Source organism: Oligoflexus sp. (assembly GCF_035712445.1).
Classification (GTDB): domain Bacteria; phylum Bdellovibrionota_B; class Oligoflexia; order Oligoflexales; family Oligoflexaceae; genus Oligoflexus.
Window position 1 is genome coordinate 1 of record NZ_DASTAT010000026.1, and the last position, 57,671, is coordinate 57,671.

Sequence of the window (57,671 nt, forward strand, 5' to 3'; positions counted from 1 at the left end):
CCACCAGAAACCCAAAGCCATTCTGCTCACAGGCTTGAAACACAGCATTATTGCAGTAACCCGAATCCGCTCGCAAAAGAGGCCGGCGGCGAACCGCTTGTCGTGGGAGGTGGCGAGCCACCTCACTGATCACAAAGGGAGTATCATCGGCGGTGAACGCATTGCCTTCACGCACATTCAGGTAGTGGAGGAAACCTTTCTGATCAAACACTTCAATGGAATCCAGGCCCCACTCTTTTTTGTAGTTGTAGGCAAGACCCTCCATCTTCACGCCATGCTGCTCGTGACCCGTCGAATCAATATCCAATTCAAACGTTCTGACGATCGGCTGCGGATATGAAATTCCCCTGCCAGACGGCAGAGCTCCTGATTCAAACGCTGCAATTGAAATCCGGAAAATTTGCGCAGATAATCGCCATATGTTGTCGAGCCGACCAGGGAGCCATTGACCTCGCGAAACATGGGGTCCGTACGAAGATTGTCCATATCCTCCAGACATTCCGCTCCGCTCAAAAAGCCCAGCAAAAGAGCACGAAATTTATCAAATCCTGAGGCGCCGGAGGCTATCCGCTGGCGAGGCAGAGCCTCGCCAACACGCTCATGGAGCCGGCTGCCCACAAGCAGCTCGTTGAACAAAAGCAAACCACCGAGTGACGACAAATTCCGGTCCTGAAAAACCACGCGATCCATCATGTCAGCATCCTGCCTGAAGCAGCCCCTTCCGTGGGGCATGCTGCTGAACGATTTACGCTCCTTTGGCCTGACTGTAAATCCGGCAAATTGAAGAATTTTACCCGAGGGTGAAACGGGATCTACGCTTGTACCATAATACAGACCTGGATTTCGTCATGACGACAGGGAAGAGTTTCGGGGATCCAGGATGATATATCATCCTTTATATAACATAAAGGATGATCCTTCATCCCTAGGATAGGCGAAGAACTTGCTTCCAGAAGAAAAAGTCTCAAAATGCAAGGCATCCCTTTGTAAAAAAAGCAAAACCGTACCAACCAAGTTCCAAGAGTCGAGCGTTGCCACTGAAGGGAGCTAAGGGACATTGAGTACGCCCAGCCTCTAGGCAATCCAAACCACATAACTTATTCGAACCAGGCCTTGTGAATGCAGCAGACTGACCCGACAAAGCTCACAAAATACAAAAATAACTTGCCGCAGATGCAAATCCCGCCGAGCCAGGCGAGCCCATTCCAGGCCACTCAGCACCAATCTTCAGCTACAACTCGCATTTTGACCCCGGCCCGAGCGGGCGGAGCAGCAGGCATTCCCAGCAGATCTGTCCAGCATCCCTCACGCAGCGGTAAATCGTGGTATGGTCGACTTCAAGCCCACTTTCCGCGGCCATCTCCTCCAAATCGCGATACCTCAGCTTGTAGCTTAGATGCCAGCGGACGATAAACATAGAGGCAGGCGACTCGTAAAACTATGAAGGTTCTCCCTCCCACTCGTTTATATTCCATGCTTTTATGGATTGTTCCCTGCAGCCTATTTTTGTAGAAGAGACACATCGGCAAAGGTCCAATATTTACCGGGAGGTTCTCATGGCAAAGGCAGGAAGTGTTATGCGTTTGTCCGGTATGATGGCTCTGTTCCTGATGCCGGTCATGGCTCAGGGGGGAGAGCAGGACGCCTGTCTTCAGATGCAAAAGAAAATGGATAGCATGATGGAGATGATGAAGTCTCATCATGAGATGATGGCCAACCAGTGGGTAGTGGCTGGTGACACGATCTATACCCTGATTCAAGGGCGTCTGCAGAAGTTGAGCCCCAGCCTTCAAACCAGCCGGGACGTTGCTCTGGATGAGCTGGTTCCCACTCCGGATAGTGGAATGGCTGCAGCTGGCCTGATGCCTGATTTGAAAGTATCGGACGGTGCAGTTTTTGTGGTCTGGCATGGGTATCTTCTGAAATTTGATGCGGATCTTTCCTTACTGGCAAAAACGAAGCTTTAAGAGAGGCTGGCTTGAAGGCTGGGGATCGACGCAGGGCAGGCGCATGATAGGGATGCACTGGGTTAAAGGAGCCATTCGATGGGAAGCCAGGACATGATCTTAAGACCCAAACGCAGCCAAAATCCAGTTCCAGGTTCTTCATCAAGTCTGACTTCACGGCCGTCTCGTAGTCCGATCCAATAGAGCCCTCCATCATCGGCAAGTCGGACTTCGTAGGCCTGATGATCGATTCTGCGATCGAAAACCGATTGAATATCCCTGGCAAGATTGGGGCTGTCTATCACAAAGCCGAGTTCTGTGTTCAGATCAGCCGATCTCGGATCAAAATTGAACGACCCAATAAAAATCCGATTCACGTCAATCCCCATTGTCTTGGCGTGTAAACTTGTCTGCGAGCTTCCCCTCCCTATTCCCTCCGTTTGGATGCGTGGCGTCGCGTTTCTGAACTCGTATAGCTCGACATTCAATTGCAGGAGTGGTTTTCGGTATTTTGCATAACCGGCATGAACAACGGCCACATCAGTAGCCTCGAGGGCATTCGTTAAGACTCTTATCTTAACTCCCTGGGCCGCAAGCGCGGCGAAGGCGTCCACGCCATCATCCGTCGGCACAAAGTAAGGCGAGACGATATCCATCCGCTGTTCCACCGGGCCCATCGCATCCCTTAAGCGCTGCAGAAGCATGGATTTCGGTGGTGCTTTGCCTAAACCCTTGGCAGGATCATCACTCACCATATACGTGCCGGCCCATTCCAGATTGAGCTGCCCGTTCTTCAGCTCCTGCACAAAGGTTGAACTGCGCACGGTATCCAGGTAATCCTGCGCCTCGGCGCTTCTCCTTATATTCCCTGCAGTCGCTGCGATATCAGCTTGAGGCTGCTCATCGTCCAGGATCAGGTTCGCGGGATAGGCCGATTGACTCGCCCAGTAACGATCAAAATCCTTGGATACATCTTTCACTATGGGCCCCACCGCGAGAACATCGAGATCAACAAAGAGCATATCTGTAGTGACGCCAAAGTACTCATCACCCACATTACGCCCACCGATGATGGTGGCTTGATTGTCGGCGGTAAAAGACTTGTTGTGCATGCGCCGATTCAAGCGCCGAAAATCCGTAACATAGCCCATCCACCTTGGACCTCGGATCAGGAAAGGATTAAAGAGGCGAACTTCAATATTGGGGTGAGCATCGAGGACCTTAAGAAGGGGATCCATTCCGGAAGTATTATTGTCATCGAGGAGCAGACGCACGCGAACGCCGCGATCGGCAGCGGCCTGAATGCTCTCCAAGAGCAGGATTCCCGTCGTGTCCTGATGCCAGATGTAATACTGAATATCAAGGCTCCGCTCCGCAGCTTGAGCCAAAAGTATGCGGGCCGCGAAAGCCTGCCTTGCCTGGCGTAAGGAATAGATTCCTGATTTCCCCTCATGACGGGCTGATAGAGGAACAATCGTTTGGCCCATGGCTGTGGAATCCGTATCACGAAATGCAGTCGAAACTGAACGCTGATCCAGAGAAGGAAGCGTCCGGCATCCCACAAGGCAGAAGAAGATGGAAAGGCGGTTGCAGAATTTCAACACATTCAAAACCCCCTTGAGACACTGGATAACAAGGGGATAATAGTCAACACTCAAGCTTACTCAGTATGGGTTCGACGTGGGTAGGACTATGCTGATCAGCTGAGTTTGCTCCGCAATCTATCACTGCCGACGCCGATGCTGGACTTGAGGCTGCTCGCGAGTTGATGACACAAAACCCAAGTTTCGATAAAGGAGAGCATTATTCAGACTCAAAAGACCGTCTTCGTTTCTCCACACCAACGCATATTGATCGAGGTGCATACTTTGCGATTCGTCATTTAAGTCGCGAACATAATAATGAGTGTTGGCCAGGCTCAAACCAAGACGACCAAATCGGACCAAGCTGAGGGCAAGAATTTCGGTGGCAATGATACCCTGTTCCTGCTGGCTGTAAAGCAAATTTAACTTTAAGAAAGAATCATCGGCAGGACGCATCTCGTCTGCCAGGACGTTAGGAGTTTGGAGAATGAACAGGGTGGATAGAACGATCATCGACTTGTCACCTCGGGGAATGGTCGCAGGGAAGGGTTGCGGCTTAAGACCCAGATGCCATGAATTCATCGATGTGAGGAATCTTATAAAGGTGCCTATGTAAATTATTGTCTATTTCATCTTGATGACGGATTTTACTACGAATGCCTCGAGCAGGACCCTGGATCGCAATACGCGCCACCTCATGGAGGCAAAGCGGGATTGCATGGAGTTGTCGACAGGGAAAGTCGGAGAGGGAGATGGCCGTATATTCTCTTGCCATCTGAAATTGACTTCTGAATTTGGTTTAGAATCGTTCAACCGGTTCGATAGGTGACCATTTTCGAAAGGTTCCCATGGTCGCTTTGAAAGGCGGCTTGAAGAAAACAAGCTTGTGATCCCCGAAGACCACCACACCTTCACCACGATTCACACTTGCAATTTTAACTTCCTGCGAAATGTGGCTCTTCATGTTTTTGGGACAGCTTGCTTCATAGATAAAAACCCGGGAACCTTGCTTTTGCGCTGCTTCAGCTGCTTCCATAACGACTTCATTCGTGTGGATACTGAGCAGTCGACCCTGGCTGCCCCATTCGTTCGCGAAGACCTGAGTTTTCGGAGATCGACGATGCATAACGACGATATAGAGATGCTCGCTCACGGTTTCCCAATTCAATAGAGTATGTGAAATATATTCTCTTAAGACTATTGTCGCATATTGGATTAGGCAAGTTTTGCTTGGGTATATAGACCGCTCAAAAGGCTCCGGCGAGGCCATTGCAATGACCTGCCCAGGACACACCCTGCCCTGCCTCGATCGCCGTCCTTTTCATGCTGGGCGCCCAAAGAAGAGGACACACTGATCAGAGCGGCATCGTAGGCCTATGGCTGGACTGATTGTAGAGCTCGATCGCTTCCGGCATATGCTTTTGCAAGTCCTCCATGCGACTTTTGGGATCGGGGTGCGTCGAGAGAATCTGGGGCATCCGCTCTCCTGCTTCGCTCATGCGGTTCCAAAGATTCACGGCCTCCCGTGGATCATAGCCCGCCTTCGCCATGAGCTGGAGGCCGAGCCGATCGGCTTCTTTTTCCTGCAGACGACTAAACGGCAAACTGATCCCAACCTCGGAACCAATCCCGAGAGCCGCTGCGATCAAATCCCGATAGGCGGAGTTTTGATAGGTCAGGCCTACAAGAGACAGAGCCCCCTGCTGCAGCAGTTGTTCGCTCATGCGTTCGGCCGAGTGACGAAGCAGAGCGTGAGCCACTTCATGCCCGAGCACAGCAGCAAGACCCGCATTATTTTGAGCGTAGGGCAGAAGACCTGTGTAAATGGCAACTTTGCCGCCCGGAAGGCAGAAGGCATTGGCTTGATCATCGCGCAGGAGAGAAAAGCGCCAATCATAATCCTGCTTCCCACTCACCTGTGCAATCGCCGAGCCAACCTCAACAATCTCACCGGTCTCTCGCGGGTCGTTCGACACCGGACTCTCCGCCAGAATTTCTTCGTAGGCGTCCGTGCCCATCTGGTTCATTTCTTCATCAGAAATAAGGAGCAGCTGAGGTCGTTTGGAATCTGCAGATTGACCGCAGCCAAAACAAAGAGCCGCAGCGCAAAGAATAGAAAAAGTCCGCTTCATGATGATCATCCCTCAAAAGAACCTGATTGAGTTGGCAAAAGGTCAAGCTGGCATTACTCGCCCCATCCGAACTTGAAGCAACTTTCGTGCTAGTTTCCTGTTCACCTTGCACGTAGCCCCGGCCGCTGTACCTGACAAGCAGAGGGGATCGGCGCTCGTCCACAAAGAGTCACAGGCGAAACGAGAAGATGATACTTCCTCTGCACTCAACATAGGACCAAGGCATCTTGAGGCACTGCCCTGGGCCTTTGAAGAAATCGTCCGCCGGCATCCCATGCTCCAATCCAACTTCGTCGTTCAGGACGGCATGACCGTGATGAAGACTGCGGATCGCCTCCTTGATGTCGTGGAGATCGATCTCAGCGGCGAGGCCCTTTGCTGGGTGAAGTGGAGGCTGCGCTCCTGCGCTCATCTTCGATTCAGCAGGCTGTGGCTGTGACACGGAACAGCGCGCGCGGAACCAGGGAAATCGATGCTTCTATCGTTCCCCGGAACGAAACCGCTTTCGATCTGCAGAGCGGCAAGATCGAGGGGTACGCCCCTGCCGCCTTTAAGCATCCGTAAGTTTCACAAGGGCGATACGCTCAAGACTCGCGGCCGTCGCCCGTCCTTCCCGATCGGATGCTGAAGCAGATTTTCAAAATGCGCCAGAGTATTGGAGGCGAGCCTCGTTAACATACTCAAAAACACTTGATTCAGCGTTTTCCCCGTTACTCGAACGGACTTTTCCGGCAAAGTTCAAGGGTATTTCCACGGGGCCTGCAAAGCTTGCCGAGTTTTCCGTAGACATGATTTCCCCTGAATAGAAGTATTTCGCCCTCTGGATTTTCACAGCAATCGGTCGTGCACTGTATGCAGCGGCATGCGTAAGCCAATGGCCGCTTGAAAATTTCACCGTATCCTTGGCACTAGTCAGATCCCTAAGATCAAGATCGTAGGTATAGTCATCGCTGCTCGTTAGCGATCCACCTTCGTAGGTCTTGACCCGATTCGCCACAAGATACCGGCAGTCCTCCGAAACTCTGGTTGCTCCAGATTCCGCCCGAAGAATAATCTTCCACAGAAGCCCTTGCGAAGGCTACGGCCGCTGCTTTATAGAGCGTTTCCAACTCGGCATCTTCGGCCTTTGTGCGAACGCCTTTCACCGGCACGTCCACAGTGACCTTCCTGCTGATCTCACGCCCTCCGCATCCTTATATCGAGCGACGAGGTCCACCTTGCCTGGTTTGAGAGCTGTCAAAACCCGGTCTTTGATTGCGACCACATCTGACTTGCTGTATTCAATCGTGGCCTGCGATGTCGCATCAGTGAATACGCTCCGCTTGTCGGTAAGGCTGACTTCAAGTTTCACGGGCACCGATTTTCCCTGACGAAGTTCCATGGTCCGGTTCGCGTTGTCATCGTAGTCATAAGCAACAAGGTCGCTCAAGAATCGCAGTCTTCCAGGGGCTGGCGAATCGTTGGTGTAATCCACTGTGAAAGATTTTCCAGGGAGAGGATTGTAAGCTGCTGTCACGGAACTCTTCCCAACCCCATTCGAATAGACCAGCGAAATCCATACAAGCCGGCCAGGCAGAGCACGACCCATGTCAGTCTTTGCAGAGGAGAACACAGTATCTGGTGGATGTCACGCAGTTCAAGAATGCCTTGATCCTTTCCAAGCACAAGAGTCGGAACATGGAGACCAGGTCGGAATGCAGACCGCCTGCTTTCTGAGCAGCCTTACTTGTTGTCCCATTCCTAATACGCGCTCACGAAGAGTTTTCTGAACCTCGAGCAGTTAAGAAAATTTTCTCGACTCGCGCGTGCATCTCAAAATTCCCTATGCTCCGTGAAAGTGCCGGCAGCCAAGGAAATCCGCTATTCATAGAATTGATCGCCTTTAAGGCTCAGGTATTATCTGAATAGATCAGACTTTTCTTTTCATATAAGAATCACTGCTGAACACGACAAGGAGGATATCATATGAGCTTGAATGGAATTCCCAAGAGCCTGCTTTTCACCCTTATGGGCGTCTGCTTTTCCATGACTGTAGCGACTTCCAAAGGAATGGCAGCGGATCTCAACTATGTGGAAGACAATCAGAACGCCTCTGTTCAAGATGAAAGCACCGAGTATGTGGAACGAGCCGCGATCGCTGAATCCATCGCCAAGGCCCGAGCCGAGCTCGGCGTGGCCATCTCCAAAGCGAATGCCATGGCTGTCGGCGTGGGGGGGCCGGCGATCGCACGGGCACTTTCCCAAGCGAATGTCAGCCTGGGGCAAGCGTTCGCCCTGTCATCCGCCACTGCAATTTCTCCGTCCCGAGCCGCTGCTATTGCCAAATCCCTAAGTATCGCCCAAGCTGTCCTGGGTGAAGCTTATGCGAAATCCAGCTCGCTCGCTGTCAGCACCGGGGGCCCTGCTGTCGCGGTATCCATCTCCATCGCCATGACCTTCGTGGGGACTGCTATCGCAGAGTCCGAAGCTATTGCGGTGGGCGGCTGAACCTCCCTGGAGATGGACGCTCGTGTCCATCTCCCTATCCAGAAGAAGATGCTTAGTATTAAAGGCCATACTTATGCTGAAATTAAACTTGATTTTAACTCTGTTCCTGAACCTTTTTTTCATCAGCCCTGGGGAATCGTCCCTTTATGCTTCGCAAAACCTGGTAGAGCAGTCTTGCACTCAGGTTTTGGAGCAAAGGCTTGTTGTGGTGAACGAGAATGGAAAATGCACAGCGACCTGGACATGTGACGCAAAAAACCTGTCTGTGCAGTGCGAAAACACGGAGTGCAAATGTTTCGACGGTGACCAGTACTACAACGTTTCCTCGTATCCGGGCTGTGACTCGTCGAAGTTGAGCATCTGTTTCACCAAATAGCCGAGCGGACTCTAAAACAAAGCATCCCCATCGCTTTTCGTGGTATCAATCGATGCCACGAAACGATGTTTTTTCATGCAATACCCGACAGGAGCCAGGAGAAATCCCTGAAGCCTTGCAGAACGTTGAGGCGGCGAGCTCCAGCGACCAGCCGCAGCTGCCTATAAGATTAACCTTGGATAGTCATTCCCGACATATGGAAATCCCTGTGTTGAATTGTAGCGCCGATTCTCTTATGAAAAATCATAGGCTAAACCTTCGAATGAGGAAACCATCATGCCCGATCAGAATATCCAGAATCCAAGTGAGAGCGCCCATACCTATAGCTCGCAACAAAAAGTTTTTGCCAATCTGGATCGCATCCTGAGTAACCAGGAAAAGGTCGACAAGGTTCTATCGAACCAGGCCACTATTCTAGCCAATCAAGACCGTATCTTGAGAAACCAGGAAAAGTTGGATACGATCCTGAACAATCAATCCATTATCATTTCGAATCAAGAACAGCGGATCATCGCTACGCTTGAAAAAGTTCTGGAAGCTCAGCAAAGATCATCAGTGCATTGATTGACTTTGTTCATACTTTACGCAGGCATGACAGAACACAATAAGAGAAAGAGACTCGATAGGCCTCTTTCTCTTGCTATTTTTGTGCAAGAGCCTGATTCACAGCCGACACGATTGCCGCCTTGAAACAGGCAAACTCGCGCCCGGGGCTCGGAATTTTCTGCAGCTTAAAAGGTCATAAGAAAGCTTGCCTGCCCCCCGCCCCAGGGATGGAAACCATGCCTGGTAAAAGGGAAGTCTCTGGCGATCTGATCCAGATCCCAGGTTGAAGTCAATCTCATGCGTCCATGCCGGCCCAAAGCAAAATCAGGTCCCCAGTTTAGTTTGACTTCAGTGGAATGCTCGTGTTTTTCTTCATCCACATTCACTTGATTGATTGTCAGCCCCCAATGCTGCTGATGCAGGCCTTCCCAGAAAGGTCTGCTCCAATTCCACAGCAGAGCCGCTTCATAACGCCCCATTTGATCGTCCAGAACGGATTCATCCAGGACATGCTGCTTTTGCGTCGTCTCCCCAAGAGCCCACAGTGCATACGATACCGACTCCTGGCCCAGTCTGATGCGCTGACCGAATTCCAGGGTTGAACGAATATCCTGATATCCTTGCCGCGTCGGGCGTGAAAGAGCTTCCAGAGATTCCCGTTCCCGAACCTGTGTCAGATGCACGAAGAATTCCTTGGTTTCAGCCATGTTGTATTGCCAGTAAAGATCGGTCAGCTGCCATTGATAGGCATAACGCTGATCTTTGCTGACCAGGTGCCAGTCCACAGGCTGATCCTGCTTATGCTGCAAACGCAAAGTCGAACGGCTCCAGGTCTGCAAAGCCAGCAATTCCCACGACCAGGGATGGCGCGTACGATAATTCTCGCGTTGGAGTTTTTTTTCATTATAGAACGTGTCCACGGACCAAGCGATGAGCTGCCATTGAAAACCTTCAACCGGCTGATAATCCAGCTTCACTCCAAGATCGGCAAAAGACTTTTCGGTACTGCCGTCCGCGAGAATGCCGAAACGCCAACCATTCTGCTGAGCCCCATAAGAGAGTTCCAAGGCCGAATCGCTGCGTATACTGCGTGGCTCCTCACTGCGATCCGAGGTGAAAGCCAGCTGCCAAGGGTCATCCTCCGACGTTCTCAGCTTGAGGCTCTGCTGATAGAGAAATTCCTTCTTGTTGAGGCTTCCGGCTGCCGAACGAAAACCCACGCGCGTCCCTGACCAATTCACTTCCCAGCTGGAGGGATCCCGGTAGCTGAGAATGTCATTGTAGTACTCGACACCAAGGCCAGTGACTCGATCAAGCGTGTCCGCATTATGATGGTTCCAGCGCGCCTCACCGTCCTTCGTTAACAGGACAAGCACCAGCCCTACTCCATAAATCGCAGCATTTTGCATGGCTTGACCCATCAATGAACTTGCCTTTATAAGCGGATGCAATGGAACGGCATTTACGCCATGAAAAAGTAAGTCGACCACTCAAAATAGCCCATTTTGGTCGCCAGTAAAAGCGCTATAGAATGAGACAGACGCCTCCAGGAACGCCGGGCCACTGATCAGCCATCGCCGCTGACGCCGACGCCGGAGGTTTTGTCCCCAGCGCGACTCTCTAAATGGAAGCGCGTCCTGCGCGGCAGGGCAGGCCATTCTACGCGATGTGGTGACGCTCTGCTGCAGTTTCCGCCTGTGAAGACCGCAGGCGGACTCAGTAATCCTCAGTCAGCGCGGCAATCCAAAGCGCTCAGAAACTGGACTCCCTGGTGACTTTGAAAGCGTGACTGTGCGCTTCACTTCATCGAAACGTTCACTGTTTTTCTCTTCAAGCAGGATGACATTGACCCCGAATAGTACTCCGGCGAAATCTGGGAAAACACAGGCTGCAGGGCGTGATTGCCAGCGGAAAATTGCAGGCCTTCTGAGACGACGCCCTCTGCTCATGTCGGCGATAGTCTTCGAGCATCCGCTGGAATGCCCAATGGAAAATTCGATCGGATCTCACGGCCCTGCCTTGATCCACCATGCCATGAGATTTTGCCACCTGATCGTTTGGCCGCGTCCAGGCTCAGTGTATTGGATAGTCGAATGGTTTTATTTAACAACTGCTGTGTGAAAAGTTCCAGCTCCATGAGAACTCATTGCGTTTAAAGTTGAACGAGCTTATGTATAGTTTGTTAAGATTTTCTGTTTTTCTGCTGGAAAACGGAACAGCTGCTCGATTGCCCAAGGTTTGAAAACACGGGAACTTGAAAACCATGATTGCTCTGAAAAACGTACTACTCCCCGAGCATCATTTTGCGAGGCGAGTATCCACCAGCCTCCCTGAAATCATGGAAATGCGCCGACGCCAGCTTAAAGACCGCGAACGACAATGGCTTCACATACTTTTTAAGCTGCTGCCAGGTATAGCCGGGGCATTCGGGATCGGAATCGGCGTCATTTCCCTTCTGGGCTGGCATCTCCAGCGCCCTCTTCTTTCTCGATGGGACCCGAATTTCGCGCCTCAGTCTTACAACTCTGGTATTACTTTTATAATACTGGGACTTGGCCTCTTGTTCCTTCGAACACCATGGAAGCCGGTGTCGGCTGTTTGCAGCGTCCCCCCAGTGGTGCTTGGTCTGACGGTCATATACGAATGGCTAACCGATAGTTCAACAGGGATAGAGACAGTCGCATTCTCGTTTTTCTCTCCCCTTGGGTTGAGCTATACAGAAAAGACCTCCCCAAATACGGCAGTCGCGTTCGTGTTCCTGGGACTATCCCTCTTTCTGAGTGCAGTCCGAAACGTCAAGCGGCCGCCGAGTGAGGCGATTCAGGAGTTCATTGCCGCAGCGGGAGCCATCGCGGCCGCATTCGGATCCTTGGCCCTCATTGGCTATGGACTGAATATTCAGGCCACTTATGATCTCGGCGCCATCGCGCGGATGTCACTCAATTCGGCCCTCACCTGTGCCATCATAGGCTTTTGCCAGGTGGCATGGACTTGCGCAGAAGACCTGAGTCGTGGCCGGACCTTGTTGTTCTGCTTAAGAGCACCGCTCGTGTTTTTTATCCTGTCCGGCTCTATCGTCATCGCCAGTGCTGTCTATAACAGAACGTTGGACTTGCAAAGAATCAACGCTCAAGTGACGGCACAGGAGATTAAAAATGAAGTGATCGCCGGGATCACACCCCCCGTCAATGCTCTCTCGCGCCTTGCTACGCGAACTTTTCGCATGACCAGCACGCGTGATCGGATATCCAAGCAGGAATGGCAGGCCGAAGCCCATGAACTCATTTCTGACATGCCGGAACTTATCCATGTGGCATGGCTCAGTCATACGCTCCTGGCGGCGTGGACTGCAGGGGGCCAGGTCGCGCCTGAAATTGACGTGAGCGAGGCGTATGCTCATGATAGCCTGGTGCGCGTCCAATCGCAGATCCCTGGTTTATCCTGCCAGCCGCAACTTTCTTCAACCTGGAGAGGTTCGCAACCAGGTCGCACTATGATGATAGCCATCCCGGTTGGCTGCGAATCATCGTCTCCAGGAATCATCGTCGGCAGTATCAGCATGGAAAGGATCATTCAAGAAGCCATACACGATGCAGAAGCCGCAGGATATGGAGTCCGTATTGCCAACGACAACGTCACATTCTATAAAACGCAGCAGGCGAATATCTCTTTCGATCATACCCTCAGCACGATAACAGTACCGATCTATGATCAGCTTTGGAAAGTGGAACTCTTTTCAGGACCGGGCATCGAAAAGGCAGCTCCGGATGGCAACCACCTCTATTTCCTCGTGCTCGCTTCAGGTCTGCTGATGGCCTTGCTGGTCAATACCGTCATGCGGCTCGCGGCCAAGACGCGCCTTCGCGAGGATAGTCTGGCCATGACGGTCGCAGAACTCAACGAGGAAGTGAAGCGCCGGGAATCCATTGAACACGATCTACGGAAATCTGAAGAAGCGGCTGAGGCGGCCCAGAAGGTTGCGGAAGTTGCCAGCCATACCAAAACTGAATTTCTGGCAAATATGAGCCACGAAATCCGCACCCCCATGGGAGCCATCCTGGGTTTCTCAGAGCTGATGCTGGCTCCTGCCGCCACTCGTGACGATCGTATCAAATTCGCCGGAATCATCCATCGGAGTAGCCGCAATCTCTCCAGGCTGCTTGATGATATCCTTGATCTTTCGAAAGTTGAGTCGGGACATCTCACGATCGAGAAACGCGATATCGTTCTGGAAGATGTGATATTCGATGCAATAGAGCTTTTAAGAAAGAGAGCGGACGACAAGGGTCTGCAGCTTCATGTCACGATCGATGCGGATGTCCCCAAGCGGATCATCACAGATTCGGCCAGGCTCACTCAAATCATAATCAACCTTCTCGGGAATGCCTTAAAGTTCACTGAAAAAGGTGGGGTTAGCCTCACGGTTCGCGCGCCTGCAACGCAAATGGGGGACGCTCCGTCCTTCCAAACCCTGACTTTTGCCATTACCGACAGCGGTATCGGCATAAGTCCCCAACAGGCCCAGCATCTCTTTAAGCCTTTCAGCCAGGCAAACGCTTCAACGTCTCGTCGCTACGGCGGCACGGGTCTCGGTCTGGCCTTGTCCCGCCGCCTCGCTCAAATGCTCGGTGGAGATGTCGTCCTTGCAGAATCCGCTATCGGCAAAGGAAGTCGATTTGAAGCGACCATTCAAGTCGGACTGCCAGTTTCGGAAGCCGTGATCACGCCTCACATGAAGAGTCCGTTAACGCAAACATCCCCCCAGAGTCTCGCGGGCCGCAGAATTCTAGTGGTCGATGATGCCGAGGATAACCGTCTCCTGCTGAACCTGTTTCTGCGCAATATCGGTGCGACAGTCGAATGCGTTGAGAATGCTCAACTCGGTATTTCCCGTGCCCTTGCTACGCCCTTCGACGCGATTCTCATGGACATTGAAATGCCTGACGTCGATGGATATCAAGCCACGCGACAACTGCGTTCCGAGGGCTATCAGGGCCCGATTATTGCCATCACGGCTCATGCCACGCAGGAGGTGCGATTCAAATGCATTCAGGCAGGATGCAATGATTTCATGACGAAGCCGATCAATCGGGATTCTCTGTTAAAACAGGTCAGACAGCATATCAAAGCCAAGGTGTAACGCGAGCTGCTCCTAATAATGAATCCCATGAGCTAACCCTGGGCGCCGCACGGATGTCCGGCGCCTGGCTTCATTAGCGGCCTTCGCAGGCTGCCCATAGGGGTTCAAATTCAGGATAAACCAAAGTCGTCCCTTTCATAACGCGCATGATTTCGCAGGTCTTGACGCGATCCCGTATCCCTTCCGCGATTTCCGGGGCCAGGAGGATGGTCTTTACCTGTCCGAACTGCTGGGAAAGGCCTTTCTCCGTCCAAAGGAGTTCACCAGTTCCACTAAGATCCAACGTTTGAACGACACCAGCTGGAAGGATATTCGTCGGGGTCTTTTCGGAAATCAATGTTTGAACAAAAAGTCCCTCGGCGGGGAGCGTGAGCTCAGCATTCATGTGAAAGACAGGCAGTACATAGGGGGTTTCATTTAAAGGCAAATCCCAGTTTTCCACCGTGCTGCTACTCAGACTGAATTCCCCAAGCTTCAGCTTCCAGACTGAGTTCAAAGTTTGGATGCTGGCCATCTTCAAGCCCAGGGATTCAAGCGCCGGGAACTTGGTCGCAATATCAGCGATATCAAGCGCTTCATCGCGGTTTTGAGCGTCCAATGTCAAGGATTTCAACTGGCTCAATGCACCCGCAGGGACAAATCGAATCGAATTCTCATGGTGCATGATGAGACTCTTCAGATTCGCGTAGAGTTCGAAATGCGGCCGCGTGATGTATCCATCATAGGATTGCCTATAATACTCAAGCTCCTGAAGGGCCGAGAGATCAAGCAGCTTTTCCAAATCATCAATTTCCCGGTGCGATGTGACCAGTGAAGTGAGGGGGATCTTCTTATCCGGCACAGTAATGTTTTTCAGACAACTGTCAAAATAGCTAAAGGCGCTTTCCTTGCACTCAAGGTTCCTGATGTGTAGCTTCTTCAGGGGCAATTGCGTCAAGCTATATAGACTATATTCAGCAATCTGCAGGTTTTCCAGTGCCAACTCTTCAAGCTCAAGCCCCCTCAGAATTCTATCCAATTTCGTCACGTAGGTCGCTCTCGAATCCCCCAGAAGGGCAAACGATTTAAGACGCGGCGACTTGCGCTGCAGGAAGCGGAGGTCAATTTCATCGCTGTACCCCCATCTCATTGTTAGCCTCTCCAATTTTTCAAGCGACAGAATGGAATTGAATCCGGAGAGACGTCCAAGACTCGTGTCATAGTCGACGCTGGTGGCATTGGCGAAATAACCGAGAGGAACACCGCTAGTGCCGCGACCATCAAAACGGGCACGAGTCACGGTCGTCACGGACCCCAGAAAGCTCGGCAAAGGCTTCGGGAGTTTGACATTGTCCGGCATGATTTTCAGCGCAACAAAGCGATCGAAAATATCCTGACAGCTCATATCTTTCATCAGGCTTTCCGAGGCCAGACCCAGGACCCTGGGAAGATCATAGCCCAGCCGAACTTTCCAGTTGGATTTTTCACAGACTTGAACAGGATGCGCGATCGTATCGGCGAGACGTTCGGCTTTGGGATCGTCGCATTCCACCGCAACTTCAAATCGAGTCGTAAGATCGAAAGGAACCCGAAGCGTGTGGCGCCCTTTGCGAGCGATATCGTTTAAGAGTACCGATGATGGAGCCTGCGATCCTGTGCCATCAACCTTGAGGATCTTGCAGCCCTTGCTGTGAGAACCTAGCTCCCAGACGGCGTCGACGCTGATTTGGTCAGCTTGGATCTGCGCGTTTCGCAGAAGCACATACCGCGGGTCGGATACATAGGCAACCGAAGTTTCAAGGCTTGGGACATTGGACCCCGTGCAGTAGATTTGGATGTCCGTTTCCACGGTCAAAAGTGGATAACGCACGGTGGAGTAGATCACGCGCTTCTCATTGGCATTAACACTACGCTTGAAATCAAGGTCTTTGATGGATACCGAACACGTCTCATAGCCGGCGGCGTTGATCTTCAATTCACTCGCTGTGGCCGTAACTGAAAAGTCTGGGGCATACTCAAAGCGCACGATCTCGTTGTTGTAAGCGGTCAGATTATTGCCGTCCTTGCAGCTGATCCGGAAATGGGTCTCCTGCTTGACATCAACATCCATTTCGCCGGTATTCATGCTGGCATTCAGCTGTTTCAGAACAACCCATTCCCGTCCGCGCTCCACCAGGATCTCGCAGCTTTCCGCATTCTCCACAGACCAGGAGAGGCTGACCTTGTGCGTTCCAGGTTCAAGCCAGCGGGTCTTGATGGTGCCAGGACTGGCCAGGAATTTGATCACGTCAACGCGTGGCTTTACTTCAATACCAAGGTTCTGCTGCAGTTTCTCACCGAATTCATTGGAGCAATTCAGGACGAGCGACTTTGTGCTTTGATTCAGGTAGACCAGAAGCTCAATACCTTTCTCCAGTTCACTGCCACGTTCCGAGCGATCAACGAACTGAGTGGCACTGGCATTGTCGGCTTTGACTTCACATTTTTGGGCGCCATTCACCTGAAGAGTGACACGACTCGTATCGAAGCGCGAACTCCCATAAAAACCTTCTGCAGGTCCACGGAAGGCCACCAGCTCAAGCTCGGCCCTCGTGGAAATTGTCAGCTGGCGACTGACCCTCTGGAAGCGCGATCCCAGGCATTCCAGTTGAACAGTTCCCGGAGCAAGGGAGACGCGTTGCTCCGAGGACTCGGCATTGACAGCCATGCTTTCGCTGCCCTGCGCCAGACGGCATTCCTTGGCATGACTGACTTTCCACTGCAAGGGAACATCGACTTTCAATTCACTTTTCTTCTTTTTTAGGGATTCAGCAGGGCCAGTAAAACTCTCGATGCTCAAGCGACTTGAAGGACTGATCTGAGTCGCCACATCCAGGGTGGACGCCACTCTGGAGCCTGATGCGCTTTCACATTCCAGGGTGACTTTGAGAGGTGCGCGAGCAGTGGTAACAGTGTACGAACCTTCTGCTGGATAATTCCGAAGATCCAATCCGTTCGCGGTATCAATCAGCTGACAATGTTTGGCGCTCAAAGCTTTCCATGTGATCACCTCACCCTCTGCGCCAGGTTCTATGGTGAAATGGACGAGGGAAAGTTTGGGAGGAAGGACGATATTCAGCTGTGCACGAGCCGATCCACAGGTCAATTCAGCTTTGCTGTCCGCGGAGAGGGTGACCACGATACTGGCCTGCTTGCTGACATCGTAAGTCCGATCGCTAAGCGACAGGGCGCATTGTTTGGCATTGGTGGTCCATCGCAACTCCACATCCTGGGAGGCTTGTCCCTGGACGGGAGCCAGGAATTGGAACGTGAAATCTTTCAGGAAAACCTGGGTATCTGCCGGAGAATTCGGAACATTGTCAGGAGCGGGTGTCGGCCCGGAACTGGAACCGGATTTCTTATCACACGCAGGAATTACAAGGGAAAAGGCGCTGAGCAAGGCGAGGATACGTAGCATGGTTTTTCGGCTCCACGGTAACAGCAGGGAAATCAATCGCCGTTGGAGCTTTTGCAAGCCTCTGGCCGAATATTAACCCGCTGAATTTATTCGATTATCGAGAATTGCAGAGTTAACGATTATTGAGTTGCGTCAAATTTTTGACGCTTAGGCTGCAGGACACCCAAGGTGATGCTTTATTGCGGCGGGAAGGGTCGGCAGCTGAAAGCCGGCTCGAACCTTGGAAATCTACTGGGCATTCCAACCAAGCCCGATCGTCCCATAGGAAAATGAACCGCTGGATTTATAGTCGTCGGCGATGTCCTTCGCTTCCACAGTGGCGAAGCTGGACCCCAGGCCATAGCGGAGAAAGAGCTCCAAGCTCCCAACGAAATTCACAGACATCCCAAGCTCTGCGACGGGAATTGGGTCCAGCGAAATCGTATACGTTCGATTCACGTTCGCGGGAAGGTCTTCGTATTGAATGGAGAGTTTCTGGATGTTGATGATGCCCGCCCCGATCGACAGGGAGAGATTCTTCCATAAAACAGCCCGAGCCCCCACACCCCCAGCCAGCTGCGAATACGAATTCAGAGCTTGAGGCGGACCTTGGCCCAGAAAATTCGCCATGTCTTTGGTATCGGCAACACCACTGGAAAGTGCCAGATAGGTGTAGATATACTTAAACGGTCGCATTTCCAACTCAAGCGCCAGGGAACGCCCCTCAAAAGAATGCCGCCCATTGAAGTCATTCATGCTGTTGACATAACCGAGATGGATCGAAAAGAAATTAAAAAGAGGAGCATCCTGGTCTATACGAGGCGCTTCTTTGTTCTGGTCAGACTCGATAGCCTGGCTTTCAGCGCCGAGATCAAACCCCTCCTGCATATCACCTTCACTGATATTGGCAAACTCCATCTTTTCCATCACGGTTTCAATATCAGGCAAAAGGTCAATATAGAAATCCAATTCCGCTTCACGTATCGCGGTCGCTTCAAAGCGATCGGCAGTCTCCAAATAGGCTTTGGTTTTCTCAGCCCCCAGGACACGATTAAGATTACTCAAATCCTGCTGATTTAGAGCCTCCCAACTTTCAGCCTTGCTCCCGGCTTTGAGTTCCAGGACCCCGTTTTCGGGCTGATTTTGCTGGATCGCTGTCAGCCTGCTCAATTCCCTATAGTTTCGACCTCGATACTGATCCAGAGACTGCGAATAGGACTGCTGGCTTTCCCTTGAAACCTTGCGCACGGAAATATCGCCATCAAGCCCAATGGCCTGGGTCATCTTGCCTTTTACGGAGACAAGCAGGTCGGCTTTCCTGAGGTCCATAGCCATGGCCGATGATCGAGCGGTAAAACTGCGAAAATTCACATCAGGATTGACTTTGATTCGGGTTTTTCCTGCGATGACGTAAACGGTAGGATTGGCCACTTGAGCCACGAGCAGGCTCATGAAATTCGGCACAAATTGAACGACCGTATTTTCAGAGAGCCTGATTTCATGACGGGATTGAACCCGAATGTGAGCTGAAGATCGGGCCGAAGTGCTTACAAGGTCACCATAGAATAGCTGGGTCGAGTTGCGGACTGGATAAGCCTCCCAGTACCAACCCAGATAGAATGAGGCCTGATGCACTTGAGCCTCGACCCGGCGCTCGAATTCTGGAGGTTTCTGCCGCACGGGATTTCTCAAAACCACGACTTCCCCTTGGAAATCATAAACACTCGCCAATGGCGCCTTACTGGCAGCAAATGCCGTCGATTCAGTGAGCATAAGGAGCAAGACGATAACGATGAACATGATGGGTCCGGTCTTGATGTCAAACAGTTGATATGCGGATCATTATAATTTTTTTTATAGGCTTTGAATAGCTCCCGATCGTCATGTGAACAGGCTATTCCCCTGGTCCAGCTCAAAAAGAAGGCCTCTTGAACACTCAAGAGGCCTTCTTTTTTGCAAAGCTGAGGCTTAAGGCTTTGAGGACTTAACTTTGCACTGATTGTCAATCAAGTAAACGAGCCCCGAGATTCCAAGCTTGTTGCGGATGACAACAGCGAAATCAAAGGTCAGGATCTCGATCGTGCTGACGTTCAAATTCTTGAAATGATCCTGAAGCTGCTCGAAGCTGAGACTTATGGTGTAATCGTCGCCATTCCGCGTGGGAATGATCGGGAAGTTATCCACAGCGCTCATGACATTCGTGATGTTGATGGCACTGGGAAGATCGCCGTTCTGATTCAGGACGACGGGTCCGAAAGCAAATTCCAGATCCCCTGACCCAATGGTGTTTTTGCAGTTCTTGAGTACGATCTCCAGCGAAGGCGGAGTAATCAGATCCGCGCTTTCAACGAAGCGAGCCTTCAGCGAATCGCAGCCAGGCGCAGGTTCCTTCTCAAGACTGGCATACAGCTCATTCACTGTGATGTCATTGACCAGGATTTCCTTCTTGATATCCAGAACGCTATGAGGGAACTTTACATGGACTTCCTTGAGTTCGCAGCCCTCAGAGCACTTGCTCTTCGGCGCCACCTGAATAGGCTGGATGGATCGCACGAGTTTTTTGTCGATCACGAGGTTGCTGGCGGGATCACGGAGTTCAAACTCATAGACTCCCGGAGCAAACAGATTGCCAATCTTGAAGGTTTTGCCGTAAACGAATTCCGTCAGGCGGAGTTCACAGTTCTCTAAAGAGGCAAAGAGTTCAATGGACTGTTCATCAGCCGTGAAGTCCAAGCTGGATTTCAGCTTATCATTGCACCAAAGATCGGCTTTGGTAACATAGCCTGCCGATGCCTGGCTGTATGTGTTCAGGCTTAGGGAAGAATCTATTTCTTCAACGCCTACGGACAGTTTCGTAGACTGAAATGCTTCTTCTTCAGAACTTTTTTTCTGACAGGCAATCCCGACAACTGCCAACAGAACGAGAGCCGTAAACAAACGCATCAAGAGTCTCCTTTTCCACTGATGAAATCCAAACGTGAAACGGGTATCCGCTATAGGAGCAAGACACGTACCAGACCCGGTGCGCTGTCGTAGACTTCGACAGCGGGCTTCAGGCTGACGATTTTCTCTATCAATCCCGCGCCGTTGAGTAGAGGCCGTATGGCCCGTCTCCATTTCAGGATAAGGACTGCGCGGTGACGAGCAGCTGGACTTTGTCAAAAGTCCGGCCTTTGATCGCTTTTCTAGACAGACCCCAACCCGCTTCTGCCGAGGAAATTTCTTCGCGGGCACAGCATGCTACGGCTTTCCGCAGCATCCTGGTTCGTGAACTGCGTATTGTATGAGGCACTGCGCATCTGTGCAAAAATGTTAGATGAACATCAACATTCTCACGGAAGTCGGACCATGCAACTGTCGCCATTTTCGAGATTGATGCCATTGGACGGACGTAAGCTTCTTCTCTTTCTGTCTCTGTTTATGGCTCAGATTGCTGTCGCACAAACGCGGCTGGATGTCAGTCAAGGAATAGTGGATCTCTCGAAGTGGGATGAAAAGCGCCAACCGCTTCTCACACTCGAAGGGACAGCACGGTTTTACTGGAATACCTTCAGGGTATCCGCGCCCTCGTCCTCGATGCCGCCTGAAATGATCTCCATACAAGGGTCCTGGGATCGGCATACGGCGCATCCCCTTCACGGTTACGCGAGCTACGAGCTCGATTTCATCAGTGATCGGGAACGCCCCATCGCCGTGGATCTCGGGACGGTGGCTGTCGCACATCGGATCTATGTCGATGGCAGGCTGGTGGACGTGAGCGGCAATCCACAATCGGCAAAGGAAAGCTACCAGAAGGGACCTGCACGACAAACTGTAGTGACCTTCGTTCTGCCCCAGGGTCAGAGGCGTCTGACCATCGAAACGGCCAACTTTGAATACATGCTCAGCGGCATCATCAAACCAGTTGTGATCGGAACACCGGCAGCGGTGGTTTCCCATCGGTATGCAGGCCTCGCTCCCGCGCTGGTTTTGTTTGGTGCGTACCTGGCGATGGCCCTTTATCATTTTGGTCTTTTCACGCTGCGACGCCGCGATCGGAGTTCCCTTTATTTTGGACTGTTCTGCCTCGCGATGCTGCCCTCGACCGTGATCAACATGCAGGTGAACGCACTTGAACTCTACGCGGAAGTTCCTCTTGCACTTGGCATCTATCTGGCCAGTTCCTTCGGTATCGCGAGTGGGTTTTTAGGCCTCTTCATCTCCTATCTCTGGAGCAGCCCCTGGAGCCGCCGCATTTCCTTCCTGCTGCTGGGATTCTGCTTGATCCTGGCTTTCGTGCAGGCCTTTGATCTTCAGCTTTACCTCGTCCTCCTTGGCGTTAAATTCCTGATCGGTCTGGTTCAGGCAGGTTTTCTCACGGTCACCATCACCCGGGCCGTGCGGACACGTCAGCAGAGCTCGATGATGATGCTGGTTTCATGCTGTCTCCTGATCTGCACCGCGATCAATGACTTCGCCAATTTCAATAACTGGATTCAGTCCACGCCGCTCTTTTCGTTCGGATCGCTGGCGTTTCTCATGATCCAGTCCTATCTGCTTTCGGTCCGTTTCTCGAATGCTTTCCAGCAGGTTGAGCAGTCGGAACGCGAGATTCGTCAGCTTTCGGCTAAAATCAAAGCCGAACGCGACCACGTAGTCGCCTTGAATGAAAACCTGGAAGTCCTGGCGGAAGAGAAGACCCGGGATATTCGTTCTATCATGTCGCATATTCAGCTCGGCATCTTCGCGATCACGGCAGAGGGCTATCGGATTCACAAAGACCATTCCGAGCATCTGCGCGATATTTTTGAAGTCGATCAGGTGACGGAATGGAACGCCTGTCAGCTGCTCTTTGACAGGAGCGAGCTGTCCACGGATGCCGTGAGCCAGGCTGTGAGCTGCATCGAGGCGGCTCTGGGTGAAGCCGGTCTGGTCTTCGACATGAATGCCCACTGTCTGCCTCAGGACCTACGCTATACCAGTCCATCCGGGCATCAAAAGCTGCTCGAACTGAGCTGGCATCCTATGGCGAATGTCGAAGGCATCACAGAAAAGATCCTGGTCACGGTCAAGGATGTGACGGCCATCCGCGCGCTTGCCGAAGAGGCCCAGGATAAGAAGGAAGAGCTCGAATTCATCAGCGAGCTGCTCAATGTGCAGGCCGAGGCTTTCCGGCGCTTTCTGCAGGATTCCAAGGATTTCCTTGCAGAAAATCGCAAGCTCATCAATTCGCGCAGTATCCAGCTGAAGGACCTTGAGGTGCTCAAGGTCCTCTTCATCAATATGCATACCATGAAGGGGGCTTCGCGTTCCCTTTACCTTAAGAAAATGACCAGCGTGTTCCATGATGTAGAGCAGTATTATGCCCATCTTCAAAGAGATAAGCAGGCCGCGTGGGACGCCAGGAGAATGAATGCGGACCTGGACGAGGCGGAGAAAATCATCGGGGTGTATGTCAGCATCTATCAAAACAAGCTCAGTCGCAAGCTGCATGGTGAGCGTGAGATGGAGCTTTCTGAGTCGAAGCTCGCCGAACTTTATGAACGATTCGTGGATGCGGAACGGAGTGCGGGTTCCAGTTCGGGAACGGATTCTTTCATGAAGGCCATGCGATCGTGCTTTCTGAGCTCCCTCTTCATGCCGGCTAAAGAAGCTATCCAGGATATGTGTCGGTCCCTTGATACTTTGGCCAAGGACCTGCAAAAGGAAAAACCGGTGGTGTCCATCGAGGCCCGCGATCTCTTTTTGAATCATGAGGGTGAGGCCCTCCTGCACAAAATCTTTGTCCATCTGCTCCGAAACACGATGGATCACGGTATCGAGACGCCGCAGGAACGTCTTGAAAAGCGCAAATCCAAGGAAGGGCATATCACGATCATGCTCACCCCCGGAGCGGATGAGGTTCATCTTCGCTATCAGGATGATGGTCGCGGTTTGGACCTCGGAAAGATTCGCCGGGTCGCGACGGAGAGGAATCTGATCAAGGACCCTGATGCGCTGCGCAAAGAGGAGATCGCGGAACTCATTTTCTGTTCTGGAATATCGACCGCAAGTCAGCTGAATGATATCTCGGGTCGAGGTGTCGGCATGGATGCGGTGCGCAGCTACCTGCAGAAAATGGGCGGATCCATCACGATTCGTCTGACGGAGCAGGCGGACCCAGGCACTCTTTTTAACCCCTTCTGGTTTGATATCAGGATTCCCCGCCGTCTCTTTGCCGAACCGGGGGAGCGGAGTGTTTTCGCGGCCGCCTGGCGGAACAGAATCAAGTGTCGGCAGACTCGCGGCAGTCGCCGTCCATCCCGGCTACACCATCACGCAAAGCCTGCTGCGCAGAGGCGCTGACTCCTCTTGGGAATTCAATCATTCCGCCGCGAAATGCCGCTCATTGAAGTTTTCCGTCAGCATGCAACTGCGCCTTCGAGCGTTGACATGAGAGTCAGGACTTCCTATGATGACAGCACGCACGTGGGGGTTTTTTATGCGACTATTTTTACCTATTTTCGCTTTTCTACTCTTCATCGAACCCTCGTATGGGGACGACCGTGTGACTCTGAGCCTTTGGGAACAGGATCCGCCGTCAGTCGGTCAGGAAATGGATAAGTGGATAACCGTCTTTCACAAAGAGCATCCCAAGATTCGAGTTATTCGCCAGCATTATGAGAATGAAGCTCTGCGCACGAAATTTCTGCGTTCTGCTGCGACAGGTGATGGCGCGGATATAGTTTACGGTCCCAACGATATCGCCGGAGTATTTGCAAAAGCTGCTGTGATTCAGCCGGTGGATTCCTGGGTGAAGACCGGGAATGTCACGGCGACCTCGCTGGACATGACTAAAGTCGATGGGAAAGTTTGGGGCGTGCCTTTGAGCGAGGGCGCTCATCTTTTACTCTATTACCGTAAATCTCAGGTGAAAAAAGCGCCCGAGACCACCCATGAGCTCCTGGAACAGGCGAAGGCCTATGCGGATGTAAAGTCACAGCGCTATGGGCTTGCGTTCTATATGTCGGAGCCTTTTTGGTTTATTCCCTTCCTCGGAGGATTCGGGGGTTGGCCGCTTGCGGAAAAAGGCAAACAGCATGATGTGACGATCGATACCCCCGCGATGCGCAAGGCGCTTCAGTATATGCTCAGCCTAAGGGACCAGTGGAAGATCACGCCGAATGTCTGCGACTTCGATTGTGCAAAGAGCCTTTTTCTGTCCAAGCGGGCACTTTTTCACATCAGCGGCGATTGGCAGTTGAACGATCTGCACGACACGGTGGGTGATGACCTTGCGATTGCGCCGTTGCCGGTTCTGAGTGAAACAGGTCAAAGGCTCACTCCCATGATGGGCGGACGTTTTCTTTACGTGAATGCCAAGACCAAAGGGCCACGCCTCGCAGCGGTTCAGACGTTCGTGGATTTTCTTGGATCTGCGCCGGTGCAGAAGCGCATCGCTGAACAGCTTGCCAGCATACCTGCCAGCGTCTCGGCGCGCAAGGATCCGGCCTTGAAGAAATTGCCCCTGCTCCAGTCCAGTATGGAGGCGGCACGCTATGCGCGCCCGATGCCTCCTCAGGTGGAAATGCGTGCAGCTTGGGATGGCATGCGGATTATGATTCAAAGGGCCTTGGCTGGAACGGAAACAGTTGATGAGGCTGTGAAGACAGGGCAAAAGGCTGCCGAAGAAGCCCTGGCAGCCTTAAGAGATCCGCAGCCCGTTCTTGCAAAATGAAAGTTAGAATCGAACTGACAATAACTATGCATCAATCTATAGCCTCAATCTCTCCTGGACGCCAGGTTCTATCAAACCAGGGTTCAAGAGGGCTATAGAGGCGCAAAAGTGTATTCCAGCCTTTTCCAGGGATGGTCTGCACCCAGTTGTTCTCTTTCCCGGCGGGTGCCTTCGGCCCGAAGTATACGTCCACCGATCCATCCGCATTGATTTCCAGCTTTTCGTTTTGACTGCTTACCATGGGAAACCGTTGGTCGGTTTGAAGCATGGAACGGGTCTGATTGTCATAAACAATCAGCGACCAGAAGTTCTTAATGGGGATGTTGGCTGGCAGATGAAGCCTATAATTTTTAGCGCCGTCCAATGCTTGCCCCTTGCTGTCCCGGAACGCGGCAGCATACTGCGAACCCTGCCCTACGATCTTTTCCGCCATCGCTGGGGTGACGCCAGTGGCATAGAAGTAGTAGAATGCAAAGCTATCCAGGTTACGGACTCCTGGACTCACCTCGAATTTATAGCTTCCAAGAAAGGGCGAGACCCAGGCACTGTTCTCGTAAAAGTAAAGGTCCTTCTGCCGAGTTTTATAAGCCAAAGCACGCGCAGTCGCATCGCCGACAACAGCAGCTTCAGTCAGAATTTTCTTCATCCGCGCGTCAGGTGCAAAGGGTTTGCCTTTTTCTATACCGATTGAGGCATAGTAACCGAGTGAAACCGCATCAAGGGATGCGGCGGATTCGCTCTGAACAACCTGATTCAAATACTCCCAGAACTTAAAGTCGGCCGGCGCAATCGTACTGAAAGCCTTCCCTGAAACATTGACAAAGGTGTTGGCAGGAGGGCTGGCGGATTCCGCGAGCGGATACACCCTGGCGAAATCTGTCCTACGTCGGTCACATAGTAAAACCAAAAATCATTGATTAAGCCCAGCACATTGGGTGGGATCTCGGCAACCAGGGGCCCCTGATGGAGATCAATCCACATCCATGTATAAGGGGTATTGGCATTGGCTGTGAGAAATAGCGAACGCGAATCCATCAAACTCTCAAACGTGGGAATGGTCGTGTTCGCTGGGCCCCATTGAGTCAAACCCTCGCGCAGAGCCACCATACTCACGGGTGGTAATGCCATCAAGTAAGCCTGGACTGCGCGCTGGAAATCGAGGTTGTCGTAAAGTTTCGTCGTACTTTCTTCGTTGGGAAATCCATCAAAAAAATTAAGCGAACCGAGTCGGGTTTCCACGTGAGCCGGCATTTCTATCCCTTCGGGAATCGAAGTTGTCATCTCATAACGGAATCCCCAACCATTCCCAAAACTATAGACTGGAAATCCGCCAGGGCGGTGGCTCACGAAGGGCGCGGCCGCCTTGGAAGAAACTTTCGTAACTTGGGAAAGGTATACTCTCACTGAACCAGGTTTCAAATCGGTCCGTTTACGGGCAAGGTTTTCCCCAAGACCACACAGAAAGAAACCCAACCGACAGCGCTTCATCCGATCAAGAACGAGAACGCTCAGCAAAGAGCGTGAATGGATTCTCCAATTGAGACTCGCTCCCGACATGACGGATCGGAATGGACTGGAGATCCAGGGGTTTCGCAAGCTCGCGTCCGAGGTCTGCGGTCGAGAATCCATAAGGAGCCGACTCGTCGTTCGAGTAGGCATAATAAATCGCACTGATCCCAGCAAGGCGCAGAGCCGCAAGGCACATCGGGCAAGGCTGTCCGCTTGCATAAGCAACAAGACCTGTCAGGCTTGGAGTGGCCAGTGCCCTGGCCGCAGCACGAATAGCGTTGAGCTCGGCATGTTCCGTCGGATCGTTCGTCTCCATAATCCGGTTCACACCCGTGGCCACAAGCTTCGGACCGTCGGCGATCGCAGCGCCATAGGGACGAGCGCCCCGTGCGACGTTCTCACAGGCGAGTTGAATGGCAAGCGCCATGTGGCTAGGGTGAAATACTGAATGTTCGGCTTGAGGTTTCATCAATCGCTCCTATACGCAACAGTTCCATGAGACCTTCGTCGGTTTCCCAGCCTAGAATACCAGCCAAGAGACATCTTGTATGGAGAAAACGCGGCGTTTCCTGAATATTCCTGGCTCATGAAAAATTGCGGAGCACGATCCATGATCTTGACTTGAAGGTTCAGACGAAGCGTCTCACGTCCGGCATGCATGATAGCAGCGCTGGCTGGCAGACTCTCGATGACGATATCACCGAAGCCGTCCGAAGCAAAAGCGGTCGCACAAGAACCGTCGCGAGCTTAGGCCACCATTGTCTCGAGGGGGGTGATCAGGATCAGCTCAAAGGGTAGAAAGTCTGTCTCGGCTGCACCCGAAGACTGAAGTCTGAGTTCGATGCGTCCACCCAAGCGTTCGATATATTCCCTGATGGCTCCCATGCCGACTCCGCGGCCGGATATATCCGTGACACTCTTGCTGGTGGAAATACCATCCTCAAAGATAACCTGGGCCACCTTAATAGGATCGGTCAGCTCCTTTTCGCTCAGAAGGCCAAGATCCTGCGCCATGCTCCTGAGACGTCCAAGGTTAATGCCCCGCCCATCATCCTGATAACGAATGCGCAGCGTCCTTGCGTCCGCTTGATCCACCACAACGACAATACTGCCTTGAGCCGGCTTGCCTTTGGCTGTTCGCTCATCCGGTGGTTCAATGCCGTGATCCAGAGAGTTGCGTATGAGATGAAGAAAGACCTTACGGAGCAGCTCCTCGCCCGTCACTGTGAGATTGATGGGAGCCGATTCAATACGGACGACAGGGTTGGCCTTGTGGAGGTCGCGTGCCAGTGTATCGGTGTGTTTGAGTATATCCCGCAGAACCGCTTCGGAACTATGATACAGGTTGCGACGGAGTATTTGAGTGAGGCCCCTCAGCTTTTCCAGCGTGGCCTGGGCCGCAGGCCATTCGGGAAGCTCGCGAATGCCGCGCAGGATGCTTTCGAGCAGGCCGCGACTGATCGGGATGTCGTCGGCGACCAGCGTGCGGCCGAGCTTTTCGTGATTCATTTTTATATAGAATCGCAAGGCCTGCTCACAGGCTTCCACCAGACTGAGCAGCGCGACAGGATCCGCCCGTTTCCCCGGGTTTCTAACAAGGTCAGCCAGAGTTTGCTCGGCAGTATGAATTTGACTGGTGAGACGGCTCAATGCGAGCTGACGAGCAGCCCCTTTCATCGTATGCATGTTGATAAACATCATCTTAAGAGAGGCAATATCCAGGACAGAACCAGCAGCCGCCAGGCGACGATTTTCCTGGAAAAGATCCTGGCACAGCTGACAGAAACTTAGAAAGCTGGCGTTGGTCACGTTCATCAGCTCGGAAATCAGCAGCAGCTCCTCCTGCTGCTCACGGGATTGAGCCTGCAGAGTCCGATAGGAGCTGACATCGCGGAGTGTGACCAGAAATTTCTGCACGCTGAGGCCATCCTTCGATAGGACAGGACACCATTCCATTTCAACGATCTTCGTGCCGCCATCAGGGTTCAGCAGCTCGAACTCCTGAGGCAGCTGGCTCGCATTCAGCTCACAGGCAATGAAACTTTCTCCGAGGCAGGACTGCATAATGCTCTGGACCTGGGATCGCGCATCCGCCGAGAGGCTGGTCCGTCCAAACACAACATCCATCAAAGGTTTTCCAGCCAGCTCGCGGGCGCCCAGAATCTCGGTCAGATGCTCCGAGAAATTAGCGCTGAGCACGGGAATGTTGTCGATCATCTCCACCGTAAAAATACCTTGCCTGATGTGCTGCAGCATGGAACGGATATCACTGGTTTGCTCCGCAACCTTTTTATCCAAAGTCTTGACAGTTTCCGAGAGATGCGCGTTCAGCGTTTCAATTTTATTCTTGGCCGCCTTCTGCTCGTGCTGGATCTTGTCACCCAATGCCAGCGACAGGAGGATGACTTCAGCCATGGATCCGATCACAACCCCGTTCTCGGTGAAGGCCGTTACGGGGAGAAAGCCTAGAGTCTGAATGGCTTTAATCGCCATACCCACCCAGATGGCGGCAAATGCGATCAGATAAAAGCGCGCAGAACGATGTCCTCTGCGAACAAGGCCAATGCCGGCCGTCAGCAGCACCACATTCAAGATCAGAGCGAGGGCGGTGCTGAGCTGGGTGGTGATCTTGTAAGGCACCACAGCGATGAGCAGAATGCCCACGATGCACCAGCCCATCATGAGGAGTATGGCTTTGTCAGCGATGGGGGCATTCTCCGGCGTACCCAGAAAGCGGCGCGTGAACTTCAAGGCGAAAAAGGAGGCACCGTAGATAGTCAGTGGAATACTGAAGTTGGCCAGCCAGATATTTTGAGGCCAAAGGTACTGATACGTAACCCCACTCAGCGAGAGATTGAATATCATGAAGAGGCCGATGTAACCGATGTAATTCACATAATTGATATCACGGATGGTCACAGCCAGAAATGAATTATACAGGAGCATAGCCACCAGGATGCCGCAGAAAATGCCAAGGCCGATGACCGCGTGCTGATCCACGCTGTGGAAGTATTCCGGATCGAAAAGTTTAAGGGGTATCTTAAGCGAACCCGAAGTCTCGCAGCGAAGGTAATAGGTCTGGCGGCCCTGGTTATCGATCTTGAAGACAAAATTGCGGTTCGGCAGCTGTCTCGCGGCAAAGGGGTAATGATCACCGTGCTTTGCCGTACAAAGGTTCCATCGGGCCTGGGCATATAAAGATCAAGCTTGTCCAGGGCCGGATAAGCGATTTGAAGATAGAGCCTGCGAGAACTATAAGATGCAGTCTCCACTGTAAAACGCAGCCAATAGGCCGATTTTGTAAAACCATAATTAGGCACAGCCGTCAGAGACGGCTTCCAGGGCAGGTCTTGCGCTGCGACTATCGCTTCAAAGCTGCGGTCCTGATCCACATCCTCCCAATACTCGACGGCTGTGCCGATTTCAAGCTCCTGCAGATCAGGAGGAATGTGTATCGACTGGGAGCTGAAGCCAAGGGAAGACCAGACGGAGAGCAGAATCAGAATAAAGAGCTTTCCAGGAGTCATTGTACCCCTCAAAGCGAAGCGAATCGGCAGCGGTTTCATTCCATCGTGATAACTGAAATAGACGATCTTGGGAAGAAGGACTTGCGCCTTGCGAAATCATGGAAAGAGTCTGATCATGGTCTCCCTCGTCTTTCGATTATGCATGTGACAGCCCATTCCAGTGGTCTTGAGGTCAGGAATCGCTTCATCACATCGGTAAGGCCGATCATGATCACCACCAAAAGGACGATCTCCATCCAATCCATCGGATGCAGGGGGGCCAGCTTAAGAACCGTGAGTCGATCCGAGTTCTGGATGAGCAGCACCGATGACACAACCGTGACGGCGGCCACAGCTTTTGCGGCTTGAGAGCGCGTGAGATAGAGGACGACGGCAGCGCTCCAGAACGTGAGCAGGGCCATGGCCTTGGCCCGAGCGTGGCTGTCGGCGTATCCCTCGTTCACTCCAGCGATAAAACTGGTTGCCAGCGCTGCAGACACAAACAGCCCGGATATGGAGATTCGGAGGACCTCAGACAGGGGAAAGAACGCCCTTTCCACTCGCTGCTCGTCATCGGGATGAACCTTCGCCTGGAATGCGAGCAAGGCCGTAGGGTGAATGACCAATTCAAGCCACACAATATGAACAGGCATATAGACCAGAGGAAAGTTGGCCAAAGGAACGACAGCAGCGGTCGTTACAAGGGGGATGTGGATGAGGAATAAATACCCAAAACTCATCTGCAGGTTTTTAAAGAGTTGCCGGCCCTCGCGGATGGCATTGACTATCGTCGTAAAGTTGTCATCTCCCAGGATAATTGATGATACTTCTTTAGCGCTTCGTGTACCGCGTTCGCCCATGGCAATACCGATGTCCGCTGACTTGAGCGCAGGGGCATCATTGACTCCATCACCCGTCACGGCGACAAGCTCTCCCGACGCTTTCAGGGCTTTGACAATTCTCAGTTTCTGGATGGGCGTGCAGCGTGCCACGACATGGATCTCTTTTAAGAAATCGGGATGCCGAGCGAGATAGGCTTCCGTGAATTTCTCAGATTCACCCTCGGCGGAGATTACAATCGGTTCACGGGCGAGGCCCGCATCTCGTGCAATGGCCCGCGATGTCTCAGGGTGATCGCCGGTTATCATCAGAACCCGAATGCCACTAAGATGACAATAGGCTATTGATTCAGCCACCCCCGGTCGCGGCGGATCTTCAAAGGCCAGGAGCCCACAGAATTCCATGTCCTCCTCGGGTTCCAGCAGCTCCCCACTGAACGGCATTTCCTTCCTTGCACAGGCCACCACCTTGTGCCCGCTTTGTGCCCATTGAGAGACTCGGTCGAGCCACTCCAACCTTTCAGCAATCGACAGCCTCGAACGTCCTAGCAACGTTTCGGGTGCTCCCTTGCTACAGGCCAGCGCAGTTCCCTCTGGTGTCTTGATCCAAACAGTTTCTCGCTTTCGATCTTCGGTAAAGGGGAAGCATCTGATTCTCTCTGTCTGTGCTTCAGACCGCTGCGAAACGGCTTTATGAATAGCAAGATCAAGCGGATCATTGGCGGAACTGGAAGCCATAGCGGCTGTTTCCAACAGGGTTTCCTTGCTGATCGCGGCAGCAGTCTCCCAATGAGTGAGTTCCAGGCGTCCCGCGGTAATGGTACCGGTTTTGTCACTGCAAATCTGCGTGACGCGGCCGATGTTTTCGACACTGACGGCCCGTCTGACGAGAGCTTTTCTTTGAGCAAGGCGATAGATCCCTACACCCAGAAAGAAAGTGAAGACTACTGGAAATTCTTCCGGGATCGCGGCGACAGCAAGCGTTGCTGCGCTCAAGAGAGCATCCAGCCAACCATGCCCCTGATAGAGACGCAAGGCCGCCAGGATAAGGCAGAGCAATGCCGCAGAGTAGATCAACACCTGAACGAGTTTGGCAATAGCCTTTTGCAGCGGGGTTCGCTCGTTCGGCATTGATGAGATGGATTGAACGATTTCTCCATACGCTGTTCTCTGGCCCGTCGCCATCACCCGCAAGAGACCATTTCCCGTAAGAACCCTCGTTCCCGCAAAAGCCAGATTTTCTGAGGGCACAGGGACTTCTCCGCTTTTTGATAGCTCAAAAGGGTCGAGCTGCGTCGGCGTTTTGATCATAGGGAAAGCCTCGCCAGTCAGGACCGATTCATCAACTTGAATGTCCTTGGCAGTTTCAAAGATCCCGTCTGCAGGCAGGTTCATGCCAGGCGACACACAAACGATATCCCCTGGCACGAGATCCTGAGAATCAATGCTAAGTTGCAGCGCCTCACGGATGACGGTGACATGGGACATCAGCTGAGTTTTAAGACCTGCAATCGAGGCTTGAGTTCGCCAATGCAGAAGCGCATCCATAAAGAGGAGAGGCAGTACAGCCACAAAAAGCGTGATGCCATCGCTGATCGCGCCCGTCAGCAAAAATGCGGAGCCGATACCGACCAGAAACCAGATCATGGGGTCTTTTATGGTTTCGATCAAGAGATCGAGCCATGGGTGACCTGCTACCTCGACAATGCGATTCCTCCCAAACCGAGCACGCTGTCTTGAGACATCGGCAGCACTCAGACCACCTTCGCGTTTTTCAAGATCGCTCAGACTTGCAAATGACACCGTTTTCATGACGTCAGGACCAGCTTATGGTAATAGTCGAAGCATTATTACCCCCTTGCCTCGTGCTGTCACCGGAAAACAAAGGTGCTGATTTTTTCCTGACGACCCGAGAGCATTCCGCTGCCGAAAGTTCCCAGGCATGCCTTATGCAGTTCAACTGAAGCCCATCCTGGAAGAACTCATCCTGCTGGAACAGCGCGGTGGTATCCAGCTTCTGGGTAAGATTGCTGAACCTTGCATCACGAGCAGTTGCGGAGGAGTCGCATGCGCCGTGCTCACTATCTTTTGCTGTTGTTCATCCAGGCAGGAGCCGGCCACGCTGAGACTGAGCCTCCACCGGAAACCGTCTCTCACTATTTCACTTCCCTTTGGGATCAGCATCTCGAACCCACATTTGAGGATGGTTTTGATCGAACAGGCTACACCATCCTTGCCGTGGGCGCCGCTTGTACCCTCGTATCGAATAACCAGGATCATTGGGTCAGACGGGAATGGCGAGGCGAGCAGAAGGTAAGTCGCGATGTGACCAGGTTCGGGGCGGTCTGGGGAAGCGGCGGCCCAAGCCTTTTGATAGCGGGCACACTTCTCTATTATGATCCCCAGCCCGGCCTCGCCTTTTCGGAGGCCGTTGCCCTCACGTCGTTAACACATTATTCCCTATCCCGACTTTCGAGTCGCCCCCGTCCCGGCAATCCTCTTATTCGCACTTCGTTTCCATCCGGCCACACTGCGAACGCCTGGGTCATGGCCACCTCATTAACTTATTCCTATGGATGGAAGGTCGGCGCCCCAACCTATGCAGCCGCCCTGATCACCATGGCCGCACGGATTGCAGACGATCGTCATTGGCTGAGTGATACGGTGGCCGCGGCGGCTCTCGGCGCATTTTGGGGTCGCGCCACAGCCTTCCATCATGGCCAAGACAAGCTGCGCATCCAACCGATCCTTTCCTCCGCGTCCTTGGGAATGGAGCTCGCCTATGAATTTTAGGCCTTCGCTTGTCATCCTGATGACTCTCCTGCTCCTGCAAAGCCGATCCTCAGCAGCAAGCACCTCCCCTTCTTTTGCCTATCAAGAGAAGGATAGGACCTTGGTTGAGAACTTCGAGCAACTGGGCCTCGTGTATGGAGCGAGTTGGATCATCTATCCACTCACGCAGCCCGACGTCCTGCGTGGCGAACTGGGTTCCTGGGCAGAGTATCGGAAAAACATCGGCGACCTTGTCTTCGACTATGACGAGCCGCAGTGGAACTGGTTTATCCATCCCCTCTCCGGCAGCCAGCTCTATCTCTATTATCGAGCGACAGGACACGACCGGCGCGAGAGCTTTGCCATGACCTTCATCTCCAGCGCACTCTTCGAGTTTACCGTTGAAACCTATAGCGAACCGGCCAGCATTCAGGATCTCTATCAAACGCCCATCATTGGGACTGCTCTTGGCTATGGCATCGAGATGATCAGCCACGAGCTTTTAAACAGTGACGCGACGGCCGCGCGCGTATTAGGACGCGTGATCAATCCATTTTCACTTTTGGTCGAGAAAAAATCTGTTTCCCTTGTTCCCATGACGGATTTCCAAACCATGGCCGCGCTCAAATTGACGATGGAATTTTGATATGATGCAACTTTTGAAACCGGGGCTTATCGTCATCACCCTTCAACCTTTGGCCCTCCATGCACGAAACCTCGATGACTCGCCTCTCGATGGACTGCGTCTGGGCTTTGGATTTTCCCCACTCCTTTTGCAGTCCCTGCGCAGTGAGGACAGTCCCCTGAATTACGCCGGCTTTGGCTTGAACAGTGCGCTGGCTTACCAGTTTTCACCTTTCAGCCTTGGCATCAAGTCGCTGGCGGCCATGGGGCTGCAAGGGAAAAAGTACGCGCATTCCACCCTGCCCTATACTGTGATCCGCAAGGTGCAGTTCGTGAGCTTTTCAAGTTTCATCGAATACACCGTGATCCCTGAAATCATGCCCCGGCATCATTTCTTTATCAGCGCCGGGCCCGCCGCCTCGCTCACGAGCTTCGCCTATAGGGAGCGGCTTCTCGATAATGGTGAGGAGGTGAAAAGCAAGATCGCCTCGAAAGGTCGCGGCTTTGATGTTTCCTTTGGGCTGACGCACTTCACCCCAGACTCCCAAGATGCCGGCTATATCGCGATCAACTATATCAGTGTACGCCCTGGCAAGGGCAGCATGGTGGACATCAGCAAAACGATGGCGGTGGAAGCTCTGGCTCGTGCTCGCTCCAGTGGATTGGACCGCGTCCAGGTTTTCAGTCTGAACTTTGGAGTCTTCCTGCTTTGACAAGGGCTTTCGTCTGCTCCCGCAGCCTGCATGCCGACTTAAGTTTCACGGAGTAAAGCGTCCTGATGCTCTATGATGATGGCCGCTGCAATAACTTTGGCTACGTAGGTATTGATATGACCCTGATTCATCAGCACCCATCCGTCACTGACCTCGGTTTCGCGGATAACTCTCGCCACATGTGTCGGTCCCTGATTGTACGCTGCGAGTGCCAGGAGCCAATCACCAAACCTCTTATAGGAGACCTTCAGAATGCGGACGGCCGCCTGACGATGCCCTCGTATGTTTCCATGCGATGAAGCTCCTCCTTCACACCGGCTGCTTGTGCGGGTTGCGCGAGCAGGGAATTCAGTCGATCCATGACCGGCTGAGTCAATTCCATAGGAAAACCGCTCGAAGAACTCTGCTCCAGAAGAGCCTTGATATCTTGGAAGGCTGACCCTCTTCTGCCAGCAAAGGCGCGCTCGTCAGGAACAGCAAAAGCATGATCGGGCCAGTAAAATGCGAGCTGATGCTATTTTTAATCCTGTGATGACGCATGTCTCGTCTCCTATGAAGTGAGCACACGCGATCCTGCAAAGGACAATGTGATGGATCATGCAAGTATCATGACAGAATGAAGTGAAACGCTGAGTTCGCAATGGGAGATTGGGCCTGCACATGGATGTATGACATAACATTCTCCGTCTCGATCTCGCAACAGCATGGGAACCTGCCTGTTACGTTGATATGATCAGGGTGGTGATAGGCGTGAAAACAGAACCTCATGCAGATCCCCGCTTCGGCTGTATTCCGGTAACGCTGAGTCCGCTCGACCTCGATATTGGAATGTGCCTTGCAGCTCTGCTTTTCGTAACTTTATCAGGAGGCACCCATGAACAATTCCAGAAACCCACATGTCATAAAAATTACAGGATTGATCGGACTACTATCAGGCCTGGTACTAGTTCCCATAGGATGTACCCGGAATCAGACGACGGCTGAGAACATTCGCGTGGAGGACCTCAAGGAGAATACCGCTGCATACTTGGGCAAAACTGTGACAGTAAGCGGTGAAATTGAAGAAATTTATGGTCCTCGCGCCTTTAAGTTGGGAGGAAAGGATTTTTTTGACAGCGAGATTCGCGTCATCACATCGCAGCCTTTGAAGGCTTCCGTGCAGGAACGTGCCGATCAGCCCTTTCGGAAGGACGATATCGCTTTGGTCACAGGGACCGTTCGCAACGTCGTGATTGCCGACGTTGAACGTGAATTCAGTTTTGATCTTGATCCCAACTATGAGATCGAATTTGAGAGTAGGCCGGCCATCATCGCCACATCGGTTCTGATTTCACCACGCGGACAATCAGCAACCGTGGCCACCGGGAGCAATCAGCCGACCCAGATCACAGACATCGCGGTGATCCACAATACGACCGACAAAGCGACTTTGGTGGGTCGAACCGTGCAGTTGAATAAAGTCAATGTGCAGAAGGTTGTCGGTGATCAATCCTTCCTGATTGGAACCGGCAATCAGCAAGTCTTTGTCACATTCAACGAAATACCAAGTCCAGGCACGGCGAAAGAAGGGCAGGTCGCCATTAAAGCAGGACAAAAGGTTAGCCTGAACGGAACGATTCGGAGTCTGCCCGCACTGAGTGAGGAATGGTTAAAACAGAATAAAGTGGATAGTACGACAGCGAAAGAGTTGAAGCAGCAGCCTATCTATATTCACGCCTCAGATGTGCGCGTGGAACAAGCAGCAGGCTAAGACCTTGATCCAAGGCGGCCTGACCAAGGAGGAATTATGTTGTACCGTGCCGATGGCCTTAAAGGGAGTGAAATCAGAACCCGGGATGGAGCTTCGGGTTCAATCGAAGACTTATATTTTGATGATGTGAGCTGGACCGTTCGTTACCTTGTGGTGGACACGGGCAGCTGGTTCTCCGGTAAGCGTGTGTTGATCAGCCCTCAAGCTATGAGGGGCGTGGAACGCGAAGGAGGCCCGTTGACTTTGGATCTGACCGAACAGCAAATCAAGGATAGTCCTGCATGGGATTCCGAGACAACCGTATCCCGCTATCATGAGGAGCGCCTCAGCCAATACTATGGCTGGGCTCCATACTGGGTCACTCCCGCAGGCGTTTATCCTTGGGCTGGTATCTACACGTATCCCCCTTTCCCTGCAGGAACGCCAGAGGTCCAGGAGCGCATCAGCGGTGCCCAGGGGTCTTATGCGAACGATCTGCGCCCTGGGAGCGTGGATCGAAGCCAGGACATCCATCTCCGCAGTTTCAAGGAAGTGAAAGGCTATGGTTTGCGTGCGACCGACGGTGATATCGGCGAACTTGATGATCTCCTGATCGATGCCAGCAGCTGGCGGATCACGCATCTGGTGGCTGACAGCCGTAAATGGTGGCCAGGCGGTCAGGTGCTGGTCGATCGCGGTATGGTCGAGGATATCAGCTGGTCCGAACACAAGATCGTGGTGGGGATGACCAAGGACGAGGTCAAGCAGGCGCCCGCCTACGATAGCCAAATGAAGATGGACGATGCTTTTCTATCGAGGCTCGCCAATTACTATCAAAGGATTGCGGCTCACAGGCACACACTGCGGAGCCCAGGCCCTTCGGCGAGCGGTATGATGGGAAGTGAAGACAGATCGCTTCGAAATCCGCCATCAGACTTCCTGTATGCGAAGTGAAACATGAAGTCATTCGGAACCACTGCATGGTGAGAGAAGCAAGCAGGATTTGTCGCGGAATTCATTTGCCTGGGGCCTTTATGAACCAGGCCACACAAGAAAAGGTGAACTTATGCCAAGCAAACTTAGTCAGGAGCGGAAGAATCAGGAAGACGAACAAGCTCTGAAGGACGAGCAAAAGAATCATAAGGGCAAGCACAACACAGGTGGTGAACCATCCAAACGAGCCCTCTCGATGTCCGAGACGGAGCGGCGGCAAAGCGAAATCGATATCGCCGAAGGTCATGACAACAGGAAGGGCAATATCGGTCCCTCTGGTCAAGGCAGCCATCGAGGTCGCGAAGCCCGAAATCGCCAGACCAGTGCTTCCGGGCGCCCTGATCATTCGTCGGCGTCTCAGGATGCACCTTACGGCGGACAATAGGTCCTGATCTATGGAAGGGCCGCCTCATTCGTTGATTCCCGCCCATGGAAGGGCCGAACTCGGTTCTGGCTCTTCCAACCACCCCTTACTTGTGCGTATTCACTTCGCCCTACGAAAGCGCATCCCTCGATAAAGATGCAGCATTTTTTCCCCTGCACAACCTGCCTAAGCCCGCCATAAAAATTCGGATTCATTTCCCGATGAAGCCTCGGCCTGGAGAATGAAGCCTATGCTGCGAAAGTTCTGCAAAATCCTGCTTACACTCCTCCTTCTGAGTCCTGCGACACCGGCCTTGTCTCAGCAGGTTCGGAACGGACTGCTTGATCTTCGCGACTGGGATTTCGAAAAGGAAGCTCTGGTGCCGCTGCGGGGAAGCTGGGAATTCTATTGGTCACACCTTTATACTCCAACCGATTTTCAAGGCCGTATACCCGAAGGCCAGGAATGGATCAAGGTACCTGGCAGCTGGAGCCTCGTCACCAAATACCCGACTTTCGGTTTCGCGACCTATCGCCTGCGCGTCATCCTCAAAGAACCCCGAACTCTGGCCCTTCATTCACCCTGGATCCTATCCTCCGCGAAAATATTCATAGACGGCGTTATGATCGAGGAACTCGGGCGGGTAGGACAAAAGAGGGAACGCGACACGGGGCAGACTCTTGTTCGCGATGATATCTGGACCTTTACGCCACGCAGCGCAGCTTTTGACATTGTGATCCAGGCCGCCAACCATGAATCCATGATGTCGGGCTTTCCTCATGCCCCCACTCTGGGCACCGCGCGGGCCATCAAAACATCCTATCAGCGGGAGCTTTCTCTGGCCCTGGCTTTGATCGGCAGCTTCCTGCTGATGGGCGTCTATCACCTTTGCCTTTATGCCCTGCGCAGATCCATACGATCCACCCTTTACTTCGGACTGGTTTGCCTCGCGATAGGGCTCTATGTGTTCGGAGCGGAAGGAACCGTCGTCGCCACCTTTCTGCCCGACATCGAATATCCCTTGCGTCTGCGTCTTATACTCAGCTGGATGCTCGCAACGCCGGCCTTCCTATACTACGCTCGGGAACTTTTCCCTTCTTACTTTCCGCGGACGCTGGCTCAGGCTTATACCGTATTCTCGCTCGGCCTCTTCATCTATTTCTGGTTGGCCGACATCACAGCCGTAAGCGCTGCATTTTACGTCTATCAGGCAGTAACGGCGCTGCTGATTTTCTATAGCCTTTGGGCCCTGATGAAGGCCTTACGCAGGCGCGAAGAAGGCGCTGGCATCTTTATTATGGGCTTGACCGTCATAGGCATCACAGGCATCCATGACCTGCTGCGTGCCGTGATAGACTCCCGGCCTTTGAGTGGCTTCGGCCTGCTCGCTTTTATCATCGGTCAATCATTTCTCCTGGCACGACGCTTTTCTAACGCTTTCACCGATCTGGCCCATTCTGAAATGCAGGTCCGCCAGCTGAATGAGAATCTTGAACAGCTCGTCGAAGAAAAGACCCGGGACATTCGCAGCATCATGGACCATATCCAGCTCGGGATCTTTGCGATCACAAGCCCTGGACGCTCCATCCACAAGGACTATTCCCGTTATCTGGAGACCATCTTCAAAAAGAAGGATTTCATCGGTACGGATGCTACGGAACTTCTCTTCCAGAATAGCCATCTCAACTCGGATGAAAGACATCAGGTCGCACAGGCCCTGGATGCCATGCTCGGGGAGACAGCCCTCAGTTTCGAATTGAACAGCGCGGCGCTCCCCCACGAAACCCGGTATGGAGAATCCGAAGGCCATACCCGCATTCTGGACCTGAGCTGGCATCCCGTGGTCAATGCGCACGATATCATCGAAAAAATCCTGGTTGCCACGCGCGATGTCACTCATTTGCGGATGCTGGAGCATGACGCGCAGGATCGCCAGGAGGAACTGCAGTTCATCCAGGAACTCTTGAACGTCGCGCCTGAGGCTTTCCAGCGCTTCATTCAAAACTGTCAGGAATACCTGGAAGAGAATCATAAGCTTATCAACTCCCGGAGCATCGCCCTGCGTGATATGCAGGCGCTGAAGGTCCTCTTCATCAATATGCATACCATGAAGGGAGCAGCGCGATCTCTTTACCTGAAAAAGATCACGCGCATTTTCCACGACGTCGAACAGTATTACGTGAGGCTGCAGAAGGAAGCGGATGCGCATTGGGATGTGGAGCGCATGAATCAGGATCTGGAGGAAGCCCATCGCGTGCTCGCCACCTATGAATCCATCAATAACAATAAACTCGGGCGCCGTTGGATGAATACTGATCGCATCGTGGTCGCCGCATCCGATCTTCTGCACATGTACAAGGAGCTAAAGGCGCTCAGCCAGGAACAGCCCCCAACGGCCAGTGAACGTATCGCCAGGCTGCAGAGCCACCTTCTGCCCTTGGTCTACCGTCCTTTGCAGGAAACGCTGGAAGATGTCCTGAGCTGCACGCAAATGCTGGCACGTGATCTGCATAAGCTGCCCCCGAATCTTACCATCGAAGCCCACGGATTCTATATGGAGCAGCAGACCGATCAACTTCTGCGGCGCGTCCTGGTCCATATCGTACGCAACAGCATGGATCACGGCATCGAAGATCCTCAAAAAAGAGCCCAGCAGGGAAAATCCGAGGCCGGGCATATTAGGGTGCATGTGATCGAAGAGGCAGGTTGGGTCGTCCTTCGCTACCAGGATGATGGCCAGGGCTTGAATTTGAAGAAACTTGCAGACCTTGCCCAACATCAAGGCCTCATACGCGACGGCGAGGACTTGACCTTGGAAGCCAAGGCCAGGCTCATCTTCCGCTCGGGCCTGTCCACGGCGAAGGTGGTCAGTGATATCTCGGGTCGCGGCATGGGCATGGAGGCCGTGAAAACATACCTGGAAGGCGCGGGCGGTGAAATTCAGATTCAGCTCCTCAATCCTGAGAGCAAGGTTGAGTGTCATCCCTTCTGCCTTGAAATTCGTCTGCCGCTCACATCGTTCATTCAAGCGTCCTTGCCGATCACTCCCGCTGCAGCTTAAAAGGCGGGACTTCTTAAGTTCGATGGATCACGGAGCGAGCGATCAAAACAGGTTCATTCTTATATTGGGCAAAAAGATCGTCGCTCAGGTTGACGTTCAATTCGTTCTCCAGGAGGGGCAGGTTGAATAGCCGAACGGGTCCGACGACCTCCATACGCGCGCCTAAAGTCAGCGGCACAGCCAAGGATCCAGCTCGGGCAGCGTACTGAAGAACCAAAATTTTTCCGCCACGAGGCCCTGGAAGGCCACCACCATAACTCAGAATAAAGGCCTGATTCGAGAGAATTTTGGAGATTTCGCCACGGACCAAAATATTCTTGCCGACATAGGCTGAGGGTTCGGCCAGCTCATCACCGGTGACAACACGATCCACATCCGCTGGTATCGTTCCCTCTCTATCGGTTCCTGAGCCGGGACTGGCGCAGCCTGTCACGAATAGCAGTGAGAAAAACCAAAGGGAAAAATCCGCCAGCTTTTGCATAGGATGCTCCTTCTCTTTTTGGCCAGATGCCATCGACTCGCCGGCAACCTCTGCCGCATGATTTTTACTTGGCTGCGCTGTGACCGCCCGCTCCGTGGATACGGGCCGATCTCTTGAACATGCGTTGAAAGGCTGCGTCACGCCAGTCAGCCAAGGTTTCGTAAAATGTAGGAATCACCAGCAGCGTAAGGATCGTCGAGGTCACGACCCCGCCGATGACAGCGCGTCCGAGAGGCGCTCGAAAATCTGCGCCCTCTCCACTGCCGATCGCCACGGGCAGCATCCCCACTACAATCGCCAGACTGGTCATGATAATCGGCCGCAGACGCGTGCCTCCCGCTTCGACGATAGCCGTCTTGCGATCCTTGCCGTCCTCTTCTGCCCACTTCGCAAAGTCGATCAGGAGTATCGCGTTCTTTGCCACGATCCCCATAAGGAGAATGACGCCAATCATGGACATAAGGTTCAGGGTTGAACCCGTGAGCAAAAGTCCTAGCATAACGCCAATCAACGATAGAGGCAGCGAGGCCATGATCGCAATGGGATCCAGGAAAGAACCAAACTGCATGACCAGGATCAGATACATCAGCATCACGGCAATGCCGAGCGCCAGAAGAATTCGGCCAAAGACTTCGCTCTGACTTTCCGCTTCCCCACCCTGCGTGATGGTATAACCCGGAGGCAGATGCATGCTCTTCACTTTTTCCTGAATAGAGGGCACCACTTCTGAAAGAGGACGGCCATCCGTATTCGCTCCGACAGTAATGACCCGTCGGCGGTCGAGGTGATTGATCTGGGCCGGACCCTCGCTCAATTGAATATGAGCGACCTGTCCCAGCGGTATCAGCTGCTGCCCTTCCTGGCTGCTGACCATGACCGGCATCCCCTCAAGATCCGAGGGACGAGCCCTGAATTCAGGTGCGAATCGGACCATGACATCGCGCGTTTCCCCAGTAGGATCCACCCAATCCCCGGCATCAATTCCGGCAAAGGCTGGCCGTAAAGCCTGAGCCAGCTGTCCCACAGTCAGACCTAACGAACCTGCCAGCTCCCGATCCACCCGCACGTCCAATTCGGGCTTTTGCCCTTTGGTTGAAAGCCCGACGTCCACGGCCCCGGGGATTTTCTCGACGGCCTTCTGCAATTCGTCTGCAATACCTTGCAGCACCGGGAGTTCCGCTCCACGAATCTCGACTTCGATTTGCTTTTGAGAACCAAAGCCTCCGGTCGTGAGCGAGGCCGTGACGCCTCCGATTCTCTGAATTCTGGAGCGCATATCATCAGAGATAACATGCTGGCTCCGATTCCGATCGGCTTTCGGCACCAATCGTACATAGATGCTGGCTTCGTCCACGGCTTCACCCCGCCCGCCCACGGTAGCATAGGTGTAAGCGACCTCGGGGTATTCCCTGGCCATGCGGGCCGCTTCCTCCACCTTGAGTCGCGTATAGTCGAGGTTGGAGCCGGGCGGTGATTCCAATCTGATACTGAACTCCGACCGATCCTGAAGGGGAAAGAAGCCGCTGCCGACAAGACCAACAGCAGGCATCATGAGCGCCCCCACAAATGAGCCCAGAGCGAAGAGGAACATGATCAATTTATGCCGCAAGGCCCATGCGATGATACGCTTATAACGCTCCGTCTGACGGTCAAACCAGGCGTTAAAAATATCGAGCTTGCGACTGACCCAGGTCTTTTTACCGCCTTCAACCTCGGGATCACTCCAGACCGCCGAAAGCATGGGATCCAATGAAAACGACACGAACAGAGAAACCATAACGGATGAGGCTATGGTCAAGGCAAAGGGCGCGAACCATTGCTCGGCGACCCCACCCATGAAGGCGATCGGGACAAAAACCACAACGATCGAGAACGTCGTCGCGGCCACCGCCATCCCGATTTCCGACGTTCCCTCCCGGGCGGCCGTGACATGATCCTTGCCCATCTCCATATGCCGAACGATGTTTTCACGCACGACGATGGCATCATCAATCAATATTCCAATGGCGAGCGAAAGACCCAGCAGAGACATTGAATTCAGAGTGAAACCAAATGCCCAGACGGCGATGAACGACGCCAGAACCGAAACGGGCAGGGCCAATCCTGTGATCACGGTCGAACGCCACGACGCTAAAAATATAAAGACCACCAGTACAGTGAGCAGGGCTCCCTCGACCAAGGAAGCTTCCACATCCTCCACGGAAAGTTCCACACGCACTCCGGAATCACGCACGATCTGTAAATTCACGCCTTGAGGCAGTCCCTCCTGAATGCGTTTGATATCCTCCCGGATACGATTGCTGACAGCAGTCGTGCTGGAATTGGTACTTTTTTTGATATCAATCCCCACCGCCCTCTGTCCGTTATAGAGCGCCAGGGTTCTCTGTTCCTCAGAACCGTCACTGACTTGGGCGACATCCCCAAGCCGGATGGCTTTCCCATTCACCGTCGCGATCGCGACCTGTTTGAAATCCTCGGGCCCCTGCAGGCGCCCGGACAGGCGAATAGCGCGCTCATTATATGAGCCTGTCAGCCGTCCTACAGGAGCTGCAACATTCTGCGCCTGCAACGTTTGAACGACCTGGGCCACACTCACGCCCGCCGCTTGCAGAGCCTGGGGTTGGAGTTCAACTGTCAATTCCCGCTCCACGCCTCCCACCACCGTGACATCAGCGACTCCATTCAGACTTCGCAGCTGACTCACGATGCCAGGATCCGCGATGCGCGTCAGCTCCGCTTCAGAATATTGGGCTGACGTCAGAGTGAGAGAGACCACAGGCAGATCCTGAGGATCAAAACGCGTGAGCGTCGGCTCTTCCATTTCAGGAGGAAGGTCCTGGCGAATCTCCGAGATCTTGTCGCGTATATCCTGGGAGGCCTGCTGCAGATCCTTTTCAAAATCAAAAGTCACCGTGATAATGCCAAAGCTGTCCATCGAGGTCGACTGAATCTCATCGACCCCGGAAATCGCGGCAAATGCTTCCTCCATGCGATCGACGACTTCGCGCTCCACGGTTTCCGGCGCAGCACCGGGATAAGGGACAGCGATGCTGATCACAGGAGGATTGACCTCAGGGAATTCATCCGTATCCAGAATGAAGAGTGCGATGGCGCCGAAGACGACCAGAGCCAGAGTCGTCACGATGGTGACAACCGGATTTTTAATCGCGAAGTTGGAAATCCACATGCCTCAACCTCTGTTCGCTTCGGTATTGCGACCACTTAATTTTACGGGTGTACCTGGCGCGAGCGAACGCGTGGCCCCATTGAGAAGCACGTCGGCTTCCTGAATCGGCCCCTGAATCTCGACGCGTTCAGTTTGAGGATCGCGCAGGCCGAGCTTGATGGGAACATTTTCCGCACGTCCATCCCGGATGCGGATGACATAAGGATTTTCCTCGGGGCTGTTGATAGCGGATAGCGGCACCACCAAAGTCTCGCGCGTTTGGGCCCCGATGCGCCCTTCTGCAAAGAGACCGGCAATCAGCTTGCCTCCCGGATTTGGGATGTCAACCAAAGTCGTGATCTGTCGGGTGACAGGATCCGCAGCGGGCGCTACCTGAGAGATATTTCCCGTAAAAGTCTGATCAGGGTAGCCACGGACTTCGAACGTCACCGGGCTTCCCACCTTAAGGAAGGGGATGGCGTCACTCGGAACGGAAGCCTCAAGTCGCATGCTTGAGGGATCAATGACGGTGAACAGCGGCGCCCCAACTGTAACGATATCCCCTTGATTCACGGCTTTTTCACTGATGGATCCATCCATCGGTGAGGTGACGGTCGCTGCATCCCACTGCTGCCGTGCCTGAGCAAGCTGGGCACGAGCTTGAGCGGTACGAGCCTTGGCTGCGGAACTATTGCTTTGCGCGATTTCCAGATCCCGCCTGGCGAGCGCTCCGCCTTCCACCAACCTTTCGGTACGATCCGCCTGCCTTTTCGCGTTCTGATACTCAAGCTCAGCGGACGTCAATGCGGACTTCGCCGATAAAAAAGCATTGCGCAGAGCAGCATCTTCAATGCGGGCCAGAACCTGACCTTTTTTGACAAGGTCTCCGATCTCCGCCTTGACGGACGTAACGGATCCTGAAATCTCTGCGCGCACACGCGCCTGCTCGCGTGGCTCCAATGATCCTGAAAGGCGAGGACCTGAGCTGATCGTATCTTTGCGAACGTCAACGGTGCTCTCGGGTCCTATGAGGATAGGCTGCGCTTCATCGGAAGCGCTGCCCTTGTTTTGCGGACGCTGGCAGGCCGCCAGGGGAAGCACAGTCAGCATGAAGGCCAGAGGCCAGGTTCTGCTGGACCTCGAAAACTTCGATAGCATAGTGAATCCCCCATTCCTTTCCTAAGGTGTGCTCTGCCCCTGTGATGCTGGAAAAGACGGCAGGAATGGAAGAGTGCCATCGCCTGCTGGTGTCATTCCTCTTCCAACTCCAGACCCAAGGTTCAAAGGCAGATGAGGCAGCAGGGCAACGCGAACACGCGCCACCTGCAGGTCCCGTGCCGAACGAGCCCGATTCGCCTGAGCCTGCTGTAACTGCAGCCGTGCATCCGATAGTTCGAGCTGCGTGGAAATTCCATCGTTATATCGCAGCTCGGCGATCTGGTAGGCTCGCTCTGCCTGCGAAACAGTTCCCGCACTGGCCTGCCACAGCGCGAGTGCCGCAGCCAATTCATCGAACGCGCTGCGCGTATCCAACGCCGCCTGCTCCTTGGTCTGTTGCTTTTGCGTCTGGGCAACTTCCAGATCAGCCTCCGCGCTGCGCACCTCACCTGTAACCCTGAGACCGCTAAAGATCGGGACGTTCACCTGCAGGCCAGCGGTCCAGGTTTTCAACCAATCCCCCGACTCCGGCATACCCGACTCAGGATAGGCGACGAGGCCGTAATTCGAGACCGCAGAGATACTGGGAACATGCTGCGACTGAGCAAGATCAATCGCTGCCGAGCGCATAGCGACGGCAGCTTCAGCCCTTTCAACAATGAGACGCGCGTTTCCCTTGGCTTCACCCGGGGAAATGTCGGCGACCTGACGAGCCATCGCCGTCAGATCCAAGAGATCCTTGTCGCCTTCCAGGCTCGATGTTAAACGCACCGACTTTTCAAGGGGAATATCCAGCAGCTGCTTCAGGCGGAGCAAAGCCTGGTCCTTCTGCATGCGCGCGGTCAGGAGCTGCGGCTTTTGATTCTGCACTGCCACCTGAGCCCTCAGCACATCGAACTCGGGTCGTGTTCCCTGCTCACCACCGAGTTGCACGAGGCGCAGTGTCTGCTCAGACTGCTGTAAAGCGGACTCTGCAATGCTCGAAAGTTTCTGCATGAGCACGGCATCATAATAGATTTGCACGGTCGTGAGCGCCGCGCGGGCCCGCGCTGAGGCCAGATCGAGTTCCGCGACGCGGAGAGAGCCTTCGCTCATGGCCTGACGTGCCCGGGTTCGTCCACCGGCATAAAGATTCTGGGAAAAGACCAAACCTACACGCCAGGTATTTTCCTGGAAGAACGGACTCAAGCCGCCGGCTGCTCCGGTCTGCCCCCCGGATACACTGGGAAACATCGACTCCGGTCGATCAGGTTCCAGCAAGCGATCATAGCTGAGAGATCCAGTCAGTTGCGGGAACCATTCGCTTCGGGCCTGCGTCTGCTGGCCTTTGGCCGCCCCGACGGCGGCCACGGCTGCAGCGACGTCTTCACTCGCCCGCTCAGCTCTTTGCAAAGCTTCCTCGATGCCGAGGTCAAAGTCAGCCGTATCATCTGCAGCTTGCCCATCGTTGCAGGGAATCTGCAGGGCCAGAATGAAGAGGTGGATAGGCCACTTCAAAACCAGACTCCTGAATGGTTGAAGGGTATGACAGCCCGTAGGAGAGCCGTGGTTGAAGGTTCACCCCTGTACGTCCCAGACTCCACTTCTGGAAATTTTCAAGCGTCGTATCGCATTCTTCTCACCGTGCGTGGAGAGTAGAAACCCCACTCAAGTGATATTTTTCCTGCAACTTTCATTCCTTCCCTGACCTTTTGCCACAAGGCTAATGCGAACTCTTCGTTGTCGGACGATTGGCCAGAGAATTGCCTATGCTGCTGACTATGCAGGATGCACACGTGTCATCACGGGCATCCCTGAAAAGCCCAGTCAAGGGTCTGGGCTGCGAAGAATTGTCCCTATCTGACTGCGACTCAGAACTGCGACCCCTTTTGAGACGCTGATTGCTGCTTGCCTTGCTGCGATTGACCCTGGATATTTCGCTCCCCAGACTCCTGGTGATGGGCCTGCACGCGAATCTGGTTGTGGATCTCCTTCACTCCCAGTACATCATCAAGCGCATCTTCAGCACGACGCTTTTCATTTCTTTCCGAGACGGTTCCCGTCAGCGTCACTTCACCGTCTTTGACCTGCACCTCAATCTCGGAAGCGTCCACCTGCGGATCGCGGGTTAAGCAGTCACAGACGTCTTCCTTGATCCGCTCATCGGACCTTTGATAGCCTTTTGGACCGCGTCCGGCATGGGGTCCCATGGACTGCTGCCTGCTGCGCTGGCGGTCGTCCCTTTCAAAGTCCCGATAGCTCTGCTGACCTTCAAAGGAGCTTTGATTCCCATAGGAACCGGAGAGATTTCTGCCGCTCAATCCACGGTCACGGTCGAAGGGCGCAAATCTCTGCTGTGAACCAATGCTGCTGCCATAGCCTCCCAGGTTTCTATTGTCCTCATCTCGGTCGTAGGAACGTCCTGAGTACATACCTTGATCGGATTGATCGCCCCAACGATCAAGATCCCCCCGATTCATACGATCATTACGACCGAAGTTCCTGTCATCAAAGTCACGGCGGCTTCTGTCCCTATCACTGAAATCACGACGATTCTGTCTATCTTCATCCTGATATCCGCGTTCCTGCATGATCATTACTCCTTTGCTCAGTACTGAGTTTTAAAACGATAAAAACTCATTTGCTTATGACGTTAAATCATTGATGAGCACCCTACTATCCATGAATTTCCTGATCTGTATGAAAAACTCTATGAAATTATGCGACGCGCCGTGATCGCGGCTATCGTCTGGCATGATCATTGCTGTCCCTATAAAGAATGAGGATTGACCAGCCGTGTCGGTTGAGTCTGCTTGGAAAACAAGCGAAGGAGGAATTATGCTTGCGACAATCGTCACAGTCCTTGGAGCGGTCATTGCCACCTTACTGATGGCATCACTGATGTACGCCTTGATCTGGGATGGCTTTCAACATGGCGATGTGATCCGCCTGATAGGGACGGACATTACGAATAAACCCAAGCGCTTCTTTTCAGCCGGAATGATCATTTACCTGACTACAGGGCTTGCCCTTTGCTGGCTCTACTACATGACTATCCAATTTTTAAATATACAAACATTTCTTGTTTCAGCCGGCGTGGGGGGTGCCATCGGTTTCGTCACCGGCTTTGCCATGATGTACTGGTTCATCTACGAAGTCTTCGCGATACAGGAAGTGAATCAACAATACGCGAAGTACTGGATCCCAACCGCTATTGCTCACTGGTTCGGCCATATGGCGTTCGGCTTCTCACTCGGCACCATGATTTCAGCCTTCGTGCTCTATGGCATGAATAGTTTCTGGCTGGCCGCTGCCCTCAACCTGGTCGCAGCTGGCGGGATCATGCTTTTTGCGAAGAAAACCGAGATCATCGACTCATACCACAGGCGGCAGGCTCATGGGTGAGTCTCACAGGCCATGGTCGCTCAGAACTTCCACGGCCATGCGCCCTCTCGCTCTCGTCCTTGGCTCGACTGCAGGCTGCGTGATGGCACATGCTGCTCGTCCTCCTGACTTTCTCAAGGCAAGGCTCCAGCCTTAGGGACTGCGATAGCACTGGTCGGGCTTCTATCCGATTCACGGCCTCACGATTTATTCCGTCAAAGTCACATTCGGCAAGACCGTGGGTTCTCCAGACTGAATATCAACATCCTTGACAATTTGGGTCTGAAGCCCGGCTTTGCTGAATTTCACTTGATAGAAACCAGCAGGAATCCCCTCTTCGATCAGACCTGCACCCTCCGCGATCGTCGTGCCCGATGCTTCATAACCCAGAAGCTGAAAGTTCACTCCGTCTGGTGTATATCCATCAGGAACGATCACACGAACAGCAAGACCTCCGACTTTAGCGGTCTGTATGGTACCGATGCTTAAGCCATCGGCTACTGTAAAGTTTATTCCTTGCACGATGACCTTATCCAAAGAACCAATCGAACCAACAATGCTGTAGACGCCATCTTCCGGGGGAAAGACTCCAAAGCGTCCATCGGAATCTATGCCGGTATACTTGGTGAGCGGTGTCTCGCCGTCGGCGCGATAGAGTTCAATCGTTGAATTAGGATCGCTTTTCCCGTCTGAGCCGACGAGGATTCCGACGATCTCGCCTTCCCGAGCTTCAAGATCATCCCCATCAGCGGCCTTGTAGCCACAGCTCTGCATGTTAAACGTCAGCAGCAGCATGATAGAGAGCATAAAAGCATTCACCATGTGTATCACCTCCCGTGGTGTCGGTCCGAAGAATATCATCAATCCATCATGTTATCCTATTCTTGCATTTGACAGTGGTTTTTCCGTCTGGGGACGGCTGACGCACGCCTCCCAGCCTGCCACAACTTCACTTATTCCTGGCGTTCCAAGCCTCTTTCAAACCCGGAATGTGCTCAACCCCATCCGGCACCTGCAGAGACGAACCTGTGAGATCCTGTCCAAAGGGCTGCGCGGCACTGCCCAAACATTTGGAAAAGAAATTCTCCGTCAGACTGTTAAAACTAATCCGGTTTTCCGGATTCTGAAACCCATGCCCTTCATCAGGATACAAAGCATAGGTGACAGGAATCGACCTGGCCTTCATCGCCGCCACAATCTGGTCTGATTCTTTCTGCGTCACGCGCGGATCGGTCGCGCCCTGACCGATTAGCAAAGGTCTTTTAATGTCCTGCACCTTGGTGATCGGCGATCGGGCCAGAAGATCCTTCCGCTCACTTTCCAACTTGGGATTGCCCACGCGCTTGTACCAGGAGGATTCCAGGAACGGCTGCCAGTAAGCCGGAAAACTTTCAATAAGCGTCACAAGATTGGAAGGTCCCACGACATCGACTCCACAGGCGAAGGTATCGGGGGTAAAGGTCATACCCACCAGCGTCGCATACCCACCATAGGAACCGCCCATAATCCTGACTTTATCTTTCTGCGCCACGCCCTGCTTTATAGCCCAATCCACGGCATCCACCAGATCCTGATGCATGGCGCCCGCAAATTCCCAATTGGCCTTGTTAATGAAATCCTTGCCGAATCCCGTTGAACCGCGATAGTTGACCGAAAGAACGGCGAGCCCACGATTGGCCAACCACTGATGGATCGGGTTGAAACCAAAAGTATCCCGAGCCCAAGGGCCGCCGTGAACGTAGAGAACCATGGGCAAGGCCTTCGTTGGTTTGCCATCTCCATCAGGATCCGCATCCGGGGGAAGGCTTAAATACGAGGGCAGAGTCGTTCCATCACGCGCCGTGATATCACGTGCATGCATGGGAGCAAGACGCTTGCCTTCCAGTTCCGGGCGTGAGGTGAAAAGCAAAGTCAGCTTCTTCCCAGGACTATCATAAAGATAAAAGGCTGGTGGCTCGTTGACACGATCAATCGCAAGAACCCAATACCTCTCATCGTCCGTGCGGCTGAGCACAGTCCAGTTTCCACCAGCCTCGCGCTTCAGAAGTTCCAGGTCGGCCTGAATCTTCGGATCGACGGCTGTCCAAGAAAGGTGTCCTGTATTGAAGTCATTTTCCAGCTTAATTCAAGCGTCCGTCGTTTACCACCTGCACCGGGCCACGGGGAATATGGCTTGACGAAATGATCGACGCTGATCATCTTAAGGATGCGATAGTCATATCCAGGAGAGTTTATGCAAGCATTCGTAGCGTCACGGGATGGAGTTGAAATTTTCTACGAGCTGTCAGGCCAGGGCACCGAGGCTTTGGTCTTCGTTCATGGCTGGCTGGGTCAAGGATCCTGGTGGGAAGCTCAAAGGAAGGTTTTTGAAGCACACTATCGCGTTGTGCAAATGGATCTGGCAGGACATGGGCGCTCTGGGAAAGACCGAAAAACCTGGTCGGTCGCGAGCTTTGCTGACGACATTGCGGCCGTGGTGCAGCATGCTGGACTGAATGCCTGCCATCTGATCGGGCATTCGATGTCCGGTTCCAACGTCATCGCCGCAGCCCAACTGCTCGGGTCTCGTGTCCACTCGATCATTCTTGTCGATACCTTGCTGGATCTTGATGACATGCCGAGCCTCGAAGCCGTTCAGCCCCTGTTCGCAGGTTTGAAAACAGATTATCAGGCGACCATGGATCATGCTTTCGCGCAGTTTCTCCTGGTTCCCGCGTCTCCAGCGGCTGTGCGCGAACGGCTTCAAAACGAGATGGGTGCGGCGGATCCAGCACTCGCGGTGGCCGTGCTGGAACCCTTCTATCGAACGGATATTCGTCCTCAAGCCGCAGCGCTTCAGCTGCCGGTTCGCGCTATCAATGCCGACATGAGGCCAACAAACGCGACGGTGAATCGAAAGTATTTCAAGAACTTTGACTTCAAGGTGTTGGCTGGCGTCGGACATTATCCGATGCTGGAAAAACCCGAAGAGTTCAATACGCTCCTGCAGGAAACCTTGCGGGAACTGCATGAATAGCTATCCTGCGCTTTCCTAATACTTTACCTAGGAGTTTCGGACAGCGGACAACCTAAAACAGCTCCAGTTTCTCTCTCCATTATAGGGAGTGCTCCAGCTGCCGCGCTCATCAACCCCTTGCTTCCCATAATTGGAAAGTCTGGCTCCATGATTGGCATCTTTGAGCTGACAGAAGCTCGCGTTTCGATCGAAGAGATCCAACTCAAACTCGGCAAAGAGGATGTGGAAGCTCGTGAAAAATTTGAGGGGCCTTACATCGTCAACCTTTTGAGCAATGAAGTCCTGCCCTCGCTGGCTTCCATCAACCTGCCCGTCGGTGAATACAAGGAGCTGACGTTCAAAATACATAAGCTTGATGAGGGTGACGTCGATGGAATCGGTCAGCAAGATCCACTTATGAAGCAAAGCATCTATCTGACTGGTGTTTATACACCAAGCGGCGGCAGTCCCATCCAGGTCAGCTTGAAAACAGATGTTGACGAAGAGTTCTCCCTGATGAAAGAGGGCAGTCTTGCCCCTGGCGTCCAGATTGCAGAGGATGCCACGAACCAGGTGATTATCGCTTTCCGACTGGCTGAGTGGTTCAACTTCAATGGCTTTACCTACGACTTCTCAGACCTAACCGCAGCTGACAATCAGCTGGACAACGATGCCGGCGAGATTGAAAAACAACTGCGCGAGCGCATTAAGGAGAATATTAAAGATTCCGCTGATTTCGGCAAAGACGGAGACGGAGACGGCGATCTCAACAAAGAGGAAGATACGGATGACTCCAATGACGACGAAGATAAGACGCAGGAGTAAATAACAATTGCCTCAGGCGGCTCTAACCGCCCCCAAGCGTGGCCGGATCCCTGCGGACCGGCCGACCCTTCTTCACTGACAGCCAAAAGCCTGACCGTCGCTGCTGACAACTCCAATCAGTCCCTTATCATCATAACCAAGAACCCGACCCTGCCCATCAACTTCGCTCGATGATGTTCGCGGTGCAGCGCAACCAGGCTGAGGCACGGCCCCCAGATCAGCTCCCTCGGCATCAAAGGCCTGAGCGCTTTCTCCATCGAATACGATGAAGGTCTGCGCGGGAGTCCAGGTAAAACCAAGACTGAAACAACGCTGTGTCACATCCTCTTCAGGACCGATGGCTTGACCGTCGGCGTTCAGCATTTGCACTTTATAGGTCACGAGGGGAAGAGGAACTTCAGGTCCCTTTACGTCACAGTAAGGAACAGGAAGGGTAATCCTCGCCAGGACATTTCCATCAGGAGAAGGCAAAAGTTCATCACCGGCGGAAAGGGTCGCAATCAAACGGCGCGACCCATCGGCTTCCACGCGATAGAATTCACGATTCTGACCCTTGTACGCTCCGATATAGATCCGTTCCGAAGGTTTGAAATAGAATGGGACAATCCCCTGCCCCGCACGCACAGGACCTACATACCGTCGCTCACTGCCATCCGCTTTCTGCACCACAAGACGGTGGCAGAACTTGCGCTTCTCTGTGGTCCCGGACAAAGGGTCCCAGGACTTTTTCTCTTCATAGCTCTGTTCAAACGCGGCCACCATACTGCCATCGCTCGACCACACGGGCATGATGACTTCCCGCCGCGTTCTCCACCAGAAAAGACTTAAACCCCCAGCCTCAGATGCAGACGGGCACAGGGCCGCATCAGGCGAGCTGTCAACCTTGGCTGCAGTCCTGGATTTTTGTGTCAGGGCCGCGCCGCAGCCGGTGGCCAGGTAAATCATCCAGGATGTGGAAATCAGAGTCAAAACGCGGTGTTTCATGGTCGTCCTCATGGAAAAGACAGGGGGTCACGAGCCTTCAATTGCAAGTGCAGTACCACGAATAGCGTTTTTTGACGAGTGAAGTCGTCTGAAGGGCCAGAATCCTTGATTCTGGCTCCCCCTGAGTCTATTGCGAGGCTTTTGTCGAAAATCTCACGCGGGTCGGACCACCCACACTATTGAAAAGGGCATCACCATTTTGAAGGAACTGCACGATCGCATAAGCTCCGTTGCCAAGATTATCCTGTCCAAAGATGGAGCGATGCACAGTACGACCCGTGTTCCAATCCATACCCGTAAGTTCCCAACCATCCACAGCTGTATAGCCGTTTACAAAAACAATATTCGAAGGAATACTAACCGCCGGCACCATGCTGGTGGATACAACGTCACCACGCGACCAGACCGATCGCCAGTGATTCTGCATCGGATCCCACTCAAAACGCTCCACACCCGCGGGCGGAGCGAATACAGGACCTCCTGCCAGAACATCTATCAGCTTATCGGGATGGCCTTCAGGACGAATGTTGTTCACAACAAAAGCCCCATAGCCTTTGACAACAACCGACTGCTCGCTCTGGATAAACTCAGGGAGTGGCGAAAGGCCAGCCGTCACTTGAATCTCGCCGGCAATACGGGGATTGCGCGGGGCCTCTGCCTTGGCATCAGCTGGAATCCCGTCTCGCCAAAAGGCAACCAGTTTCATACGATCGGCGCCGTCGGTGATCACCACCAATTTATCCTCATCGGGGCCAAAGCCCATCAGTGTAGGCGTGGACCCTGTACCGAACCCGAACTTGACGCTGGGAGGCTCGCGTCCTGTATCATAGGTCGCCGACCATGCGCCATCAGCCTGGTCCTGTGAGAGTTTCGCGCCCGTCCAAACCACCTTATGCATCTTTCTATCGGTCGCAACATAGATGCCGTTTTTCTCATCAATCGCGAGGGAGTTGGTGATATATTCGTTCGCTGCAAAACGCAGGGTATGGCGAGGCCCTTCAAGGCTGCGATCCAGTATCAGGAGTGAACCGTTGGTCAATACGATCAATTTTCCATCATAAGTCAGACTCGCTCCAACGATGAAGGCACCATATTTCGAAAATTGTTCGCCTCCCCCTTTCACCAGCTCCTGAAGATGGTCCGTAAGATCAAGTTCACGCAGAAGCTGAATTCCTTGGGCTGGATCCTTCGGGTCGACAAGGCCGTAGGCATAAATCCTGGCACCCGCTGCTGCAAACATCACGTTATCCCGATCCACGAGCACATAGGTATTGTTCGCAAGTCGAGAGAAATTCACCCCAAGCTCGGCCACGGCGTTTTCTACATCACCGATACTTCTGAAACGTTGGGCCAGGACACTATCGAGTTTGCTCGAAACTATATTCACCAGACCTGGCGTCGCATACTGGGCTGCGGGTCGCAGTTCACCCTTGGAAATATCCATATAGCTCACCCCACCGCTCGACGCTCCCCACATGAAGCTCGGCGAGGTCGATGCCAGCTGCATGATATTTACAGGGCCACCCACCACGCGAGGGAAATCGCGCAGATTCAACCTGAAAATCCCACGAGGGGCTGGGTAAGGCATCGCATCCGTCTGAGCTGGATCGAAGTGGGTGATCGCATACTTCTCCGCAGCCAGGTAGGGATTTCTTGCTGGTCCACGCGGAGGATTCAGCTCGGCATTTCCCGCATAAGCAGCATGGATCGAGAAAAGAACGCCGGTCGTACAAACAAGAGAGCTTGTCACCTTCATATTTTTGCCTTCCATCTTATCACGTTTTTCACGGTTAACGGATTTGATATACAGGGCAAGCGCATGAAGATAAAGACAGCAAAAACTCCTGCGTTTAATCCTCGATGGAAATGGGATCACACCGGAGTCAGGCCAATCGATGCCATTGGGGTATGCTCAGAATCCAGGGCACCGAGCCCACATGAATTTCCACCGATATGTCGTCTTTTTCCCATCTGGCCCGAACACGAGATAGGCGTTGGGATTCTCGATCAATCCATTGATCGCAATCCTGGCCGTCCAAAGTCCCTTTGGATTCCGATCCGCAGCGCACCAATAGCTCTGTGGTATGAAGCGAAGATCTGTCGTCCACGCCAGCGTTTTGGAAGGCTCCTGGAACGGCGTTCCGGATGGATAGTTGAACTCCTTGGGCTGCGAGGAGTATCCGAAGAGAGTGTGCGAGGAACTCAGAGAGAGTATCGCTCCATCTCTGGACTTGTTGGCACTGAATGTGATCTCCTGCCAGATCTCAGTGGGATAATAACCGCGCAACAGCTCCAGGCCCGCACGCATCGCACAATAGCGGTTGCCGGATCCTGCAGGGGGAAGGTTCAAGGTCAGTCCAAGGTTCCAATAAAAATCACTGCCTGTTGCGATCAGTTCAGAATCGTCTGGATTGCAGCCGCTTCCTGAAGGCGGAAAGTATGTGACATTCGCAATCTGACCCCAGGCCTGAGCTGAAAAAAGCGACAAACCAATAAGAGAGGCTTTGATGGATTGATTCGACATAATAATTTCCCTTCATATATTGAGACGAAGGATGAGGCTGACTGAGCCATCGGGAATACGAAGAAACATTCTCCCTTCGAATTATCCCTCCCTCCGACTTCCAGCAAGCAGGATTCTTTAAAAAAGCCTCTCGATGTAAGAAAGTGTTCTGTGAGGTCGAACAACGAACTCAACCGATCACATTCGTCACACATTACGACGTTCAAGTTTTCACTGATGACCCCTTGGCGAATTCCCAGCTCCGGAGGCCAGGAATCTGTATCGTCAAGCCCTATCTCGTGGGTAATAGCTTCCAGGAAAATCCTACACTTCGATCACAACTTACTTCATGATTGAATGGAATAGGATCATTCTCTTCTGTTCCTAATAGGCAAATATTGCCTCCCTTAAGGCAAATCCATGAAGTGGCTATTCATACTGCTTCTCAACCTCCAAGCCATGGCCATGGCTGAGCCGACAATTGCGTTGCAGTCACCCTCATGGTTTGACAAAGTCCGCTATCTTAGATTTGGCAATGAAAAGCTCCTGACCCTCGCAGATCCCGTGCTTGACCTCTCCCGTTTGAAAGACGACGAATACTGGTATGTCGACGGAAAAGTCTGGTTCTTTCCCGGGGAATTCCTACCGCCCGATGAACTTCTACAGCCCGGAGCTTGGGAGAAAATCCTTGCCCAGAGAAAGCCTCTCCTTCTGGACGCGAACAACAGTTGGTTCCAAAACTCTCGGAATCCGGCAGACGTCAAC

44 protein-coding genes and 4 pseudogenes (1 of these 48 running past the window's edge) are annotated in these 57,671 nt (G+C 53.0%); 17 read left to right on the top strand and 31 right to left on the bottom strand.

Annotated elements, in window-relative coordinates:
* The 3 genes and pseudogenes from VFO10_RS05180 to VFO10_RS05190 form a co-directional block, all read right to left on the bottom strand.
* Positions 1–265, bottom strand: a 265-nt coding sequence (locus tag VFO10_RS05180) for a transposase (RefSeq protein WP_325138029.1), incomplete at its 3' end; no start/stop codon positions are given.
* A 2-nt stretch (positions 266–267) separates the two neighbouring features.
* Complete coding sequence (locus VFO10_RS05185) at positions 268–693, bottom strand: transposase (protein WP_325137754.1); 426 nt, start codon at positions 691–693, stop codon at positions 268–270.
* Between the two features lie 613 nt (positions 694–1,306).
* Positions 1,307–1,408: pseudogene (locus VFO10_RS05190) on the bottom strand (IS6 family transposase); the annotation flags it as partial.
* 148 nt (positions 1,409–1,556) lie between these two features.
* Here VFO10_RS05190 and VFO10_RS05195 point away from each other — a divergent pair.
* Positions 1,557–1,967, top strand: a complete 411-nt coding sequence (locus tag VFO10_RS05195) for a hypothetical protein (protein ID WP_325137756.1) — start codon at positions 1,557–1,559, stop codon at positions 1,965–1,967.
* 62 nt (positions 1,968–2,029) lie between these two features.
* On the opposite strand, the gene VFO10_RS05200 is transcribed toward VFO10_RS05195, so the two are convergent.
* From VFO10_RS05200 to VFO10_RS05220, 5 genes are all read right to left on the bottom strand, one after another.
* A complete protein-coding gene (locus VFO10_RS05200; protein ID WP_325137758.1) occupies positions 2,030–3,550 on the bottom strand; it encodes a phospholipase D family protein in 1,521 nt (506 codons plus the stop codon).
* Positions 3,551–3,670: 120 nt separating this feature from the next.
* Positions 3,671–4,042: a hypothetical protein gene (locus VFO10_RS05205; protein WP_325137760.1), complete on the bottom strand. Its 372-nt coding sequence runs from the start codon at positions 4,040–4,042 to the stop codon at positions 3,671–3,673.
* Between the two features lie 286 nt (positions 4,043–4,328).
* A complete protein-coding gene (locus VFO10_RS05210) occupies positions 4,329–4,565 on the bottom strand; it encodes a hypothetical protein (RefSeq protein ID WP_325137762.1) in 237 nt (78 codons plus the stop codon).
* Positions 4,566–4,884: 319 nt separating this feature from the next.
* On the bottom strand, positions 4,885–5,661 hold the full coding sequence (locus VFO10_RS05215; RefSeq protein WP_325137764.1) for a M48 family metallopeptidase: 777 nt from the start codon (positions 5,659–5,661) through the stop codon (positions 4,885–4,887).
* A 1,141-nt stretch (positions 5,662–6,802) separates the two neighbouring features.
* Positions 6,803–7,177: a hypothetical protein gene (locus VFO10_RS05220; RefSeq protein WP_325137766.1), complete on the bottom strand. Its 375-nt coding sequence runs from the start codon at positions 7,175–7,177 to the stop codon at positions 6,803–6,805.
* Between the two features lie 449 nt (positions 7,178–7,626).
* On the opposite strand from VFO10_RS05220, the gene VFO10_RS05225 reads away from it, so the two are divergent.
* Together VFO10_RS05225 and VFO10_RS05230 are read left to right on the top strand one after the other, a co-directional pair.
* Entirely contained in the window at positions 7,627–8,148 is a 522-nt protein-coding gene (locus VFO10_RS05225) for a hypothetical protein (protein WP_325137768.1), read from the top strand.
* 652 nt (positions 8,149–8,800) lie between these two features.
* Entirely contained in the window at positions 8,801–9,088 is a 288-nt protein-coding gene (locus VFO10_RS05230; RefSeq protein WP_325137770.1) for a hypothetical protein, read from the top strand.
* Positions 9,089–9,255: 167 nt separating this feature from the next.
* On the opposite strand, the gene VFO10_RS05235 is transcribed toward VFO10_RS05230, so the two are convergent.
* Complete coding sequence (locus VFO10_RS05235; RefSeq protein ID WP_325137772.1) at positions 9,256–10,446, bottom strand: hypothetical protein; 1,191 nt, start codon at positions 10,444–10,446, stop codon at positions 9,256–9,258.
* A gap of 887 nt (positions 10,447–11,333) precedes the next feature.
* Between VFO10_RS05235 and VFO10_RS05240 the strand changes: the two genes are divergently transcribed.
* Positions 11,334–14,210: a response regulator gene (locus VFO10_RS05240; protein ID WP_325137774.1), complete on the top strand. Its 2,877-nt coding sequence runs from the start codon at positions 11,334–11,336 to the stop codon at positions 14,208–14,210.
* Positions 14,211–14,283: 73 nt separating this feature from the next.
* Here VFO10_RS05240 and VFO10_RS05245 read toward each other — a convergent pair whose 3' ends face one another.
* The 3 genes from VFO10_RS05245 to VFO10_RS05255 all read right to left on the bottom strand — a co-directional run bounded on the left by VFO10_RS05245 (position 14,284) and on the right by VFO10_RS05255 (position 20,568).
* Positions 14,284–17,646, bottom strand: a complete 3,363-nt coding sequence (locus VFO10_RS05245; RefSeq protein ID WP_325137776.1) for a hypothetical protein — start codon at positions 17,644–17,646, stop codon at positions 14,284–14,286.
* Between the two features lie 228 nt (positions 17,647–17,874).
* On the bottom strand, positions 17,875–19,323 hold the full coding sequence (locus tag VFO10_RS05250) for a hypothetical protein (protein ID WP_325137778.1): 1,449 nt from the start codon (positions 19,321–19,323) through the stop codon (positions 17,875–17,877).
* A gap of 270 nt (positions 19,324–19,593) precedes the next feature.
* Positions 19,594–20,568: a hypothetical protein gene (locus VFO10_RS05255; RefSeq protein WP_325137780.1), complete on the bottom strand. Its 975-nt coding sequence runs from the start codon at positions 20,566–20,568 to the stop codon at positions 19,594–19,596.
* A gap of 438 nt (positions 20,569–21,006) precedes the next feature.
* Between VFO10_RS05255 and VFO10_RS05260 the strand changes: the two genes are divergently transcribed.
* Together VFO10_RS05260 and VFO10_RS05265 are read left to right on the top strand one after the other, a co-directional pair.
* The gene (locus VFO10_RS05260; RefSeq protein WP_325137782.1) at positions 21,007–23,949 is read left to right on the top strand and encodes a 7TM diverse intracellular signaling domain-containing protein; all 2,943 of its coding nucleotides are present in this window, start codon (positions 21,007–21,009) and stop codon (positions 23,947–23,949) included.
* 136 nt (positions 23,950–24,085) lie between these two features.
* Entirely contained in the window at positions 24,086–25,321 is a 1,236-nt protein-coding gene (locus VFO10_RS05265) for an extracellular solute-binding protein (RefSeq protein WP_325137784.1), read from the top strand.
* A gap of 31 nt (positions 25,322–25,352) precedes the next feature.
* Here the strand turns inward: VFO10_RS05265 and VFO10_RS05270 are convergent, their stop codons facing one another.
* The 6 genes and pseudogenes from VFO10_RS05270 to VFO10_RS05290 form a co-directional block, all read right to left on the bottom strand.
* Positions 25,353–26,078: a DUF1214 domain-containing protein gene (locus VFO10_RS05270; protein ID WP_325137786.1), complete on the bottom strand. Its 726-nt coding sequence runs from the start codon at positions 26,076–26,078 to the stop codon at positions 25,353–25,355.
* Complete coding sequence (locus VFO10_RS05275; protein ID WP_325137788.1) at positions 26,075–26,794, bottom strand: DUF1254 domain-containing protein; 720 nt, start codon at positions 26,792–26,794, stop codon at positions 26,075–26,077. The genes VFO10_RS05270 and VFO10_RS05275 overlap by 4 nt, the downstream gene beginning before the upstream one ends.
* A gap of 19 nt (positions 26,795–26,813) precedes the next feature.
* Positions 26,814–27,299 carry a nucleoside deaminase gene (locus VFO10_RS05280; protein WP_325137790.1) on the bottom strand — a complete coding sequence of 162 codons (486 nt, stop codon included), beginning with the start codon at positions 27,297–27,299 and terminating at the stop codon, positions 26,814–26,816.
* A 278-nt stretch (positions 27,300–27,577) separates the two neighbouring features.
* A complete protein-coding gene (locus VFO10_RS05285) occupies positions 27,578–29,830 on the bottom strand; it encodes a 7TM diverse intracellular signaling domain-containing protein (RefSeq protein WP_325137792.1) in 2,253 nt (750 codons plus the stop codon).
* A 33-nt stretch (positions 29,831–29,863) separates the two neighbouring features.
* Positions 29,864–30,396 (bottom strand): annotated as a pseudogene (locus tag VFO10_RS31375) (7TMR-DISMED2 domain-containing protein); the annotation flags it as partial.
* 74 nt (positions 30,397–30,470) lie between these two features.
* The gene (locus VFO10_RS05290; protein ID WP_325137794.1) at positions 30,471–32,987 is read right to left on the bottom strand and encodes a cation-transporting P-type ATPase; all 2,517 of its coding nucleotides are present in this window, start codon (positions 32,985–32,987) and stop codon (positions 30,471–30,473) included.
* Between the two features lie 255 nt (positions 32,988–33,242).
* Here VFO10_RS05290 and VFO10_RS05295 point away from each other — a divergent pair, with 255 nt between their 5' ends.
* The 3 genes from VFO10_RS05295 to VFO10_RS05305 all read left to right on the top strand — a co-directional run bounded on the left by VFO10_RS05295 (position 33,243) and on the right by VFO10_RS05305 (position 35,284).
* Positions 33,243–33,968, top strand: coding sequence for a phosphatase PAP2 family protein (locus tag VFO10_RS05295; protein ID WP_325137796.1), 726 nt, complete (start codon positions 33,243–33,245; stop codon positions 33,966–33,968).
* Between the two features lie 100 nt (positions 33,969–34,068).
* Positions 34,069–34,593 carry a DUF3943 domain-containing protein gene (locus VFO10_RS05300; RefSeq protein WP_325137797.1) on the top strand — a complete coding sequence of 175 codons (525 nt, stop codon included), beginning with the start codon at positions 34,069–34,071 and terminating at the stop codon, positions 34,591–34,593.
* Between the two features lies 1 nt (position 34,594).
* On the top strand, positions 34,595–35,284 hold the full coding sequence (locus VFO10_RS05305; protein ID WP_325137798.1) for a hypothetical protein: 690 nt from the start codon (positions 34,595–34,597) through the stop codon (positions 35,282–35,284).
* A gap of 38 nt (positions 35,285–35,322) precedes the next feature.
* Here VFO10_RS05305 and VFO10_RS05310 read toward each other — a convergent pair whose 3' ends face one another.
* The 3 genes and pseudogenes from VFO10_RS05310 to VFO10_RS05315 form a co-directional block, all read right to left on the bottom strand.
* A complete protein-coding gene (locus tag VFO10_RS05310; protein WP_325137799.1) occupies positions 35,323–35,463 on the bottom strand; it encodes a hypothetical protein in 141 nt (46 codons plus the stop codon).
* Positions 35,464–35,484: 21 nt separating this feature from the next.
* Positions 35,485–35,568, bottom strand: a pseudogene (locus VFO10_RS31380) (hypothetical protein); the annotation flags it as partial.
* Positions 35,532–35,666, bottom strand: a complete 135-nt coding sequence (locus VFO10_RS05315) for a hypothetical protein (RefSeq protein ID WP_325137801.1) — start codon at positions 35,664–35,666, stop codon at positions 35,532–35,534. The gene VFO10_RS05315 and the pseudogene VFO10_RS31380, both read right to left, overlap by 37 nt.
* A gap of 492 nt (positions 35,667–36,158) precedes the next feature.
* Between VFO10_RS05315 and VFO10_RS05320 the strand changes: the two genes are divergently transcribed.
* The 4 genes from VFO10_RS05320 (at position 36,159) to VFO10_RS05335 (ending at position 41,431) form a co-directional block, all read left to right on the top strand.
* Positions 36,159–37,034 (top strand): hypothetical protein, encoded by an 876-nt coding sequence (locus tag VFO10_RS05320; protein ID WP_325137802.1) that lies wholly within the window; start codon positions 36,159–36,161, stop codon positions 37,032–37,034.
* 36 nt (positions 37,035–37,070) lie between these two features.
* Positions 37,071–37,967, top strand: coding sequence for a PRC-barrel domain-containing protein (locus VFO10_RS05325; RefSeq protein ID WP_325137804.1), 897 nt, complete (start codon positions 37,071–37,073; stop codon positions 37,965–37,967).
* Between the two features lie 112 nt (positions 37,968–38,079).
* Complete coding sequence (locus tag VFO10_RS05330; protein ID WP_325137806.1) at positions 38,080–38,391, top strand: hypothetical protein; 312 nt, start codon at positions 38,080–38,082, stop codon at positions 38,389–38,391.
* A gap of 229 nt (positions 38,392–38,620) precedes the next feature.
* Positions 38,621–41,431, top strand: coding sequence for a 7TM diverse intracellular signaling domain-containing protein (locus VFO10_RS05335; protein ID WP_325137808.1), 2,811 nt, complete (start codon positions 38,621–38,623; stop codon positions 41,429–41,431).
* A 13-nt stretch (positions 41,432–41,444) separates the two neighbouring features.
* On the opposite strand, the gene VFO10_RS05340 is transcribed toward VFO10_RS05335, so the two are convergent.
* From VFO10_RS05340 to VFO10_RS05360, 5 genes are all read right to left on the bottom strand, one after another.
* Entirely contained in the window at positions 41,445–41,912 is a 468-nt protein-coding gene (locus tag VFO10_RS05340; protein WP_325137809.1) for a hypothetical protein, read from the bottom strand.
* 64 nt (positions 41,913–41,976) lie between these two features.
* Positions 41,977–45,099 carry an efflux RND transporter permease subunit gene (locus tag VFO10_RS05345; RefSeq protein ID WP_325137811.1) on the bottom strand — a complete coding sequence of 1,041 codons (3,123 nt, stop codon included), beginning with the start codon at positions 45,097–45,099 and terminating at the stop codon, positions 41,977–41,979.
* A 3-nt stretch (positions 45,100–45,102) separates the two neighbouring features.
* A complete protein-coding gene (locus VFO10_RS05350) occupies positions 45,103–46,236 on the bottom strand; it encodes an efflux RND transporter periplasmic adaptor subunit (protein WP_325137813.1) in 1,134 nt (377 codons plus the stop codon).
* Between the two features lie 21 nt (positions 46,237–46,257).
* Positions 46,258–47,733 carry a TolC family protein gene (locus VFO10_RS05355; RefSeq protein WP_325137815.1) on the bottom strand — a complete coding sequence of 492 codons (1,476 nt, stop codon included), beginning with the start codon at positions 47,731–47,733 and terminating at the stop codon, positions 46,258–46,260.
* Positions 47,734–48,086: 353 nt separating this feature from the next.
* Positions 48,087–48,806 (bottom strand): BON domain-containing protein, encoded by a 720-nt coding sequence (locus VFO10_RS05360; RefSeq protein WP_325137817.1) that lies wholly within the window; start codon positions 48,804–48,806, stop codon positions 48,087–48,089.
* A 247-nt stretch (positions 48,807–49,053) separates the two neighbouring features.
* Here VFO10_RS05360 and VFO10_RS05365 point away from each other — a divergent pair, with 247 nt between their 5' ends.
* A complete protein-coding gene (locus VFO10_RS05365; protein WP_325137819.1) occupies positions 49,054–49,620 on the top strand; it encodes a hypothetical protein in 567 nt (188 codons plus the stop codon).
* Positions 49,621–49,806: 186 nt separating this feature from the next.
* Here VFO10_RS05365 and VFO10_RS05370 read toward each other — a convergent pair whose 3' ends face one another.
* Entirely contained in the window at positions 49,807–50,421 is a 615-nt protein-coding gene (locus VFO10_RS05370; RefSeq protein ID WP_325137821.1) for a hypothetical protein, read from the bottom strand.
* 127 nt (positions 50,422–50,548) lie between these two features.
* Positions 50,549–51,685: pseudogene (locus tag VFO10_RS05375) on the bottom strand (alpha/beta hydrolase family protein); the annotation flags it as partial.
* A gap of 147 nt (positions 51,686–51,832) precedes the next feature.
* Here VFO10_RS05375 and VFO10_RS05380 point away from each other — a divergent pair.
* Together VFO10_RS05380 and VFO10_RS05385 are read left to right on the top strand one after the other, a co-directional pair.
* Entirely contained in the window at positions 51,833–52,615 is a 783-nt protein-coding gene (locus tag VFO10_RS05380) for an alpha/beta hydrolase (RefSeq protein WP_325137825.1), read from the top strand.
* Between the two features lie 222 nt (positions 52,616–52,837).
* The gene (locus VFO10_RS05385; RefSeq protein ID WP_325137827.1) at positions 52,838–53,419 is read left to right on the top strand and encodes a hypothetical protein; all 582 of its coding nucleotides are present in this window, start codon (positions 52,838–52,840) and stop codon (positions 53,417–53,419) included.
* A gap of 72 nt (positions 53,420–53,491) precedes the next feature.
* Here VFO10_RS05385 and VFO10_RS05390 read toward each other — a convergent pair whose 3' ends face one another.
* From VFO10_RS05390 to VFO10_RS05400, 3 genes are all read right to left on the bottom strand, one after another.
* Positions 53,492–54,403, bottom strand: a complete 912-nt coding sequence (locus tag VFO10_RS05390; RefSeq protein ID WP_325137829.1) for a hypothetical protein — start codon at positions 54,401–54,403, stop codon at positions 53,492–53,494.
* Between the two features lie 127 nt (positions 54,404–54,530).
* Positions 54,531–56,159, bottom strand: a complete 1,629-nt coding sequence (locus tag VFO10_RS05395; protein WP_325137831.1) for a hypothetical protein — start codon at positions 56,157–56,159, stop codon at positions 54,531–54,533.
* 156 nt (positions 56,160–56,315) lie between these two features.
* The gene (locus tag VFO10_RS05400) at positions 56,316–56,927 is read right to left on the bottom strand and encodes a hypothetical protein (RefSeq protein WP_325137833.1); all 612 of its coding nucleotides are present in this window, start codon (positions 56,925–56,927) and stop codon (positions 56,316–56,318) included.
* A gap of 399 nt (positions 56,928–57,326) precedes the next feature.
* On the opposite strand from VFO10_RS05400, the gene VFO10_RS05405 reads away from it, so the two are divergent.
* Positions 57,327–57,671, top strand: partial view of an ATP-binding protein gene (locus VFO10_RS05405; RefSeq protein WP_325137835.1) — the 5' portion only. It continues 3,087 nt past the right edge of the window; 345 of the gene's 3,432 nt are visible here — the first part of the coding sequence; the start codon lies at positions 57,327–57,329; its stop codon lies off the right edge, out of view.

What these genes read in the sequence shown, in the direction of transcription:
- VFO10_RS05185 (WP_325137754.1), bottom strand. Translation starts at nt 693, where the DNA reads ATGATGGATCGCGTGGTTTTTCAGGACCGGAATTTGTCGTCACTCGGT.
- VFO10_RS05195 (WP_325137756.1), top strand. Translation starts at nt 1,557, where the DNA reads ATGGCAAAGGCAGGAAGTGTTATGCGTTTGTCCGGTATGATGGCTCTG.
- VFO10_RS05205 (WP_325137760.1), bottom strand. Translation starts at nt 4,042, where the DNA reads ATGATCGTTCTATCCACCCTGTTCATTCTCCAAACTCCTAACGTCCTG.
- VFO10_RS05210 (WP_325137762.1), bottom strand. Translation starts at nt 4,565, where the DNA reads ATGGAAGCAGCTGAAGCAGCGCAAAAGCAAGGTTCCCGGGTTTTTATC.
- VFO10_RS05215 (WP_325137764.1), bottom strand. Translation starts at nt 5,661, where the DNA reads ATGAAGCGGACTTTTTCTATTCTTTGCGCTGCGGCTCTTTGTTTTGGC.
- VFO10_RS05225 (WP_325137768.1), top strand. Translation starts at nt 7,627, where the DNA reads ATGAGCTTGAATGGAATTCCCAAGAGCCTGCTTTTCACCCTTATGGGC.
- VFO10_RS05230 (WP_325137770.1), top strand. Translation starts at nt 8,801, where the DNA reads ATGCCCGATCAGAATATCCAGAATCCAAGTGAGAGCGCCCATACCTAT.
- VFO10_RS05240 (WP_325137774.1), top strand. Translation starts at nt 11,334, where the DNA reads ATGATTGCTCTGAAAAACGTACTACTCCCCGAGCATCATTTTGCGAGG.
- VFO10_RS05245 (WP_325137776.1), bottom strand. Translation starts at nt 17,646, where the DNA reads ATGCTACGTATCCTCGCCTTGCTCAGCGCCTTTTCCCTTGTAATTCCT.
- VFO10_RS05255 (WP_325137780.1), bottom strand. Translation starts at nt 20,568, where the DNA reads ATGCGTTTGTTTACGGCTCTCGTTCTGTTGGCAGTTGTCGGGATTGCC.
- VFO10_RS05265 (WP_325137784.1), top strand. Translation starts at nt 24,086, where the DNA reads ATGCGACTATTTTTACCTATTTTCGCTTTTCTACTCTTCATCGAACCC.
- VFO10_RS05280 (WP_325137790.1), bottom strand. Translation starts at nt 27,299, where the DNA reads ATGAAACCTCAAGCCGAACATTCAGTATTTCACCCTAGCCACATGGCG.
- VFO10_RS05290 (WP_325137794.1), bottom strand. Translation starts at nt 32,987, where the DNA reads ATGAAAACGGTGTCATTTGCAAGTCTGAGCGATCTTGAAAAACGCGAA.
- VFO10_RS05295 (WP_325137796.1), top strand. Translation starts at nt 33,243, where the DNA reads ATGCGCCGTGCTCACTATCTTTTGCTGTTGTTCATCCAGGCAGGAGCC.
- VFO10_RS05305 (WP_325137798.1), top strand. Translation starts at nt 34,595, where the DNA reads ATGATGCAACTTTTGAAACCGGGGCTTATCGTCATCACCCTTCAACCT.
- VFO10_RS05315 (WP_325137801.1), bottom strand. Translation starts at nt 35,666, where the DNA reads ATGGAATTGACTCAGCCGGTCATGGATCGACTGAATTCCCTGCTCGCG.
- VFO10_RS05320 (WP_325137802.1), top strand. Translation starts at nt 36,159, where the DNA reads ATGAACAATTCCAGAAACCCACATGTCATAAAAATTACAGGATTGATC.
- VFO10_RS05325 (WP_325137804.1), top strand. Translation starts at nt 37,071, where the DNA reads ATGTTGTACCGTGCCGATGGCCTTAAAGGGAGTGAAATCAGAACCCGG.
- VFO10_RS05330 (WP_325137806.1), top strand. Translation starts at nt 38,080, where the DNA reads ATGCCAAGCAAACTTAGTCAGGAGCGGAAGAATCAGGAAGACGAACAA.
- VFO10_RS05335 (WP_325137808.1), top strand. Translation starts at nt 38,621, where the DNA reads ATGCTGCGAAAGTTCTGCAAAATCCTGCTTACACTCCTCCTTCTGAGT.
- VFO10_RS05340 (WP_325137809.1), bottom strand. Translation starts at nt 41,912, where the DNA reads ATGCAAAAGCTGGCGGATTTTTCCCTTTGGTTTTTCTCACTGCTATTC.
- VFO10_RS05345 (WP_325137811.1), bottom strand. Translation starts at nt 45,099, where the DNA reads ATGTGGATTTCCAACTTCGCGATTAAAAATCCGGTTGTCACCATCGTG.
- VFO10_RS05350 (WP_325137813.1), bottom strand. Translation starts at nt 46,236, where the DNA reads ATGCTATCGAAGTTTTCGAGGTCCAGCAGAACCTGGCCTCTGGCCTTC.
- VFO10_RS05360 (WP_325137817.1), bottom strand. Translation starts at nt 48,806, where the DNA reads ATGCAGGAACGCGGATATCAGGATGAAGATAGACAGAATCGTCGTGAT.
- VFO10_RS05365 (WP_325137819.1), top strand. Translation starts at nt 49,054, where the DNA reads ATGCTTGCGACAATCGTCACAGTCCTTGGAGCGGTCATTGCCACCTTA.
- VFO10_RS05370 (WP_325137821.1), bottom strand. Translation starts at nt 50,421, where the DNA reads ATGGTGAATGCTTTTATGCTCTCTATCATGCTGCTGCTGACGTTTAAC.
- VFO10_RS05380 (WP_325137825.1), top strand. Translation starts at nt 51,833, where the DNA reads ATGCAAGCATTCGTAGCGTCACGGGATGGAGTTGAAATTTTCTACGAG.
- VFO10_RS05390 (WP_325137829.1), bottom strand. Translation starts at nt 54,403, where the DNA reads ATGAAACACCGCGTTTTGACTCTGATTTCCACATCCTGGATGATTTAC.
- VFO10_RS05395 (WP_325137831.1), bottom strand. Translation starts at nt 56,159, where the DNA reads ATGAAGGTGACAAGCTCTCTTGTTTGTACGACCGGCGTTCTTTTCTCG.
- VFO10_RS05400 (WP_325137833.1), bottom strand. Translation starts at nt 56,927, where the DNA reads ATGTCGAATCAATCCATCAAAGCCTCTCTTATTGGTTTGTCGCTTTTT.